This is a genomic window from Bariatricus sp. HCP28S3_A7, from assembly GCF_052066375.1.
Classification (GTDB): Bacteria; Bacillota; Clostridia; order Lachnospirales; family Lachnospiraceae; genus Allocoprococcus.
Genome location: NZ_JBQHSG010000003.1, coordinates 115343 through 170448, shown reverse-complemented (window position 1 = coordinate 170448; position 55106 = coordinate 115343). Strand labels below are relative to the sequence as shown.

Here is a 55106-nt window from a genome sequence, read left to right as displayed (position 1 = left end):
AAGAGGTTCCGGACTTTGTTAGGCAAATTGCCGGATTTCAGCACATAAAAGTACAAGGTTTAATGACAATTGCTCCTTTTGTAAGCGATCCAGAGGAAAATCGCAAATATTTTGCAAACTTACGAAAATTATCTGTTGACATTGGAAAGGAAAAAGTTGATAATGTGAATATGAGCATTCTTTCCATGGGTATGACAAATGATTTTGAAATTGCAATCGAAGAGGGAGCAACTATGATACGAGTTGGTACTGCAATTTTTGGTGAAAGAAATTATGTTCAATAAGAAACTGATACAACAGATAGGAGTGTAAAAATGGGAGTTTTAGATAAGTTCTTGGAAGTAATGAAATTAGACGGTGATGACGATTACGATGAGGATGACTTCTTCGATGAAGATGACTTTGAAGACGAGTACGAAGAAGAAAAACCGAAGCGTGGAATTTTTAAGAAAGAAAAAGCCAATACTTCTTATGAAGAGGAAGAAGAATTTGAACCTAGAAGATCTTCTCGTCCGACCAATAATAAAGTAACTCCAATGCGTCAGCCATCAAGAAAAAGTGCACCTGCTATGGAAGTATGCGTAATCAAACCGAACAACATGGAAGACACCAGAGAGATTACGGAGACGCTTCTTGGTGGACGTACAGTTATTTTGAATCTTGAAGGCATGGATCTTGAGGTCGCTCAGAGAATCATAGATTTCACATCAGGATCAACTTTTGCAATTGATGGAAATCTTCAGAAGATCTCAAACTTCATATTCCTTGTCACACCGGCGAATGTAGATATTTCCGGAGATCTTCAGGATATTCTGAACACCTCATCTTTTGATGTTCCGATTCAGAATCGCTATTAATACATAGGAATTATGGAAATGGACAAGGAAGAAGAATTACTTCGCAAACGTTTTTTGGAACTTTCCAATCAGGCATTTCAAAGGGGAATCGTAATGTATACCGATTTCCTGAATTTGAATGAATTAAATATTTTGCATACAACGCCAAAGAATTTGTTGGCTGTTCCCTTCAGAACCTTTGGCGGTTATGCATTTGCTGAGCGTCAGATGGCTGCATTTCTACCTGATGCTTTTTATTTGTATACTGATGAAGACGAAATATTGGAAAAATATCCCATGAGCGTAATACAGATCTCTCCATTAAACGGGAAATTTGCCGAAGATCTGGGGCATCGCGATTATCTTGGAGCATTGTTGAATCTGGGTATTGAACGTTCTAAGCTGGGAGATATTCTGATTCAAGAGAAAATGGCGTATCTTTTTGCTTGTGACGGTATGGTAGATTTTATTTGTAATGAACTGACTCGTGTCAGGCATACAACGGTCCAGGCTGTCCGGATCGAGAGAGAGGAATTTGATTATGAACCAAGGTACGAGGAAATCAGAGGTACGGTTGCATCCGTGCGTCTGGATTCACTGTTGAGCCTGGCGTGGAATTCTTCCAGAAGTAAAATGGCCCCTCTGATAGAAGAGGCTCGTGTATATGTCAACGGGAAGCTGATAATAAGCAATGGATATCATGTCAGAGAAAACGACATCATTTCCGTAAGAGGGATGGGAAGATTCCGGTATATGGGGATGATTTCAGAGACGAAAAAGGGCAGATGCTATGTCCTGGTATATAAATATATATAGCTATATTTTGTAAATGGAAAAGGAGCATCATCATGAATCAGAAACTCAAAAAATATATCAGTGCTGCGGTCGGTGTTCTGGCACTTCTGCTTTTGGATCAATATACGAAGATTCTGGCACTTCGATTTTTGAAAGATCAGCCGGCAGTTGTTATCTTGAAAGGTGTTTTTGAACTGCAGTATCTGGAAAACAGAGGTGCGGCGTTTGGAATGATGCAGAACCAGAGATTTTTTTTCCTGATTATTACAGTCGTTGTGCTTGGAATCATGGTGTATCTGTACAGCCTTACACCTGTCACACGTCGGTATCTTCCGCTCAGGCTCTGTATGGTTTTCCTTGCAGCCGGTGCGGCGGGGAATTTTATCGACCGGTTACTGCGCGGATATGTTGTGGATTTCTTTTATTTTTCACTGATCGATTTTCCGATTTTTAATGTTGCCGACATTTATGTAACCGTCACATTTTTTGTACTGGTATTGTTGATCTTTTTCTATTATAAGGAAGAAGATTTGATGATTTATTCAAGGCAATATCGGAAAGAACATCAGATGTAGAAAAGAATCTCAGTCAGAGAAAGCAGGATTTTTAAATGCGGTTAGAAGAATTTCAAATTGAAACAGAAAACGGGGAAAGAATCGATAAATATCTCTCAAATGAGATGAGCGGCTTTTCCCGTTCTTATATTCAGAAACTAATGAAAGATGGACATGTATACGTAAATGGAAAAGCAGTGAAAGCAAATTATAAGCTGGCTTATGACGATATGATCACTGTGGAAATCCCGGATCTAGTTGAGCCTGATATTGTTCCTGAGAATATTCCTCTTGATATTCTCTACGAGGACGATGACATATTGATCGTAAATAAGCCTAAAGGGATGGTAGTCCATCCGGCTGCAGGACATTATAGCGGAACACTGGTTAATGCGTTGATGTATCACTGCGGCGAGAGCCTTTCAGGGATCAACGGAGTTATGCGTCCCGGAATCGTACACCGGATCGATATGGACACAACCGGATCCCTTCTTGTCTGTAAAAATGATCAGGCTCATCAGAAACTTGCAGAGCAATTAAAAGTGCATTCGATCAAGCGGGTCTATCATGCTATTGTCTGCGGGAATCTGAAGGAAGACAGCGGTACGATTGACGCGCCTATCGGGAGACATCCGGTCGATCGGAAAAAGATGAGTATTAATTACCAGAACGGACGAGAGGCTGTCACGCATTATCAGGTTCTCGAGCGCTTTGGAGACTATACCTATATTTCCTGCCGACTTGAGACTGGCAGAACACATCAGATCCGTGTTCATATGGCCAGTATCCGGCATCCATTGCTCGGAGATACCGTATACGGTCCACAGAAGTGTCCCTTTAAGCTGCAGGGACAGACGCTGCATGCAAAGATTCTGGGCATTACACATCCTACAACTGGTGAATATATGGAATTTGACGCGCCGCTTCCGGAATATTTTGAAGATTTACTCGGACGAATGCGTCAAAATAGATAAAATGTCTATACAATATTCGCACTTTGTTATATAATATGCATAAGAAAAGGAGTGTGACTGATATGAAAAACCTGAATACAATTATTACAATCGGAAGACAGTTTGGAAGTGGCGGTAAAGAGATTGGTACACGTCTGGCAGAAGATCTTGGAGTAAAGCTTTATGATAAAGAGATGCTGGATATTGCTGCAAAGGAAAGCGGAATCTGTCAGGAACTCTTTGAGACTCATGATGAAAAACCGACGAACAGTTTTTTGTATTCGCTGGTAATGGATACTTATTCTGGAGGCTATGCAACAGGAGCTTTTGCAGATATGCCGCTGAATCATAAAGTGTTCTTAGCACAATTTGAAGCAATCAAGAAGATTGCAGATGAAGGGCCATGTGTCCTTGTTGGAAGATGTGCAGATTATGCTTTGGAATCTTATGATAATGTCATGAGTGTTTTCATTCATGCGGACTTAACAAGCAGAGTCCGGAGAATTGCCAAAATGTATGACATCACGGATGCAAAAGCCAAGGATATAATTCTGAAAGCAGATAAAAAGCGTGCAAGTTACTATAATTATTTTACGAATAAAAAATGGGGAGATGCAGAAAGCTATGACATCAGTATCTGCAGCTCTGAATTAGGAATTGAAGGAACTGTGAAAGCACTTGAAGCATTGATCGAGCTTCGAGAATCCGTAACAGATCCAAGAATCTGATTGAGATCAAATATACATATAGGAGTGAGAATGGAAACAGAGAATTTGTTTAAAAATCTTTTACAAGAAAAATATCCGACCAGGCAGGCGGTCTGTCGTGAAATTATTAACCTGAATGCAATCATTAATCTGCCAAAGGGTACGGAGCATTTCATGAGTGATCTGCACGGCGAATACGAAGCGTTTCTCCATATTTTAAATAATTGTTCCGGGGTCATACGCGAAAAGGTTGATGCACTCTGGGCAGATTCGCTCAGCTTGAAAGAGCGCGATGAGATCTGCACATTAATCTATTATCCCCGTGAGAAGATGAACCGTATGAAGCGGGAGGGAAGAATTACGGAAGACTGGTACCGCCTGATGCTGAACTACCTGATTGAGCTGGCAAAAGTGGTTTCTTCCAAATATACGCGCTCGAAAGTACGTAAAGCACTTCCGGAGGAATTTGGATATATTATTGATGAACTTCTGCATTTTATGCCGGATGAAGACAACAACCAGATCCTGTATCACAAAAAAATACTGGATACCATTATCGGAATTGAGAGCTCGGAAGAATTTATTATTGCTCTTGCAGAACTGATCAAACGTCTTGCGGTAGATCATCTGCACATCGTAGGCGACATCTTTGACAGAGGAGAGAATGCAGATAAGATTCTGGATCTGCTCATGAAGTATCATTCGCTTGATCTGGAATGGGGCAATCATGATATTCTTTGGATGGGTGCAGCCTGTGGAAGCGATGCCTGCATTGCATCTGTTGTACGGAATAATATCAAATACAGTTGTATTGAAACGTTGGAGAACGGATATGGGATTAGTCTGAGATCGCTGACTTTATTCGCGGAGAAGACTTATCCTGATCTGCCGCCGATGGAAGCTGCACTGAAGGCGATTTCGGTGATTCTGTTTAAGCTGGAGGGCCAGATCATCATGCGCCGTCCGGAATATGAGATGGAGGGACGCCTGCTTCTTGATAAAATAAATTATGAGAATGGGACGATTGAAAGTGAGGGAACGGTCTATCAAATGAAGGATACCTTCTTTCCGACTGTCGACCCGACAAACGCATATGTGCTTTCAGAGGCAGAACAGGAAGTCATGGATAATCTAAGGTTTGCTTTCGTAAACAGCCACCGCCTGCATGAGCATGTGAAATTTTTATATGACAAAGGATGCATGTACAAATGTTACAACGGAAACCTGCTCTACCACGGATGCATTCCTCTGGATGAAGAGGGAAACTTTGATGGAGTCAAATTCGGAGGCTGCATTTATACCGGCAAATCCTATCTGGATTACGCAGAAAAGATTGCCAGAAAGGCCTGGTCAGCACAGGCATCCCAGTGGGACCTTGATTTCATGTGGTACCTGTGGTGCGGAAGAAAATCTCCTCTATCAGGCAGAAATGTAAAAACCTTTGAGCGTACGTTTATTACCGATAAGGAAGCATGGCATGAGGAGACGAATCCATACTATAAGCATTATTATAGCGAAAAGACCTGCAATATGATCCTGCGTGAATTTCACTTGTATTCCGACATTTCGCATATCATTAACGGACATACACCGGTTAAGACAGAAAAAGGAGAGAAGCCTGTACGCGCGAACGGCAAGCTGATCGTGATTGACGGAGGATTCAGCAAAGCTTATCATAAAACGACCGGTATTGCAGGATATACTTTGATCTATAATTCTCATGGAATGCGAATCAAGGCACATCAACCGTTTGAAAGTGTGGAGAAGGTTCTGGAGGAGAACAAAGATATCGAGTCTACATCCAAGATGTTTGAGACTGAACCGCACCGGCTCCTCGTGGGAGACACGGATGACGGAAAGAAGATCAAGGAAGATATTCAGGTTTTGACACATCTTCTGGAATCGTACAAAAAAGGGAAAAAAGAATTATTCTAAAAATCTACAAAGAGGAACATTTCACACACTGTGAGAGGTTCCTCTTTAAAGATTAACGGGTATGCGGCGTTCGCGGCGGCCATCCTTCAATATTTCCGTTTAGAATCGCCGTAAACATGCGATTCTTCGCACCCGGATGAGCCTGATTCAGTTCTCGAACCAGATCTTTTGCATATTGACGCTTGGTAAATCCGTCGACCGGGCATCGGCTTTTTACAACAGGCAGATTGTATTTATGCTGAAAACCGATCACATCCATCTCATCCACAAACATCATCGGGCGGATGACGCTTAAATCCATTCGGTCCAGATAAGTCTTCGGAGAGAAGGAATGGAACCTTCCTTCAAAAATGAGGGAGAGCAGCATCGTCTCAATGATATCATCCTTGTGATGCGCGTAGGCAACTTTATTGCATCCCATCTTTTTTACCGCTTCGTTTAAAGCACCCTTCCGCATTTTTGCACAGAGCGAACAGGGGTTGGACTCCTTACGCTCATCGAACAAAATGCGGGCAATGTCTGTCTTCACGATCTGATATGGAACATCAAGTTCCTTGCACAGTTCCGTTACCTGCGAGAAATCGCATTTCTCATATCCGAGATCCACAGTAATTGCGCTCAGTTCAAAATGTTTCGGATAGAATCTTCTAAGTCCCTGCATTGCGTAAAGGAGTGTGAGACTGTCCTTCCCGCCAGAGATCCCTACTGCAATGTGGTCGCCTTCCTGGATCATATCATATTCGTCAACAGCTTTCCTTGTATAACTCAGTAATTGTTGTAATTTCATTGTCAATCACCACCTTATTTTCATAAACATATCGCCCTAATGTTACCGCATTTATAAAAGAATTACAAGTATAAATGCGTGCTAAATTCTTTGGGAAATTCTTTTGAAAGAAGGATTGCCTGAACAAGTCGGGCGTGTTAAGATAGAGCTATAGACTGAAGTTCTAAAAGTCAGCCAAGTACAAATAATGAGAGGATAGCAAGATGAAATTCGTAATTCAAAGAGTGACGGAAGCGAATGTAAAAGTGGATGGTGAGATCATCGGCGAGATCGGCAAAGGCTTCATGGTTCTGATCGGAGTCGGTGAAGATGATACCAGAGAAATAGCGGATAAGATGGTTAAGAAGATGACCGGACTTCGTATTTTCGAGGACGAGAACGGGAAGACGAATCTGTCTCTGGCAGATGTGGGCGGACAGATGCTTCTTATTTCGCAGTTTACATTGTACGCAAACTGCCGGAAGGGAAATCGTCCAAGCTTTATCGAGGCGGGCGCTCCGGATAAAGCGAATGAGATGTATGAATATATCATAGAAGAATGTAAAAAAGTAGTTCCCGTCGTTGAAAGAGGACAGTTTGGAGCGGATATGAAAGTAAGCCTCGTAAATGATGGACCGTTTACAATAATTCTGGATTCAGCCCAGCTTGCGTAAAATAAGAAATGTGGTAAAATAAGAAAGAATGAAAGAGAGGGATATTGCAATGAGTTATGAAACATTGAATGCGAAAGTACTGGAATTAAAGGACGATATGATTGCGTCTATCCAGCAGAATATGAGAATTGAGAGTGTGAGAGGAGAATCAGCTCCCGGTGCTCCTTATGGAGAAGGACCGAAGGCTGCCCTTGATGATGTGCTGGCGCTCGGTGAAAAATTGGGATTTCGTACAGGACAGGCTGATAACAGAGTCGGATGGATTGAGTATGGGGAAGGCGAAGAGATGGTTGGTATCCTCGGACATGTGGATGTCGTACCTGCCGGAGACGGATGGACTCATCCGGCATTTGGTGCAGAGATCCATGACGGCGTTCTCTGGGGCAGAGGATGTCTGGATGATAAAGGACCGGTCATCATGGCTGTCTATGCGCTGAAAGCAATTCGTGATTTGAATCTTCCAATTGACCGCAGAATCCGTGTGTTATTTGGCTCTGACGAAGAATGTGGTTCTTCCTGCGTGAAATACTATGTAGAAAATGGTTATGAAATGCCAACGATCGGTTTCACGCCGGATGCGCAGTTCCCAGCAATTTTCTGTGAAAAAGGCACGTCCAATTTCCTTGCAGGAACGAAGATTTACAACAAAGGCGAGATTGATGTTGAATATTTTGGCGGCGGAGTTGCCGCAAACGTTGTTCCGCCGGTATGCAAGCTGATTGTAAATGGTCCGCTGAAAGTTACGCCTGAGGAAGGAATTACTGTCACAGAAGAAAACGGAAAGACGATCGTGGAAGCTACCGGTTTCAGTGCACATGGAAGTACACCTGAACTTGGTGTTAATGCTGTAGTAAAATTATTGAATGCAGTCAAAGAAAATGACTTTGGAGGTGATTTCCAGCAGCTTGTTAATTTTATTTTAGAAGAAATCGGAAATGAAACAAATGGAAAATCACTCGATATTCTGTATCAGGATGAGGAAACCGGTGAAACGACAGTCAATCTTGGTGTTGTAAAATATGATGGGGAAGAAATGTCCTTTACTTTGGATATCCGTTATCCGAAAAACGGAGATGCCGAAGTGATCGACGATAAAGTAATCAATCGGATCAACAGTTACAACTTTGATGTTCTGAAAAAAACAAACAATAAATTATTATATGTTCCGAAGGACTCAGAGCTTGTTTCAAAACTGGTGAAAGTTTACGAGGCACAAACAGGAGATAAAAGAGAACCGATCGCCATCGGAGGCGGTACCTACGCGAAAGAATTTCCGAATATGGTTGCCTTTGGACCAGTATTCCCGGGAGAACCGGATGTGATCCATCAGCCGAACGAAAGAGTTGCCGTTGAGCAGCTGATCCGTGCAGCACAGGTTACAGCAGCTGCAATGTATGAACTGGCTAAGAAATAATCATTGATTTTGGGACTTTCGTGAAAAAAAACAGCATCATTCCTGGAAACAGGAGTGGTGCTGTTTTTTTTCACGTAATTTGGGAAGAATTTTTTGTGTAATACAACATTACGGCTCCCTGAGCTTCACGATGTCAGCAGCACTTCGGCGCCGGTCTTCGTCAATGGCCGCATAATGCTTTTTCGTCGTATTTACATCCTTATGGCCAAGTACATCAGCAACCAGATAAATATCGCCTGTTTCTTTGTATAAAGCGGTTCCATAGGTGCTTCTGAGCTTGTGAGGGGTAATCTTCTTATTCGGTGTTACCTGACGGGCATACTTTTTGACCATATTCTCCACAGACTGTACACCCATCCTTTTCCGCTGAGTGGAGAGGAAGAGGGCATTTTCGTGTCCTGGCAGAGGATTAACGGCTTTCCTGCTGGATTCTATATAAGTACGCAGGGCTTTTTCCACTTCCTCGCCAAAATAAATCACCATCTGGTTTCCGCCTTTTCTGGTTACTGTGATTCCATTATTCTTAAAATCCACATCGCCCAGATCAAGACCAACACATTCCGAAACACGTATTCCGGTACCTAACAATAAGGTAAGAATGGCAAGATCACGCTCCTTTGTCTTTTCATAATAAACACGGGCCTGGCCGGTCAGCTTCACGCCGCAGGATTCCACATAATCCAGAAGGGAAGCAACTTCATCTGTATCCAGACGAATGATTGCCTTCTCATGGAGTTTAGGCATATCGACTAATAAAGTCGGATTATTACTGATCATTTGCCGTTTAAAATAATATCCGTAGAAGCTTCTGAGCGCCGACATTTTGCGTGAAAGGCCTTTCTCAGCGTTCGTGATGCGTCGCCCGTCTTTGGGACGATAAACCTTCAGATATTCCTGGTATTCCTCGATATCCATCGGTGTAAGTCGATCCAGATCACTAAGTGTAAAATCCTTCATACTATAATTCTTAAAAGCCGGATTCTCGCCCAGAAGAAACTGAAAGAAAACACGGATATCATAAGCATAGGAAATCCTTGTTTTAGGTGATGTTGTTGGCTCTACAGCACGGAAATAATCCTTTGCAAATTCTGGCATTGTCTGCAATATTTCACGCAGACGCAAAGTATTATCTATATAGAGCTGATCCTGGTATGTTTTTGGCTCTGATGCCATAAATAGGTTCCTCCTTATCTTAATCTTTTGGAAAAATCGGTATTTGTCGTATAGATTGATCCCGCAAAACCACACCCTACTCGTGTGGTCTGTTATTAATATCATAATCAAAATTATCATATTCACTTGTATTTACAAGTGGTTGTTGACTTGATATGTTGTAACCGGGGTCAGGCATAATCGGTGGCTGATATTCAGGATAGATTTTTACTTTTTTAGTATAGATCACACGTGTATCACAGAGAATATCATGTAAAGCTCGTTTTTCCTGATCTAATCCGGCAAGTAGATAACCAATATATAGAATGATTCCGGAAAGATATCTGCCGATTGTTTCACGGTAAACCACATTGATCAGTGTAAGCTGTTCATTTGTATTATTATCATCAACATTATTTTCGTCTTTTAAAGAACGACAAGGAATTACTTTTAAATTGAAAGCTTTTTTTCCAAGAGTTGCTCCGGTATAATAGGTCAAAAGTACAAAGTATATGGCATGGCATCCATAAACTATGATGTCCTTTAATGTATACGAAAACAATATTTCCGTATCAAATATAGATGTGCCGGTAAGCAATGAAATCAAAGAAAATAATAATTTGATAATCAAAGTTCCGGCAAAAAGAATCAGGCTGTCCAGCGTAAATGCTGCAAAGCGTACCCAGAAACCAGCGTAGACATATTCCTGATCTGTTCCAGAGAAATCGGTATTTTTATTCTGCATAATACATCAATACCCCACTTTCTTTCTCCGCTGCTATCTCATTGAGTGTCTGTGCTTCTGATTTCGGTATTAGAGATTCGATTCTTGCAAAAAGTCCTGCTAACATATCAGATTCTTCTGGAAGCTCGTAAATCATCTCACAATCCATTTCTTCCATCATCCGGTCTAGTGTATTGTCATAGGTATCTATTGCGTCAATCAGGCCGTTATCGAGAGCTTGAGCAGCTGAATAGATTCTTCCGTCAGCAAGAGTGAGAACATCCTCACGGGCCATGTTACGTCCCTCAGCAACTTTATCGACAAAACTGTTATAGGATTCGTCAACGATGGACTGATACATCTGAATCTGCTCATCGGTCATCTTTGTGCTGTCTTTCATTGGACCACTCGTGATACTGATATAACGGATCCCGAGTTTCTCATAAAGTCCGGTCATGTCATATGTTGATATGATTACTCCGATAGAGCCTGTCATCGTCTCCTGGTTGGCTGCAATATAATCAGCGGCCACTGATGCCATATAACCGCCAGAAGCCGCCATATGAGCCATATAAGCCCATATAGGACGTCCTGTTGTATCGGAATACTCCTTTAATTTGTCGTGTAGTTCGGAGGACTCATATGCAGTTCCTCCCGGGGAATCTACGTAAAGCATGATGCCGGCATTATCCGGATCATACATCAGTTCATCAATGTAATCCAGTGTGGTAAGATGCTGGTAGGATTGAGACGCTTCAAATGCACTTGTCTCTGTCTGTTCTTCAATTGTCCCCTCAACACGAACAACAGCAATAAATGATTCGGCAGGGAAATCATACCCCATGTCTTCTGTGTTAAAAATCATATCTGTTATAGAATTGTCGAATAACTGACCTGCCGCCGCATGAGTAAGAACGCTTGCAGCACCTGTCACGATGAACAAAGCGGCTGCCACTGCCAGTGCTATGATTTGTTTTTTCTTCATGATGAATTTCTCCTTTGCTTCGATAAATCTGAATCAATGCATGATATAAAATAATACATGTATTTTTCTATATTAAACCAACGAAATTTGTATACATAACAGTATAGGATTGATTATGGCAGCTTGTCAATCTTTTGTCTATAAATTAAAGCGGATTTGCTTCATAGTATACGATTGTAAGATAATCTCCTTCCCGCAGATAATCCATGGAAGCAGAATCAATTCCATTGATCTGTGCCAATTCATTCATATAATCATAGATGGAATCCTCTTCCCTTGTGCAGTAGGTCTGAACGATGGTCCAGAGGGTATCTCCTTTTTCAATCCGGACACTTTTGAAATACTTCAGATCCGAACCCGTCTCCGCCTGCACATCATGCGCACTGGAAAAGAAGCTTCCGAACGAAAAACTGCATGCCAGTATCAGCAAAACGGCAATGACTCCAACCATGAACCGTCCGGCACTGTTCCTTGATCTTCTGCCTCTTGAGACTGCAACTTTCTTATGGCTGTTGGTGACTTTTTTTCTTTCTGCTCCGCTATTCTGCTTTTCCTGATATCTGCTCATCTGAAATTCCCCCTGATCTAATCTTATACTCCATTATTTGTCTATTGATACGAAAATACGTTCCGAACAGAAGTTCTGTAAATAATATATCGCATGAACAAATGTTTGTCAATAATTAATCGAACATATTTTCTCAAAACATTTGTTTGCTTTTTGGCGGAGAATATGTTATTATTTATTTATCATGTAAGAAGACAAAGCCTCCGGCGGATTGCTGAGGCGTACTTGAACTTACAAATGAGTGACGGATTTAAGGAGGTTTACATATGGGTAATGGTAGAATAACGAAGAAACAGGAGGAGATTTTGGAATATATCAAATCGCAGATACTTGTACGCGGTTTTCCGCCTTCAGTCCGTGAAATTTGTGATGCAGTGGGACTAAAGTCCACTTCTTCCGTTCATTCTCATCTCGAAACCCTTGAGAAGAACGGTTATATTCGGCGAGATCCTACAAAACCGAGAGCAATTGAGATACTGGATGAGAATTTCAATCTTACCAGACGTGAGATGGTACAGGTGCCGATTCTGGGACGTGTGGCTGCAGGGGAGCCGCTTCTTGCACAGGAGAATATTGAGGACTACTTCCCGCTTCCGGTCGAACGTATGCCGAATAATGAGGTGTTCATGCTGGAGGTTCGCGGGGAAAGTATGATCAATGCAGGAATCCTGAGCGGTGATTATGTTGTTGTCGAGAAAAAGAACACTGCTTCTAACGGAGATATGGTTGTAGCCTTAGTAGATGACGGTGCTACGGTCAAGACATTTTACAGAGAAGAAGGTGTGATTCGTCTCCAGCCGGAGAATGATAATATGGGGCCATTTATCTTAAAGGATGTTGAGATCCTTGGAAAAGTAATTGCCGTTATGCGGTTTATGAAATAATAAGAAATGTTTGAAAAAGAGCTGGATCCGGGCTTTATTCCGCCGGGAGCCAGCTCTTTTCTATATATATGATATATGTTTATTGTCTATAGATCATCTACACTGATCTGCTTTCCGTCACGCCAGATTCGTTCCAGATCATAGAACAGACGGTTTTCTTTATCAAAGACATGGACGATAATATCGCCGAAGTCAAGAAGAACCCATCCTCCGCTCCCATATCCTTCTCTCTGCCTGATCTGATACCCTGCTTTATACATCTGTTCTTCTACGTTATCAACGATTGCACGGACCTGGCTTTCATTGGAACCATTTGAAATAATGAAGTAATCAGCGAGCACGGATATCTGTGAGATGTCGATTACACGGATATCCTCTCCTTTTTTATCTGAAATCGCATTACAGGCAATTTTCGCCATATTTCTGGATATATCTTTCTGTTGCATCAGTTTTCCATCCTTTCCGGCGAATCATCAGAAGATTCACCTTTATTTAAATCTCTGTAATATAAAAAAGTCTTTTCAGTCATAGGGTCTACGGTTACACCTTTATTCTCCAGATATGAGAGAGAATCTTCCAATATTCTGTAAAGGCATGCGTCTATATCACAAAAAGCCAGTTTTCTTACTGCCGGCAGATTCGGTGCTTCTGTACGTCCGGGCTCAATGAAATCTGCAATGTATATGATTTTATCCAACAGGCTCATAGCGGGACGACCTGTTGTGTGCGAAGCAATTGCGCGCAGAATTTCCTCATCTTCAATCTGAAATTTTTTCCATGCGACATATGCACCGAGTTTTGCATGAAGAAGTCCGGGATTCGCAAGTTCGGCAGCGGAAATCTGCAAGTGATATTTTTTGCACATTTCAATCTTTTTTTCATTTGGAATGCATTTGGCACAGTCATGTAATAAACCTGCCGTGAGTGCCTGGTCTAAATCACATCCATAACGCATTGCAAGACATCCAGCTGTATGCATCACGCCGATCGTGTGTTCATAACGCTCTTTATCCAAATCTCCTTTAAGTTTTTTACGCATTTTCATTAATGTTTCTGTCATATTCATCACCCTGGTATAAATGTTGATCCTCTATATAATTCAGTACTGCTTTCGGAACAGGAATATTTTTCATATTACCATTTCTTATTGCTTCTCTGATTTCATGGGAGGAAACATGCAGTAATGGAGTTCGGAGAAGACGAATATCGGCTCCGTATTTTCGATTCAGATATTCAATCTTTCCATTCAATTTCCGGCTGTTATCCGCATCATCACGGTAAGCAGCAAGTATGGTTGCAAGCTTCAGAAACTGATCTGGATTCCTCCATTTTTCAATGTCGAACAGAGAATCCGCGCCTAAAATAAAATAGAATTCATGTTGTGGGTAAACACTACGGAAATGCTCCATTGTCTGATAGGAATAGGAAGGTTCCGTCCGGTCAGTTTCATAGGTGCTGATGCGGAAATACGGCACATTTGCAATTGCAAGTTCTGTCATTTTTACACGATCATCTGTGCTTTTTAAAATTGCCGGATTATTTTTGTGAGGCGGGTTCCCGTTCGGAAGAAACCATACTTCATCCAGCTCATAATCACGATATGCGTACTCTCCCAGCATTAGATGACCATTATGAATCGGATCAAAAGTCCCACCCATTATCCCTATCTTCATACTTTATTTCTCCATTGCATTCATCATTTTATAAACATACAATTAAGGAAGAACGATCTTCTTTTTTTCGTCCTTGCCTTCTTTATACAATACGATTTTTTTGCCAATTACCTGAACTACCTGAGAATGGGTACGTTCTGCAAGAATCTCGGCGAGCTGACGAACATCATCTGCACAGTTCTGCAGTACATGAATTTTGATCAGTTCACGAGCTTCCAGTGCTTCTGCCACAGATGCAGTCACTTCCGGCGTTACACTGGATTTCCCGATCTGAAGAATCGGATCCATTGTCATGGCAAGACTTTTTAAATATGCTCTTTGCTTAGATGTCATAGTAATCCCCTTTCTTAATAAAGTCAACGAAATTTAACGATAATATTCAAACTGAAGCCCGTACATTTTAACCGTGTCACCTTCCTGGATACCGGCTTCTTCCAGCTTTTCAAGGATGCCGGCTTCTTTCAGGAATTTCTGGAAGAATGCAAATCCCTTTTCAGAATCCAGATTTGTATAACCCAGCATCTTCTCTATTTTTGAACCTTCAACAACGTACATATCATCAATTATTTCGACAGTATATGGAAGATCGATATGAATCAGCTCTTCCTCCGGGAAGTATTCCTGTTCAAATACGATGGGTTTCTCGTCCATATTCTGGAGTTCGCTACTCACATAATACAAAAGGTCGCTTAAGCCCTCGCCGGTTACACCGGAGATAGGGAATACTTTGATTCCCTGTGGCTCGAATTCGCTGCGAAGACGTTCTATAGGATCTTCATCTTCCGAATAGATCAGATCGATCTTGTTCGCTGCAATTACCTGTGGGCGGGAGGCAATTTCTTCATTATATGCTTTCAATTCCGCATTGATCTTATAAATATCATCCACCGGGTCACGTCCTTCGGTTCCCGCGGCATCCACGACATGGATCATCAGCTTGGTACGCTCTACATGGCGGAGAAACTCATGTCCAAGTCCAACACCCTCGGATGCACCTTCGATCAGACCTGGAATATCGGCGATTACGAATCCCTTTGCGCCTTCCAGATCCACAACACCAAGATTCGGAGTCAGCGTTGTAAAATGATAATTGGCGATCTTAGGCTGTGCATTTGTCACGCGGGAAAGAAAGGTTGATTTTCCGACATTCGGAAATCCGACCAGTCCTACATCTGCGATGACTTTCAGTTCCAGATTCACCCAAAGCTCCTGTGCCGGTTTTCCCGGCTGCGCATATTTGGGAACCTGCATGGTGGCGGTGGCAAAATGCATATTTCCAAGACCGCCCTTGCCGCCCTTCAGTACGATCTGGCGTGTGTTATCGCCAGACATATCCGCAATGATCTTATTGGTCTCAGCTTCGCGAATGATCGTCCCTTCAGGTACTTTTAAAACGATGTCTTTCGCATCTTTTCCATGGCAGCGTCTCTTGCCGCCCGGTTCTCCGTCCTGAGCTGTAAATTTTCTTTTGTGACGGAAGTCTGCAAGGGTGTTTAATCCTTTGTCTACTTCAAAGATTACGTCCCCGCCGCGTCCGCCATCGCCGCCGTCGGGACCGCCGTTCGGAACATATAATTCCCGTCGAAAGCTGGCATGTCCGTCTCCGCCTTTTCCCGACCGGATATATATTTTAGCTCTGTCTGCAAACATAAATACTCCTTTCCAATTCAAAACAAGGCCTCAAACCCAAAAGTTTGAAGCCTCATGTAAAATCTGCTTATTCAGCTACCGGATAGATAGAAACCTGCTTCTTATCTCTTCCTTTTCTTTCGAAACGAACCACACCATCAACTAATGCAAATAATGTATCGTCTCCACCGCGTCCAACGTTCACACCCGGGTGAATCTTTGTCCCGCGCTGTCTGTAAAGAATATTTCCGGCTTTTACAAATTGTCCGTCTGCTCTTTTGGCACCAAGTCTCTTGGACTCAGAGTCACGTCCGTTCTTTGTAGAACCAACTCCCTTTTTATGAGCAAAAAACTGAAGGTTTAATTTCATCATGGTTTACACCTCCTCAAATATTAAATCAATATACGTGGTATAATCAGAGTCATCTTCCAGGCTTTGAAGACCAAGAATCATGGAATTCAGAAGTAATTCTGTCTCTTCCGTCGGACGGCTCAGCAGTCTGTATTCGATGATGCCCTTCGTATCATCCGAAACCTGGGATGTCTGGGCATCCGTAAACCTTTCGATGGAATTCATGGTATTGATTACGAGCATGGAAACGGCTGCACAGACGATATCCTGTCCGCTGTCTCCGGCTCCTGCATGGTCGAATGTCTTAAAACCAACGCATTCATTTCTCTTGTTTTTATAAATTGTTGTTTTGATCATGACAGATAAGAATTAAGCATTGATCTTTTCGATCTTAACTGCTGTGTACTGCTGTCTGTGACCATTTTTCTTGTGGTAACCTGATTTCCTCTTATACTTGTAAACGATTACCTTTTTAGCCTTTCCATCGCCGATTACGGATGCTTCTACTGTTGCTCCTTCTACGACTGGTGTTCCGACTTTCATCTCATCACCGCTTACTGCAAGAACCTGGTCAAATGTATAAGTCTGTCCGGCTTCCACACCAAGCTTTTCTACTTTAATGATATCGCCTTCGGCTACTTTGTACTGTTTACCACCTGTTGCTATAATTGCGTACATATGGCACCTCCTATTATCATTACTCGCCAACTACGGTGCCTGAAAAATCAGGGCTTTAACCTCGTTGTGCGGCATACTGGTAAATTATATACCAGTATGCCGCACAAAGTCAAGTGTTTTTTAGAAAAAATATTAAATTTACTGTTCTGCTTTTTCAGAAAGAGCAATCCTGCATGCCTTTAATTTATCATAACAGAAACCGATGATATCCTTCCGGGTTATGATACCGATGAAATTATCCTGATCATCAACAACAGGAACAAAGTTCTGTTCCATGGCACGCTCGATCAGATCTTCCATATCCGAGTCTGCCCGAACAGGTCGGTAGTCAAGTCTGCGATGAATCTTTGTAATAGCGATGGTCTCCGCTTCCTTGATATTCATAAGTTTCAAGGACTTCGTTCCCCAGAGAAGATCTCCTTCTGTAATGGTGCCTATGTATTTTCCGTCCCGATTGATCATCGGTATGGACGAATATTTGTGGTATTCCATGATCTCCATTACCTGTCTGAGTGTATGATAATCATAGACGAATGCAAGCTCTGCTTTTGGTTTCAAAAAAAATAATATATTCATTTGTAAATCCTTTCTTATCCAGAAATATTATCTGAGATAAGAATAGCATATTTTACAAGAAAATTGTAGATTTAGATTTGAGTGTTAACAAAAATATCATAAATTGCCTGAATAGCTGCTTCAAAGTCATGCTCTCTCACGCCAATAATGATATTCAGCTCACTGGAACCCTGGTCGATCATTTTCACATTTACGTGTGCGTGAGCCAGTGCAGAGAAAATACGCCCGGCTGTTCCTCTGGTCTGTTTCATTCCTCTTCCAACAACTGCGATCAGCGCAAGATCGGATTCCAGTTCAACATCATCCGGCTCTACTGCACGGTGGATTCCGGAAATGACACGCTGCTCATGTTCTTCGAATTCATCCTGCTGAACAAAAATCGTCATGGTATCAATTCCGGAAGGCATGTGTTCAAATGAGATTCCCTCGTTTTCAAATACCTCCAGGACTTTTCTTCCGAATCCCACTTCCGAGTTCATCATTGCTTTTTCAATCGTTATGGAAGCAAAACCACGTTTTCCGGCTATACCGGTAATCGTGTATTTCGGTTTGCGGCAGGTGCCCTCTACAATCAGCGTCCCCTTTTCTTCCGGTGCATTGGTATTACGGATATTGATCGGAATACCCTCCTTTCGTACCGGGAAGATCGCATCCTCGTGAAGTACGGTCGCACCCATATAGGAAAGCTCTCGTAATTCTTTATAGGTGATTGTCTCAATCCCTTTTGGGTTCTTGATGATACGGGGATCTGCGATCAGGAATCCGGAAACGTCAGTCCAGTTCTCATACATATCCGCATGGATCGCTTTTGCAACAAGGGAGCCGGTTACATCTGAGCCTCCGCGGCTGAAGGTTTTTACATTACCGTTCGGATCTGCACCATAAAATCCCGGAATAACAGCTTTTTCAGTATGCGAAAGACGTTCGGACAAAAGGTCATTCGTTTGATCCACAAGAAGACTGCCGTTTTCGTCAAAGGCGATTACTTCCGCCGCATCGATAAATTCAAATCTAAGATAGTGTGCCATAATAATACCGTTCAGGTATTCACCGCGGGAAGCGGCGTACTCTCTTCCTGCTTTCTGACCGAAGTTCTGTCGGATAATTTCAAACTCTTTATCCAGAGAAAGGTCCAACCCGAGGCCATCGATGATTCCCTGATAGCGCTGTTGAATTTCTTCCAGCTGTTTGGTAAAGTTTTTCTCACGCACCGCAGCACCGTAACATTTATAAAGCATATCAGTGACCTTCACATCTTCCGGGAAACGTTTACCCGGTGCAGAAGGGATCACGTATCGTCTGGATTCATCCTCACGAATAATCTGACCGACTTTCTTGAATTGTGCGGCATCAGCCAATGAGCTTCCACCGAATTTTACAACCTTTTTCATTGAAGGTTTCCTCCTTTTCCTCTTATGTATGAATGACATCTGCAAATTTTGCATTTGCCGCTTTTCTTAATCCTTCCGGCGCAAGGGTGAGCTGTGCACCGATCCGGCCTGCACTTACATAAATTTCCTCAAAAGCACATGCCGTTTCATCTATAACAACTGGAAACTGTTTCTTCATACCGATTGCGGTGCATCCGCCTCTGACATAGCCGGTCAGGGGTGTCAGCTCTTTTAAATGTAACATTTCTAGAGATTTTTCGCCAACGGTTTTGGCCGCTTTTTTAAAGTCAATTTCCTTCTCGATTGGAAGTACGAAGACATAATGCTGTCCGCTTTTGCCGGTCGTGACGATGGTTTTATATACCTGTTCATGGGGAAGATTCAGTTTGTCCGCCGTCTCGATCCCGTCTGTAAATTCATCACACTCATACGCCTGGAACTTATATGGAATCTTCATTCGGTCCAGAATACGCATCGCATTCGTTTTTATTTCTTTCTTAGCCATATAAACTCTCCTTCAGTGTTTTCCTGATTTTTTTTCGTGTAATCTCAACGAGCTGCAGTTTAGTCATTTCCACTACATGACCGGGATTCGGATCCATGGAAAGGAGCATCTGCAGTTCGTGTAATAATTCATTTTTTTCCGCTTCCGTGTCCATGTTGATGAAATCAATGAGAATGATACCGGACAGATTGCGAAGCCGGATCTGTCTTGCGGCTTCTTTTGCAGCCTCCCGGTTGATGTCTGCAAATAGTTTTTTCTTTTTCAGGCATTTCCCGGAATTCACATCGATCACAGTAAGTGCCTCCGTTGGCTGGATCACCAGATAGGCTCCGGAGGGCATCCATACTTTTTCCGAAAGCGCGTCATCAGTCACTTTCTCGAGACTGTAACACTTGCATAGTGGATAGGACGCATCCGTATACGCGCGAAGAAGCTTCAGGTCTTCCGGCTGTTCCTGCGTAAGAAATGCTTCTGTCTTATTGTAAAGCAGTCCATTTTGGGCAACGGCATCGACAAGGATTTCCGTAAGCCCCTGCCGATAAAGATTCTTAAGCGATAAAAGCCAATCATCCGGCACATGGGAAACACAACTGAAACAGGTACGGTTTTTACCATATGTAAGAACGCGGTGAAACTCTTCTTCCAGCATCTGTATTTCCGCAAGAATCCTGTCATCCGGTGCCTCGCCGGCATTGGTTCTAAAAATCATTCCATAATCCTTGTCGGCAAATGATTGACCAAGTGCAAGCAGCCGTTCTCTCTGATCCCGGGAAAGCTTTGCGGAAACGCCGATCTGACGGTTCCCGGAACTGAGGATTACATATTTCCCGACAAAATTCAGATCGCCGCTCACCGTAGGCTGCTTTGTCTTGACTGCCTCTTTGCGCACCTGAACCAGAAGCTCATCTCCCACATTCAGGTTCTTTTTGCCATGTTTGTCCGTAAAATACGGCTCTGCTTTTTCTTCGAGTGAATAGTAGCACTCTACACCATTTTTTATTTCGATAAATGCACCGTTGATATTCGGAAGAATCTTCCGGACTTTTCCGATATAGACCTCACCGATTCTGCATGCTTTTGTATCACGTAAGGGACTGTAATGCAATTCTGCAATTTTCCCGTCCTCCTGAAGTGCGGTCAGGATGTGTCCCCGACATTCGGTTATCAATAATTTTCGTTCCATTGGTCAGATAATCTCCGTTCCAAGAGCAGAAAGCGGCACAAAGTCCGGATATTCTTCACTTCCGGTATTGGCCAGCGTTTCCAGCCGATGATGGGCAAATTCAATTCCATCCGTTTCTTCACCGAGCATATTCATATATTCAAGGAAGGCTTCCAGAACAGGTTCCGGTTTCAGATTCTGCACACTTCCGGCCGCAACCCGCATGTAGATTCCTTCACCCTGAGGATGAAGATCATAAATGACGGGACGTATGTTGACTTCCTTTTCGCTTTTCTTTGTTGTTTTAAGGATAAAGATTTCATCCTGCGCATAAAAGTGTTCGAGATGCTTCTGCCATCCTTCCGGAAGAACGCCTTTTTTTACTATTGAAAGGTAGTCTGCCCCGGCAACGATCGTCATCCCTTTGCTTTTCTTGTCATCCGGAATTTCCACAAAGCCGGTCACTTCCATACCTTCTACCATCTGCTCATTCAGACGGCGGATGGCTTCTTTGCTGGCGATCGGTTCGGTGAGCTCGATGTCAAAGTATTCTCCGTCACTTGTAAGACCGACGCCGAGCGGATTTGCAAAGGACATGATCATATGCGGACTGTAGCCTCCGGTAAATGCGATCGGTATCTGTGCACGGCGGATCGCTTTCTGAAAATAGCGCATAATGTCCAGATGTCCGATGAATTTCATGACACCGTTTTTGCGGAATTTAATTCTTGCCTTCATAGCAGACACCTCCTCCATAGCTTGCAGCGCCGCAGCCGGAACACTGTCTGCGGCAGTTCGGGGTCACTTCCCCGTTCATGGCTCTCTCCCACTCTTTTCTGAGGAAGGACTTGGTCACGCCACAATCGATAAAATCCCATGGGAAGATCTCGTCCGCTTCCCGTTTACGCAGATTGTAGAAATCCGGATCGATTCCTGTATTTTCAAACGCCTGCATCCACAGATCATAGCGGAAATGTTCATTCCAGGAATCGTAAATACATCCAAGACGGTAGGCCTCTTCCAGAACCGTGCCCATCTTCCGGTCCCCGCGGGCAAATACGCCTTCCAGCACCGTGAGCTCAGCCGTGTGCCAGTTATAGCGCAGGCTTTTCCGGTTCAGCTGGTTGCGCATCGCTTCCTGAACGATTCCAGCTCGGCGAACATATTCGTCGGCAGGACACATCTGAGCCCACTGAAGCGGAGAAAACGGTTTTGGTACAAAGAACGAACTGCTGGCCGTGATCTGGCATTTCCCATTGCGCTGTTCCTTCGGAATCTCGTAATATCTGCGGGCAACTTTATCAGAAAGGACCGCGATTCCTTCCATATCTTCCTCTGTCTCGGTGGGCAGCCCCAGCATGAAATAAAGCTTCACCTTATTCCAGCCGCCTTCAAAGGCCTGTCCCGCTCCTTCCAGAATTTCTTCTTCCGTAAGACCTTTATTGATCACATTTCGCATCCGCTGCGTACCGGCTTCCGGGGCAAACGTAAGACTGCTCTTACGGATATCCTGGATCTTGCTCATGACGTCCAGAGAAAAAGCATCAATTCGAAGCGAAGGAAGGGAAATATTTACACCCTGCCCGTGAAATTCATCGATCAGAAAATTCACGATCTCTTCTAATTCATTGTAATCACTGGAACTCAACGAACTTAAAGTAATTTCTTCATGTCCCGTATTCCGGAGCATCGCTCTTGCGGTCTCCTTCAGCATATTGATATCCCGCGGTCTCGTCGGCCGATACACCATTCCCGCCTGACAGAAACGGCATCCACGGATACAGCCTCTCTGAATCTCAAGAACCGCCCGATCCTGTGTCACCTTGATAAATGGTACGATCGGCTTCAGCGGGTAGGTCGTTGTACTCATATCCGCTAAGGCCTGGCGGCGTATCTTTTCTTTCGCATGCGCATTTACCGGTGTAAATGCTGCAATCGTTCCATCCGGATTGTAATCGGCACGATAGAAAGAAGGCACATAGATTCCCTCAATCTCCGCAGCCATCTCCAGAAATGCAGTCCGGTCTTTGCCGGAATCCTTCCATTTTTTATATGCATCAAAAAGTTCGTCATATACCACTTCTCCTTCTCCGATGTAGAACATGTCGAAGAAATCTGCAAGCGGCTCCGGATTATAGGCACAAGGGCCTCCTCCGATAACAAAAGGATCATCCAGAGTACGATCACTGCTGTGAAGCGGGATCCCGGAAAGATCCAGCACCTGTAAAATGTTCGTATAGCACATCTCAAACTGGAGTGTGAAGCCAAGGAAATCGAACTTTTTCACAGGATCCTGAGATTCCAATGCGAAAAGCGGAATATGTTCCTCACGCATGATCTTGTCCAGATCCACCCACGGCGAAAAGACACGCTCACACCAGACGTCATCACGGCGATTGAACATGTCATAAAGGATCTGGAGTCCGAGGTGGGACATTCCAATTTCGTAGACCTCAGGGAAACAGAAGGCAAAGCGGATGTCCACTTTTTCGGAATCTTTGATTGTAGAATTGACTTCGTTGCCGATGTATCTGGCAGGTTTATCTACTTTTAATAAAATATCATCGCTTAATGCTAGCTTTTTCATAAATTATATACCTCAAATTACGCAATTTAACAATCGTAAAGTCAACGTCAGAATAAATTGTACTATAAAGTTTCTTTTATGTCAAAACATCAATATATACAAAATAGTTAGCTTAAAAAAACAATATTCTATCACTAAATTATAAGTAAGTGGCCAGGGAGCATTCCCCCTGTCTCTTCTTTCTTTAAACCCAATAAATCCACGGACACACTGTCACCTGTAAATTAGCCTGGCTCTGCCTGCATCCGCAGCGGATACCTCTTATCCGACCATTGAAAGCGGTGTTAAGGAGATTCAAAAATATGGAAACATTGTTTGAAGCGGAATGGCGCTCCGTTCCTCTGGAACGGATGCGCAGTTCTTGCGGAATATGCATCCCATCCCTACTTATTGTAGTTTCCACACCAAACAATTACTACAGAAATTATAGCACGTTTGTTTTCCAATGAATTCTCAGAATAAATAAAGTAAAACCACAGAAAAAGAGAAAAGCCTGCAAACTAAATGTCCTATGCATTTAGCTTGCAAGCTTTAATCCTAACAATCAACTATGACAAATCATTGAATTAAGGAAATCATTGAAAATAACTTCTTCATATTCAAAAAGAGCATCATCAATTGCCTGAATTTCTCCCTTCCCCTTTTCCACAGTGATTGAGATGATTTTCTTATTTCCGTTTTCTTTCGTATGATATTTTATCAGATCTTCAAATTTTTTTTCCAGAACGATAATGCAATTCATTTGCAGGACTAAGAAAATATTGGTCATAAAAATCAGAGAAAGAGCGATTATTTTTATTTGTAATGTAAAATTTCATGCACAATAGTACATTTGAATTCCTACATATGATATGCACTAAAGTTGTAAGATTATTTTCCCTCTTATAATATATAGATAAATTAGACATAGTATTTATTATTTCCGCATAATTTCCTATTTCTGCATTTATCTCCGAAACTAACATATTAATTCCTGTCACACTTAAATGTAATATTTCACTTAATTCTCTGCTAGTAACATCATTCAGTATAACATATCGAGTAAAAAAACTCTAGATGAAACAGAATGAATCATTTTTTTTAAGAATCACATCTTTAACAAAAAGACAATTGCAGACAGAACCAGTAAATGAAGTGGATAAAATATATAAAACCAATTTCTTGGAAGCCGGCCGTCACCCTTTTCACCGTTATATTTCCCGACAAGAATGAATGCGAGAGCGGCCGTTAATTCATAAAGTGAGAGAACAGCTCCGGCAATACACTGTTTTTTACGATCCTTCCGGAACAAATACAAGGCTGCGATCAGAAGGATCCCCATATAGGAATAATCAAACCGGCCCGCCGTGGCTGCCGCGCATCCCGCCAGGATGGCTGCTGCCATCATGAAACTGCGTATCAGAGGCGAATGCTCCAGTGTTTCCGCCTTCTCAAGCGCGTAAAGCAGCAGGATTCCGGTAAAAAGGGTAAAGAACACATTCTGCCTTTGCAGATCTAATTTGCCGAAAAAGGCTAAATCGAACGGGATTTCGGAAATCAGGGCAAAGCAGCCCATACGCATCAGATATTTTCTGCGGTCTTTGGTGTGGCAAAACCCTTCGATCAGCAGGAAACAGATGAGCGGAAAAGAGATCCGCCCGATCAGCCGGCAAGCTACGGCCAGCATACGAAAGCCGGTAATCTGATAAAGGGAAGTATTTTCAATCAGTACCGCACCGGCATGGTCTATCAGCATGGACCACATAGCCCAGAGCTTTAGATCCTCTCCATGATAAGTCCTTTTTTTCATCATCAGCATTTTATTCATATGACTCCTTTTTTATTTCTGGTGTATACTATAAATTCTTACAGCCAAAAAGTCAATTCATACGCTGGTTTTTAAATCCGGTTTTGATTCCATTTCAGGGAAGCAGATCCAGAAATTGATTGACATAGCTTCTGTAATCCGGCTGTGCCTGAATTTCTTCCATAATCTCCGTCTGGGAGAATTTCCATATGTGCTGGTTGCTGTAGTCCGCGGATAGGAAAACTGCAAAAAGGACCAGACTCAGCAGAATCCGGGTTCCCAGTGTTCCGGACGGCGTATGTACGGATTCTTCGCCATAAAGGCTGTGGTAAAGTGTACGGTAGCGGGGATGGACAGCCGGAGTACTCCCGCTCATTCCCATTTCCCTGGCCGCACGCAATAGTTCTTCTCTTTGCTTTTGGGTATTTGGCATGATGGATCGCTCCTTTCAATCAGGGTAGGCATGCTTTTTCGTGCAAAAAAATAAGCCGGCATATATCTTAAGAAAATATATGCCGGGCTGTCGGTTTCTATGAGTTTGGTTTTAGTGGGGATATTGAGACACGTTTTTCTCTTTATCTGTCCGCAAGTTCCCTTACGATATCGTCCCAGGTTACACCGCGCTCTACCATAAGAACCATTGCATGATAAAGGAAATCGGAGATCTCGTACTTGATCTCTTCCGGATTCGGATTCTTGGCCGCAATCACGATCTCGGTTGCTTCCTCTCCTACTTTTTTCAGGATCTTATCGATTCCTTTATCGAAAAGATAATTCGTGTAGGAACCTTCTTTCGGATGAATCTTGCGGTCCTGAATTGTCTGATATACACTTTCGAATACCTGCAGCGGATTGGTCTCATCATAATCGCTTCCGACCACCGGCTGGAAGAAACAGGTCGGATTGCCGGTATGGCAGGCTACGCCTACCTGATCCACCTTTGCGAGTAAGGTATCCTTGTCACAGTCAATGGTGAGGGATTTAACATACTGGAAATGACCGGAGGTCTCTCCTTTCGTCCAGAGGCATTGACGGCTGCGGCTGAAATAGGTCATCCTTCCGGATTTGACAGTCTGTTCAAACGCCTCCTGATTCATATATGCCAACATCAATACTTCAGATGTCTTATAGTGCTGTACGATAACCGGAAGCAGTCCATCCGAATTTAGTTTGAATTCGGAGAAATCCATCTTGCTTTCGAAGGATGTCATTCGAATTCCTTCCTTAGCGCAAGTTTCCTTATAGGCGGTGAAATCCATTCCTTTCTGGCTTACATAGCGTCCGGAGAGTCCCTTGACACCCGGACATTTCAGAATTTTAAGAAGCTCCGGTTCTTCCAGTGTATCGGTAACCACAACACATGGTATATCCGTGATATTCATGACCGAATCCAGATCCAGTCTGTGCATGAAAATGATCTCGCTGCTGTAGTTTTGAATGGTATGCTGCTGTTTAAAAAGTGCATCAAAATCATTTAAAGACACTGCGATTTTATCTTTTCCAAAACGTTTGGAAACCTCTTCCATCAGTTTTCCGGCATCCGGTTTGGAGAAATTCAGCATGGCGCGTTTGGCACCTGCATAGAGAATTTTCTTTACATCTTCCTGTCGTCTGATATTTCCCCCTGCAACCATCGGGATCTGGATAACACGGTTGATTTTTTTCATCAGATCGATGGACTCGTCGTGATCGTCATCGGAGTTGGAAAGGTCGAACACAAGAAGTTCATCCGCACCGTGATCGTTGTACTCCTTCGCCAGGGCTACTACATCATCGGATACGATTTCCATATTGTCAAACCATTTTACAGCTTTCCCTTTATTGATGAAAATACAGGGAATTAATCTTTTATAACTCATGTTGTACTCCTTTTTTCGTCGTTTCTTATAAGGTCCCCTTCGTTGACCATACATCTTTCATCCGGGGTTCTTCCATGACAGCCATATCCAGTGCTTTTCCAAATGCTTTGAATAAAGCTTCGGCCATGTGATGATTGTTGATGCCATCCAGTATTTTCAAATGGAGGTTCATGGCTGCACTGTAGGAAACGGCATAGAAGAATTCACGTATCATCTCTGTATCCATCTCTCCGATCCGCTCGGTAGTAAAGGACGCATCATAATTCAGATAAGGTCTGCCGGACAGGTCAATGGCGCACAGAGCCAGGGTCTCATCCATCGGAAGCAGAAAATGCCCATAGCGTTTGATACCTTTTTTCTCACCAAGGGCTTTCTGAATCGCCTGTCCGAGCACAATTCCGGTATCTTCAATGGTATGATGACAATCCACATCAAGGTCCCCGTTTACTTTGACTTTCAAGTCGAAAAGTCCGTGACGGGCAAAACCGGAAAGCATATGATCGAAGAAACCGATTCCGGTGGAAATATCAGTCATACCCTGTCCGTCCAGATTCAGCTCGACGGTAATCTGTGTTTCTTTTGTAATTCTTTCAACTATTGCACTTCGATCCGGCATATTCTATTCCTCCTCATTTTCAAAACGAACATGTACGGAATTGGCATGTGCGGTAAGCTGTTCTGCTTTTGCAAAGGCTTCGATATCTTTGTGAACCCTGGAAAGGGCATCTTTGGAGTAAGAAATAATACTGGACTTCTTCACAAAATCGTCTACGGAGAGCGGTGAGAAGAATTTGGCCGTTCCGTTGGTCGGCAGGATATGGTTTGGCCCCGCAAAATAATCTCCAAGAGGTTCGCTTGCGTATTCTCCGATGAAAATCGCTCCCGCATTACGAATCTTAGTCATCACTTCAAATGGATTCTTAGTCTGGATCTCCAAATGTTCGGAAGCGATCTCATTTGCCACATCGATCACATCATCCATCGTATCTGCAATCAGAATATAACCATAGTTGTCGAGAGATTTTGCAATGATCTCAGACCGGGAAAGAACTTTCAGGAATCCGTCCACTTCGTTGGAAACAGCTTTTGCAAGTTCCTCGCTTGTAGTAACCAGGATCGCAGAAGCCAGTTCATCATGTTCCGCCTGAGACAACAGGTCTGCGGCTACATATCTTGGATTTGCAGTTTCATCGGCAATCACCAGAATCTCGCTTGGGCCGGCGATGGAATCGATGCTTACATGTCCATAGACCGCCTTCTTTGCAAGTGCCACATAAATATTTCCCGGGCCCACGATCTTATCTACTTTTGGAATGGATTCCGTTCCGTACGCAAGGGCTCCGATTGCCTGTGCCCCGCCTACTTTATAGATTTTATCGACTCCTGCTTCTTTTGCCGCAACCAGCGTATTGGGACTGATCTTTCCTTCTTTACCTGGTGGTGTAACCATAATGATCTCATCCACACCGGCAACCTTTGCAGGCATGACGTTCATAAGTACGGAAGACGGGTAGACTGCTTTTCCGCCCGGTACATAGACTCCGACTCTCTGAAGCGGTGTGACTTTCTGTCCAAGGATGGTTCCATCCGGTTTGCTGTCGAACCAGCTGTTCTGACGCTGTTTTGCATGGAAATTTTCAATGTTGTTACGGGCTTTGCGGATCACATCCAGCAGGGAAGCATCCACTTCCTGATAGGCCTCTTCGATCTCTGCTTCGGTCACCAGAATGTTGTCCGCTGAAATCTCAGCTCCGTCGAATTTTCTGGTAAAAGCAAACACAGCTTCGTCTTTTTTCTCTTTCACTTCGTTCAGAATGGACTGTACGCTTGCTTCATACTGTCCATAGCTGTTCGGACTTCTTTTCAGAAGATCCTCAAGAAGATTCTGTTTCGTATCTTTATTCAGCTTTTGTATTCTCATCGTCTATTCTTCTCCTTTCAAAATCGTACGCATATTCATCAGAAGTTCTTTGATTCGTTTGTTCTCCAGACGCATACTGACCGGATTGACGATCATACGCGCAGAAAGCGGACAAACCTCTTCCAACACCGTCAGACCGTTTTCACGCAGAGTAGATCCGGTTTCCACGATGTCAACGATTACTTCGGAAAGTCCGACGATTGGTGCCAGTTCAATAGAACCGTTGAGCTTGATGATCTCCACAGTCTGATGTCGGGTGTTGTAGAAATAGTCCTTTGCAATCGCCGGGTATTTCGTTGCAACCCGGATCAGTTCGTGGTTATCCAGGCAAGATCTGGCTTCGGCAGGACCGCACACACACATCCGGCATTTCCCGAATCCGAGATCCAGTACTTCATGCACTTTTCTGCCGGCTTCCAGAATGGTGTCCTTTCCGACAACACCGATATCTGCCGCACCATATTCTACATAGGTTGGCACATCCGGCCCTTTTGATAAAAAGAATTTCAGTTTCAGTTCTTCGTTTACAAAAATCAGTTTCCGGGAATCTTTATCCTTCATCTCGTCACAGGTAATTCCCATCTGCTCTAACAGTTCCAGCGTCTGTCTTGCAAGTCGTCCCTTACAGAGGGCAAATGTTAAATATCTCATGTCCTTCATCGTTAATCCCTACTTTTTATTATTTTCTGTTCACCGGTCTGAAGATTGAACATTCGTATCTGACTGGTATTTTGAAGATACAAAAGTCCTCCAGCAAGCGTTCGTTTACCGTAGTCGATATAGAACTCGACCGAACGGTCCTCTTCTTTCATCAGTAATTCTGTGTTTTTATCTTTGCTTCGGAATTCGCGCGCCAGCAGTACAGCATCTTTCTGCCGTCCTTCATCGTAAATGATGAGCGTATTCTTCTGACCATGAGGAATCCGGATCTTCTGGCGCTGCAGTGCGTTCATCAGATCATCGATCACGATGGCAAATCCGATCGACGGCATGGACCTTCCAAATTTTTCTACCAGTTGATCGTAACGTCCTCCTTTTACGATGGCATCGCCTGTTCCGAATGTATAGCCGCGGAAAATGATTCCGGTATAGTATCCGTATGTTCCACACATACTCAGGTCAAAACTGATATAATCAGATACATTGTAAGCTTTCAGTACTTCATAGATAGCTTCCAGACGCTTGACTGCCTTGAGTGCTTTGGAACTCGGTGCGATCCGTTTTGCCTGTTCCAGGATTTCCACGCCGCCTACAAGCTCGGAAAGGGCGGAAAGCGCTTCCCGGGTGCTGCGCTTTACCTCTGCTTCTGTCAGCAATTCGTCCATTCCGAAATAATTCCGGTTTGCGATCAGCTCCCGTAGGCGTATTTCGGTTTCTTCATCCACGTGTGCGTCTTCCATCAGACTTTGGAAGAAGTCGACATTTCCGACATTGATCTGGAATTCCTCGAGCCCTGCCTTTTTCAGGCAGTCCACCACCAATGCGAGCATTTCGGCATCGGCATCTACGCTGTCAAGCCCCAGAAATTCAGCTCCGATCTGGGTGCTTTCCCGCAATCTTCCTTGGTAGCTGGAATGATTGATAAAAGTATTTCCGACATAGCATAGGCGTGCCGGGAATTCATGTTCTCCGAGAAGGGTTGCGGCAACTCGCGCAATCTGCGGTGTCATATCCGGTCTTAGTACAAGTGTGTTCCCCTCCCGGTCAAAAAATTTATATAATTCCTTTGAAGGAATCGTTCCGATCTCTTTGCGGAATACGTCAAAAAATTCAAATGTAGGTGTCTGAATATCATGATATCCGTATAAATGGAGTACTTTATGGAGGCGGTTTGTCAGCGCAAGCTTTCTGGCACACTCATCCTTATAAATGTCTCTGACGCCCTCCGGGGTATGTAATAACTGCTTCATAAATTGATAACTCCTTTTTATGTTCTGATTTTATTCTTTCTTCAGATATGCCATAGGCATGATGTGTTCGTTCACTTTAGCGTGCTACCACGTTAAACAAAGCCTTGTTGTATTATAAGGATTTTCCCACTAATTGTCAAGGTGTATCTTCTCGTAAATCCAGGTCTTTTTGTATCATTTCCAGATACGGAACATAGATTCCGCCTTTTAACTGCATGAAAAATGCAGGATTCAGTTCTTCTTGCCTCACACTTTTTCGACCACCCTCCTGTCCTCGCATCCAGAAATGTTTCAGTTCCTGAAAGCGCATGTAATAGAGTTCGTTTTTGGCACTGTAATAAATTATGATAAAGGAAATTCCGTCCTGTTTCTCAAAATTTTCCATGAATGTGACCTGATGCTCATGGATATTGTGAAGCGGAAAGGTATCGGTATTACATTCCTTGGCATCGAAGCAGACAGGAATCCCCTGTACAGCTCCGATATAATCTACGGTACTGCGCTGGTCGAAATACGCCAGCGTGATATGACGGTTTTCTTTGTCCATTCGTACCGGTGTGATCGGTGTGGGAATCTTCTGGATCAGGGCAAGCCCCTGATCCAGATAGCGTTCATTGGTACGGTTAATAAAATCTTCTAGCGTTGAACCGCGCAGTCCTCTTGAATTCCAGGTTGCCATGCCAGATGTTCTCCTTTTATAATCTGTTCCATCATTTCAGGAATCGGAGCAGTCACTGTTTTGCCGGATAATCCCGAAAGGGCTCCATCGCAGATCGGGAACTCCATCTTCCATGCGTGAAGGAGTTGTGCTTCTAAGTGATAGCTCTTTTTGAAATAAGAATTGACTCCGAACGAACCGTATTTATAGTCTCCAATCACTGCATGCCCGATAGATGCAAGGTGTGCACGGATCTGATGGGTCCTTCCGGTGATCAAATGTACTTCAAGAAGTGTCTGTCTGCCGTTTGAGGCAAGGGGACGATAAGCCGTCTCAATTTCCTGCATCCGGGGCTCTTCTGTCTGACTGATTCTTACCTTATTGGTCTGTTCGTCTTTCACCAGCCATCCGTGGATATGTGTTTCTTTGGTAAGTTCACCGTTTACAATGGTAAGATAGTACTTTTTCATCGTTCTTAAGCGAAACATTTCCCCAAGCTGCTGCAAAGCGCGAAGTGTCTTTCCCGCAGCGACCAGGCCGCTTGTATTCCGATCCAGACGGTTACAGATACCGGGCTTAAAGCTTTTTAGTTCTTCTAAGGAGAGCGATCCGCTTTTGAGCATGTACGCAATCACATATTCGTTGAGTGAAATATCCTGTGGTTTTGCTTTCTGAGAAAGCATCCCGGAAGGTTTGCCGACAAGAAGAACCTCTGAATCCTCGTACAGAACCTGAAATGGAGTTTTTTGCTCTTTCAGACGCAGAAATTCATTCTGAATCGTCTCTTTTTTGCCTGAAAATTTTTGTATGGTTTCTTCCGCAAGAAAGAGTGTGATCTCATCTCCGGCTTTCAGTTTTTCATTTCCCTGAGCTCTTGCTCCATTTAATTTAATATTTTTCTTCCGAAGCATTTTATAGAAAAAGCTTTTTGGAGCTTCGCTTAAGTGTTTGGCCAGTAATTTGTCAAGACGTTGTCCGGCCTCGTTTGGTGAAACGATGATTTTCTGCATGACGGTCTCCTTCTACAGAGAAATATCCATTATAATCTGCTTGATATCATCTTCCAGACGCTGCTGATCTGCGCGTTCAACTGCGGCAATGTTATTCATTCCTTCAGCTCTGCTAAGAAAAGCAACATAATCATGGAAAATCTTAACGGTTACTTTCTCAATTTTATTCTGTGCAAGTATGGACTTGATATGCCTTGCGCAGTAATTCGTATCGACTTTTTTGTTTCGGGCATATCCACAGATCGTTTTACCTGAAATGGCAATTGCATCAACCGGCATCGCTTTTCGTTCACTGGTGATGACCAGGTCATAGAGCATCGTCAGGTATTCCGTCACACCGGAAATCTCAAGCTCTGTCGCCTCATCCATGGAATGGTGCGGAAGGAGCATGATCAGATTGACCAGTGCTCTGCATGCCGGTAAGCATGCAAGGATGGCTACCAGTGTAAATATATTCAGTCTTGTATGGTTCAGAAGATATCCGGCAATAAGAAGCCCTCCGATCAAAGATGCCTCCAGAATCAGCTCGATCATAAGCTGAACTTTTCTTTTTTTCAGATATCCTGCTTCTCCCTTATGTATTTTCATTTGTTATCCCGCCTTACTTTTTATATCATTGATTCATTGTGAAGTTATCCGAGTTTTTCCATCGCTGCCAGAATCATGTGATCCGGAAGCAGCTTGGCCGCAGCCTGTGCCGCTTTCATCGGGATTCCGTAGACAGACATAGATTTGCGGTTTCTGGCATCGATAAGAGCCTTTCTCACTACGGAAGGTGCATCACTGAGAACCTTTTTTTTCATCAGACTGTTATTGGTCCCTGCTACATCAAAGAATTCGGTATCTACCGGTCCCGGACAGACAGCTGTGACAATAATTCCTTTCTTTCTGACTTCGGCACCAAGCCCTTTGGAAAAGCTGAGTACATAGGATTTTGTGGCTGCATATACCGCGAATCCGCTCTGTGGGCAGAACGCAGCAGCACTGGCCACATTTATGATCCGGCTCCCTTTTGACATGTAAGGAAGGCAAGTCAGAGTCATCTCGGTAAGTCCCCGGCAATTCAGATCGATCATGCGGAGCTGCAGTTTTTTATCTTCGGCTGCAATCTCTTCGATCGTTCCCATTTTCCCGAATCCGGCTGCATTTACCAGCATTCGGACATCCGGATTCTGATTTTCCAGGCGGTTCAGCACCTGCTTGTAAATTAGATCCTCTTCCATATCTCCTGCAAAGACACGGATATACACTGGAAGCTTTTCTTTCAGTTCTTCCAGCCTTTCGGCTCTTCGCGCAACCACCCAGATCTCATCCAGATTCTTATAGAGACGTGTAATCTGTCTGACAAATTCACGGCCGAGCCCGGAAGATGCTCCGGTTACAATTGCTATCTTCATCGTATCACCTCTTCTTTCTTACGTTTGATTTCTTTGTGGGAACGATTTTCTTTTTCATATCCGTATTTTTCTTTGAATCTTTCTTTTTCTTTGATTCTGTATTCTGTTTTTCAGAACGCAGTTTTCTGGGACGAATCAGACATTTTTCTCCGAATCCGACCAGATCCATACGTCCTGTCTTCTTCAGTGCTTCCATGACCAGATCGTAATTCTGAGGGTTACGATACTGGATCAATGCCCGCTGCATCGCTTTTTCATGCGGATTCTTTGGCACATAGACCGGCTTCATGGTACGCGGGTCTACACCAGTATAGTACATGCATGTAGAAATCGTGGACGGTGTCGGATAGAAATCCTGTACTTGTTCGGGCATATACCCAAGATCTCTCAGATATTCTGCAAGACATACTGCATCTTTAAGTGTAGATCCTGGGTGCGAAGACATCAGATAGGGAACCAGATACTGCTTCAATCCCATTTTCTGATTCAGCTTCTCATATTTTTTTGTGAATTTTTCATATACGGCATGTTCCGGCTTGCCCATCATCTTCAAAACATCATCCGATACGTGTTCCGGTGCGACTTTCAGCTGACCGCTGACATGATATTGACAGAGTTCCCGGAAGAACGTGTCGTCCGGATCCGCCAGAAGATAATCAAACCGGATTCCAGAACGAATGAAAACTTTTTTCACCTTCGGCAGTTCTCTTAATTTCCTTAACAGAGCCGTATAGTCTGTATGATCGGCAATCAGGTTTTTACAAGGGGCCGGGAACAGACACTGTTTGTTCGGACAGGCGCCGTATTTTAATTGCTTCTTGCAGGCGGGTGCACGGAAATTTGCAGTTGGTCCACCTACATCGTGAATGTAGCCTTTGAAATCCGGGTCTTCTGTAAATCCCTTTGCTTCTTCAATTAAAGATTCATGGCTTCTTGTCTGAATGATACGACCCTGATGGAAAGTCAGTGCGCAGAAATTGCAGCCGCCGAAACAGCCTCTGTTGCTGATCAGACTGAATTTCACTTCACTGATCGCCGGTACTCCTCCGAATTTTTCATAGGACGGATGATACGTTCTCATATAGGGAAGGCTGTACACATCATCCATTTCCTGCTGGGTAAGTGGTTTCGCCGGTGGATTCTGAACCACATAAAGATGGTCAGAATAAGGTTCCACCAGACGTTTGCCGGAATAGGGATCCGTATTCTGATACTGGGTGTAGAAACTCTTGGCATAGAGAAGCTTGTCTTCTTTCATTGCTTCGTAGGATTCCAGCATGACTGCATCATAAATGCTGTCCAGACTCTTCACTTTGCAGACAGTTCCGTCAAGATAGGTCAGATCTTTGACATCGAGTCCGGCATCCAGTGCCTCTGCAATCTCAATGATCGAGCGTTCCCCCATTCCATAGGAAATCAGATCTGCTCCGGAATCCAGAAGGATGGAGCGTTTCAGACGGTCTGACCAGTAATCGTAGTGGGCAAGTCTTCGAAGGCTTGCTTCGATTCCCCCTAAAATAATCGGAGTCTTTTTATAACGCTGGCGGATCAAATTCCCATAAACCACAGCGGCATAATCGGGACGTTTTCCCATCACGCCTCCGGGAGTGTAGGAATCCTGATGGCGCTTTTTTTTTGAAACGGTATAATGATTGACCATGGAATCCATATTTCCCGCAGAAACCAGAAAGGCCAGACGCGGTTCCCCGAATTCGCAAATGCTGTCCGGCGTTTTCCAGTCCGGCTGTGACAGGATTGCAACCCGGTATCCGTGTGATTCCAGAAGCCTTGTAATGATGGCATGACCAAATGAGGGATGATCCACGTAAGCGTCTCCGCACACATAGACAAAATCAACCTGATCCCATCCTCTGTCCTGCATTTCCTTTCTGTTAATTGGTAAAAATCCCTGACTCATTTATAATACCTCGAATGTTTGATTTTTTATATCATGATAGCTGTGAATATAATAATCGGCAAGCTGCCGTTTCTTCTCTTCCTGCCAGCTGGAAAATGCATCTTCTACAGCACACACCTTCATACCGGCATTTTTCCCGGCAAGGATGCCCATCGGTACATCTTCAAACACCAGGCATTTCTCCGGCGCAATGCCAAGATTATTTGCAGCAGCCAGATACACGTCCGGGGCCGGTTTGCCCTTCTTCACTTCACAGGATGTGCAGATTACATCAATATCATTCTGGATTCCCAGAGCATTCAGTGTGGCCAGAACCAGTTTCCGGTCATTGCTGGTCGCTATGGCGGTACGGATCCGGTTTTTGTGGATTCCATGCAGGAACTCCTTTGCACCGTCTTTCAGCCTGACTTCATGCGTATATTTATGCAGTGCCATCTCATACCATTCCTGTTTTATTTCCTCGATCGTGCGCGGAAGTTCGGGAAAGACATCCAGATAATACTGTGCTGTCTCTGTAAAACTTTTTCCTTCCATCTGTTCGTAAAAATCCTCCGGCGCACGAAGATGGTATTTCTCAATATATTCTTTGTCGATTTCGACCCAGACCCACATGGAATCGACCAATGTTCCGTCCAGGTCAAAGATCACGGCTTCCATTTCTTCTAACATAACTTCTTCAGTTCCTCCTCGGTCAATGGACGATACTCTCCTTCTCTGAGCTGTGGATCCAGTACAAGTGTTCCCATGGACTCTCGCCGCAGATAGATCACCTTCTTGCCCCGAGCTTCGAACATTCTTTTGACCTGATGAAAACGTCCTTCCTGAATAGTAAGACGGATCTCGGATTCTTTCCCGGAAGTCAGGATCTCAAGTCTGGCCGGAAGGGTCAGCTTCTCGTCTCCTATATCTATTCCCTGTGCAAATGCATCTGCATCTTCAGAATTAACTTCTCCGTCTATTTTTGCATAATAAATCTTATCGACATGTTTTCCGGGCGCCAGGAGGCGATGCGACAGTTCTCCGTCGTTGGTGACAAGAAGCAGTCCTACCGTATCCTTGTCCAGTCTTCCTACGGGAAAGAGATCCTTTCTCCGCTGTCCTTTGAACAGATCAAGCACGGTTTTCTCTTTTGGATCTTTTGTCGCAGAGACCACTCCGGCCGGTTTGTTCATCATGTAATATTCCATCCGGCGATACACAACTTTTTTTCCGTTCACCGCGATTTTCTGCGTATCGGCATCAACCTTCAGTTCCGGTTTTTTCACCGTCACGTCATCGACTTTTACCATTCCCTGACGAATTGCTTTCTTAATCTCACTTCGTGTACCCATACCCATGTCGGCAAGGTATTTGTCTAACCGGATCATGCAGACTGATTCCTCCATCCTGGCAGATATTTATTCTTCAGTGTTCCTCCTGCAAGCTTGCCCCATCCAAGCGGATATCCGTCCACACAGACAAGATGCCATCCCTTTGCCCGGGAAGAAACAAGATCATCTACGTCGATGGTCTCACCTTTCAGATAACGCTGTACACGTGTATCTTCCGCTTTTAGATCCAAGGTATGGGCATATGATTCCATCGAAAGATTCATGGCAAGCGCCTGGCTTGGCTCAAAACGCTTTTTCTTTAGTTCTCCAAGCAGAAGGCCGCTTCTCAGAAAACGGATTCCCTTTAGATCAGGCAGATCCTCCGGCATGTAATAAACCCGTTCATTGCGGATATCAAGGCGTTCCGGCTTCAGATCCCATGCGACATCCGCAAAAAATTCAGAAAGCTCTTCCGGAATTTTCCTGCCCCCCTTTGCGGAAGGATAATAATCGGCATCATGTTCTGTATCCGCCTGTCCTTTTTGCAGAAGTGCCAGGAAATGCCCCTCGCCTCTCATGCGGTGCGGGAAAATGCGTACGGTTTTCGTCAGTTTGGGAATCCCTCCGTCTATTGCCGATGGGATTCCTTCTGCAAAGCCCTCATATCCTTTCATCTCAAGAATTTCAAATTCCGGATATTCCTTCAAAAGATGCATGATCGTACCTTCATTCTCTTCCGGATCGAAGGTACATGTTGAATACAGCATCATGCCTCCCGGCTTCAGCATGCGTGCAGCCTGGGTGATGATACTTCGCTGGAGTTTCGCAAAAAAGGATGGGCCATGTTCTTCCCAGGCTTTTACCATCTTCCTGTCCTTGCGGAACATCCCTTCTCCCGAGCAGGGAGCATCGATAAGAATCTTGTCAAAATATCCGGTAAAATAGTTCTCCAGCTTACCCGGTTCTTCACTGAGGACCAGCATGTTCCCGATGCCGAATACTTCCAGATTCTTAAGAAGCCCCTTTGCACGGGAACTGCTGATATCATTGGCAACCAGTACCCCTTCTCCCATAAGCTTTGCTCCAAGTTCCGTTGCTTTTCCGCCGGGGGCTGCACATACATCCAGCACACGTTCTCCCGGTGATACAGGAAGCCGATTGGCCGGTGTCATCGCGCTGGGCTCCTGCAGATAATACAGCCCTGCAAAATAGTAGGGGTGTTTCGCCGGCGCGACCTGCTCCCCGTCATAATAAAATCCATTTTCAATCCACGGGATCGGTGTCAGCGGAAATGGTGCAATTTTCAGGAAGTCCTCCACAGAGATCTTTCGTGTATTAACCCGAAGCCCATAATAACGCGGCTCCTCGTAACAGCGGATATATTCCTCAAATTCAGAGCCCAGAAGGCACTGCATCTTTTCTTCAAATCTTTCTGGCAATTGTATCATGAATCTTTCCTCCATATCCTTTAAGTATAACATAGTTAGAATGAACAGGAAAGTTTTTTCTCTTCCAATGTTCGTAAAATCCAGTACGGATTCACACTGATCTCATTTTCGCCAGGATATAAATAGATACCGATATGGAGATGCGTCGGAAATATTCCTTTTGTCCCTTCTTCCCCATAACCAGTATTTCCCATAAATCCGATGAGATCTCCCGCACAAACAGTGTCTCCTTCCTCCAGATCCGCATAGGAATCCAGATGTGCATAATAATAATAGCCGCCTTGAGCAGACAGAATTCCGATACGGTATCCGCCCCTTTCCAGCCAGCCTTTATTCATAACAGTGCCGTCCGAAATACTGACAACCGGATACAGACCGGGTACATCTTTCGAGGCCATAAGATCAGTACCCTCATGTCCTCGTTTCCCACCATAGGTGCGTTCGTTCATCCAGGAATCCGTAAAATGGACCTGATATTCCTCATGTACAGTTGAGTTCGGCACCGGAAAATAAATTGCTTCATTCCAGATTGCACAGCAGGCGTCCCTGTACGCTCTCCAGGCAGGCCTGGAGGTCCACAGCTTTTCTTCCCTGTTTTCAAATCCCCCCAGCATCATCAGCGCTGCGGATGTTCCCCGGTCCTCCGGCTGCATCTCTTTCAGTATCTTGAGATTCTCCTCACCGATTTCATGAGAGCGGAATTCATCCGAAAATATCGTCGTATCATTCAGTTTTGTCAGACGTGCCTTCATCTTCAGATTTGTGTTAAGAATCATAACAAGAAAGGCAGCACCCAGTAGATACAGAAGGAAAAGGCCGGATTTGTTCTTACGCATCCAGACGCATCTCCGTTTTTTTATGAATCTATGCGTAATAGCGAAATCTTATGTTATTTTCACTGGATCCGGAAATGGAATAAACTGTGATATTGTCCCGTATATTGTGAAGAAAAGATTTTGTATTTTGAGGTTTTATGAAGCATAATCTCAACACATTATTCCTGATCACACTTTTTGTCCTGATGCTTACTTTCCCGGGAGTAGTATTTGCAGGTGCCAGAGAGGGGCTTCTTCTATGGTTTCGAACGGTTCTTCCCACCCTGTTTCCGTTCATGGTTATCACCGGTCTGCTTACAGGAAGCAGTGCTCTGGAAGCAATATCTTCTCTTTTGCATCCGGTAACCGGTGCATTATTTCAGATATCGCCGGCTTCTTCTCTTGCCGTTCTGACCGGCTTTTTCTGCGGATATCCAATGGGTGCAAGAACCTCCGTAAGTCTTGTGAAATCCGGATATATTTCCGAAAAAGAAGGTGAATATCTGTTGTCTTTTTGTAACAACACCAGTCCGATGTTCGTCATTAGCTATGTATGCATGCAAACGCTGAAGCGAAAAGATCTGGCTTTGATAAGTCTTATGATTCTGGTCTCATCCTCGGTAATCTGCAGTTTCATTTTTCGCAACTTTTACGGTAGAACCAGTACCCCGAGAGCATCCAAAATTATGGCGGATCTCTCATCGAAGCCGGAAACGATGTTGGAACTTCTTGATGACTGTATTACAGAGAGCTGTGAAGGAATTGTGAAAATAGGCGGATATATCATCGTCTGCTCCATTGCGCTTGCATTGCTCAAGGAGATTCCTTGCAGAAATTTGATCTGGTGCAATTTGATTCTTCCCTCTATAGAAATCACAGCCGGTATCAGCATGCTGGCAAATAGCCGGTTTTTCTTTCCAATCCGGTATGCTCTTATGATGGCACTTATTTCTTTTGGTGGAATCTGTGCTGTATTTCAGACCAGATGTATGACTGCGAAAACCGATTTCTCCATGGCACGCTACATAACAGAAAAGCTGATTACCGCTTTGGTAACCAGCCTTTTATCTTTTGCCTTTGTGACATTGTATCGTTGATGAATTGCCGTGCTCCCCTTATTATTCTTCCGGTAATTCTTCTGTACCGAATTCTGCTTCAAGTCCTCGCGCAGATTTATCCGGTATTTCAAGTTCTGCGCGGTTGTTACGTACAACATCGTAGCATTCCTGCAGAGAATTCACAAGTCCGTCATACTTCGTCGTATAACTGTCCAGCGTATGACCAATGATGCTTTCGGCATTTGCAAGAAGATCATCCGCATACTGCATCGCACCGATGCGGATATCGTTTGCATCGTTCGTTGCATTATCCAGGATCTGCTGAGCCTGCTCTGTGGCCGCCATTACGATCTCATTTGCCTGAGAATATGCCTGCTGCATGATCTCATGTTCACTTACAAGCTCGTTGGTGTGGATCTGCGCTTCCTCGATCATGCTTTCTGCTTTAGACTGGGCATCGGCAAGGATCGCATCTTTGTTTGCGATAATCTTCTGATAGCGCTTGATCTCATCCGGAGTTTTCATACGGAGTTCGCGAAGAAGTTCATCCATCTGATCCTTATTTACAATAATTTTAGTTGTAGATAAGGGCTGAAATTTACAACTGTCGATGTACTCTTCAATTTCTTCAATAATCTGTTCAATACGGCTGCTCATAATTTACACTCTCCTTCTTGCCGTTTGGATTTACGGCATTTTATCTTTCATTCTGTCAGCTACAGCTTCCGGCACAAATTGAGAAATATCTCCGCCAAAGGCTGCCACTTCTTTTACAGTTGTTGAGCTCAGATATGAATAATCCAGGCTGGTGGTGAGAAATAATGTCTCTATATCTGACTGCAGCTTCTGGTTCGTCTGAGCCATCTGCAGTTCGTATTCAAAGTCTGTGATCGCACGAAGTCCTCGAATGACAACTTTCGCATCCATCTTCTTTGCGAAATCGACAAGCAGTCCTTCAAAAGGAATAATTCTGACGTTCGGCAGATTACAAGTTACTTCTTCTAACATTTTAACACGTTCTTCTACAGAAAACAACGGCATTTTTGCTTTATTCCGCAGCACACCGATAATCAGTTCGTCCACAATATTACAGGCTCTTGTCATGATATCGAGGTGCCCGAAGGTAACCGGATCAAAACTACCGGGATAGATTGCTCTTAACATTGGTCTTCTCCTTTGCGCTGCACAAAAACATGTGCATTTGTTTTGTATTCTTTTCGTTTAATCAAAGAGAAACCAAGCCCCTCGAGATAGGAAAAATCCGTTTCAAGAGATGCTTCTACGATAATCAGTGCGTCGTAAGCAAGCAGTGAAGAATCAGCCAGATATTCGAGCATCTGCTTTTCCAACAGATGATTGTACGGCGGATCCATAAATACATAGTCAAATCTTTTCTTCCCTTCCAATTTTCGAAGTGCTCCTAGCGCATCACTTATAATCACTTCAGCCTGACCGGAAAGCTTCGTCCGTTCCAGGTTTTCCCTGATACACGCTGCCGCACGGGGGTTCTTCTCTACAAATACCGCTTTTTCTGCACCACGGCTCAGAGCTTCGATACCGATTGCACCGCTGCCTGCAAAAAGATCAAGAAAGGTGCAGTCGCAAAGCCCATGTGAAATCATATTGAAAAGAGTCTCCTTGATCCGGTCCGTAGTCGGACGGGTATCCATCCCTTCAATCGTCTTCAGTTGTATACGCCGTGCTTTCCCTGCTATCACTCTCATCGTATCTTCTCCCTGTTAAATTTCCCGTTTATTATAATCTCTCACACAAAAGCTGTCAAACTATTTATCCATATGTACTTTTAATTGTGCAAACGGAATTTCAATACCGTTCTCATCCAGGGTCAGTTTGATCGTTTCCAGCAGTCGCCATCGCGTCGGCCAGTATTTTTCCGTCTTCACGAATGCACGCACTCCTAATACGACAGAACTCTCTCCCAGATCATGTACGAATACAATGTGTTCCCTTTCTTTATCAACATCTTCGTCCTTATCCAGAATGTCGTAAAGGAGCGCTTTCGCTTTAAGCAAGTCAGAATCATAGGAAATGTCTACCCGTAGATCCAGTTTGAGATATTCTTTGTCGGAAAAATTGGTCAGACTGGTATTTGCAAGTGTACCGTTCGGAATGACGATCGTTTTATTGTCCACCGTTGAAAGCTTTGTATAAAAAATCTGTATTTCCTTCACCGTTCCTTCGTTGCCGTGACTGTCCTCCATAATATAATCCCCGACTACGAACGGTTTCAAAAGGAGAATCAGCATTCCGCCTGCAAGATTGGAGAGACTTCCCTGCAGTGCAAGGCTGACTGCCATACCACCGGAGGCAATAATAGCTGCTGTGGATGTGGATTCGATGCCCAGTTCATTAGCCAGATACAGAACCAGAAGAATATGGAGCCCGAATTTCAACAGGGAATCCACGAACTGGCATGCACCGGTATCAATATTACCGCGTTTCATGGAGCCACGGACGATCTTCCTTACCCAGCCAATCAGGCGATGCCCGATATAAAAGAAGACAAGGACCAGAAGCACACGGATCGCGAATGAAAGGACTTCCGGTCCTTTTGTCTCAAGTATTTTGTTAAATGTACTGATTTTTTCAACCGCTTCTTCTGCGTTAACTGTAAGATCCGTCGATTCGGCAAGAAATAAAACAGGATTACGTAACTGCATGCTATTGCTCCTCCTTTAATGCAAGAAATGCTGCCAGATTTCCTCGTTTTCCATTCGATGCACGGTGTGAAAACAGAAGATCCGGATTACAGCAGGTACAGAGATTCGTCACGGCCAGATGCTCCGGTAAAATGCCGGCCTGAAGAAGCACAATCTCATTTGCTTTCCATAGATTCAGCTGATATTTTCCGTTCTCCTTTCGATCATATAGATCATTCCAGTCTGCTTCATCAAATGCGTTCTGAAATTTCTGAATGACATCTTCACTTACTTCATAGCAATCCTGACAGATGGAAGGCCCGACTGCCGCAAGAATATCTTCCGGCCTGCAATCGAATTTGCTTCGCATGATATCTACGGTTACCTGACCCATCCTCGCGGCAGTTCCCCTCCACCCAGAATGACTGGATGCGATGACACGTTTGACCGGATCAACAAAAAGAAGCGGAACACAGTCTGCATAGAACGTTACAAGGCAGATGCCGGGGATATTGGTCACAAGGCCATCCACATTATCATAATCCCGCTCTCTCGTCACTCCTTTTCCGGCATCTGCTTCCGTCACAATCCGGACATTGGTAGTATGTGTCTGGCGTGAACAAACCATACGGGCAGGATCAACGCCAATTGCCTTTCCGATTCTGCGATAGTTTTCACGCACATTCTCCTCCGCGTCACCACGGGTATAGCTGAGATTCATTGTCGCGTAGATTCCTTTGCTCACACCACCAAGACGTGTAGAAATCCCGTGATTCACGATGTTCGTATTTTCAAAAAGCGGATACTGAAGAAAAGGAACCTGTTCGATTTCTTTTTCTTCAAATACCTTTCTGTTATCTTTATAATGTAATCCTATTTTCATTCTTACACTCCTGTAAAATCAAATGCATTTTTTACCCAAGTTATTTCCTGATCCGTAATTCCGATCACGTCAAATCTGCAGAATCGTTCTGTCTGATTCGTCTTTGTAAGATAATACAGTGCCGTTTTGGAAATCCGGCGCTGCTTTTCTGGATGCACCGCTTCAAGCGGAATCGCAGATTGGGAACCACTTCGGTATTTCACTTCACAGAATATCAAATCACATCCGTTTTCTGCGATGATATCAATCTCGCCGTTTCTGCAGCGAAAATTATACTGAAGGATCCGATAACCCTGCTTTTTCAGAAAATCTCCTGCAAGGAGTTCATAATCAGCTCCTGTTCTTCGTCTGTTTGAATGATGATCTCTGTGTTCCTTTTGTTTGTTCATATCGCATCAGATCTGGTTTCCCGCAAGTACAACCTGTGTGTTCAGATAGCTGATCACGCCGCTCTCTTTCTAGCGGATCAGTCAAAAAAATTTTTAATGAATGTCTGTCGGTGGATCGGTGTCGGACCGAGACGTTTCAACACTTCGATATGTGCGGCGGATCCGTATCCTTTGTGATCCTTAAAACCATATTCCGGAAACACTTCATCGTATTGGATCATGAGCCGGTCCCTTGTGACCTTCGCAATGACGCTTGCTGCGGCTATGGAAAGGCTTTTTGCGTCCCCCTTGATGATCGGCACCTGTCTGATAGAAACTTCAGGTATGGTAACGGCGTCATTGAGCAGGACATCCGGTACGCAGTTCAGATTGTCGATTGCCTTACGCATTGCTTCATAAGTTGCCTGAAGAATATTGATCTCATCGATTCTTGCCGGGCTTGCCATACCGACACCGACCGAAATCGCTTTCTCCATGATCTCATCGTAAAGACATTCTCTTCTCTTAGCAGAGAGCTGTTTGGAATCGTTCAGATATAGGATGCGGCAATCTTTCGGAAGAATCACCGCACCGGCAACGACCGGACCTGCCAGTGGTCCTCTTCCGGCTTCGTCGATACCGCATACTATGCCGTAGCTGCTGTATTCCTTCTCATAACAGCACATCGCCTCCAGGCGATCCTGTTCTTTTTTACATTTCTCATCCTGTTTCCTGTATTTCGCAATCAGGCGAATGACTCCGGCGCGGTCATCATCAGCATAACGCAAATAAAGCGCATTTCGGTCCCCCGTAGTCTGTTTGAATTCTTCTTCAATTTCTCTGATGCTTTTTTTATCCATGATTTACCACTCCGATTTTGTTGAACGGATAGATCCGAACCCATGCACGCCCTATGAGCTGGTCTCGCTTTAAGACACCGACGCTTGGTTCCCGGCTGTCGCTGCTGTGATTTCTGTTATCTCCCAATACAAAATACTCATCTTCACCCAACGTAATCGGCTCCGCCGCAATTCCGGCATTTACCATCGGCTCGGCTCCGAAATGTTCGTCCAGCTGTTCACCGTTGATATATACGGCTCCGTCCTTCACCTGGACAGTTTCGCCCGGGAGCCCGATGATGCGTTTGATATAATATGTATTTTCCGCGTGCTGGTATGGGAATACGATTACTTCATACCGCTGCGGATCACGGAATCGGAAGGACAGCTTGTCTACGATCAGATTATCTCCATTGCTTAACGCCGGTTCCATGGAATGTCCGTCAACTTTGGTGCGCTGACCGACAAATGTAATAATCAGATATGTGATTACGATGACAAATAAAAAATAAAGGATCCAGCTGCCCAGTTCTTTCCAGAAACCGGAAGTTTTTTTAACAGTATCCGCTGTGTTAACGAGTTCCTGCTCTGTATTATGATTCATGTTCATACTCCTTTACAAATTCAAGCGTAAGCGGTCCGATCTTACCATTCCTGAAATCATCCAGAAGCATGGAAGCTGCTTTTTTCGTGTCAAGTTCATTCCCGCGAACCAGACAATGACGGCTTTCTGCAATTTGTTCCAGCATCTGATAATTATCTTCCACTTCATCTACCGCATATTTTTCAGCTAATCTTCCGGGATATTCTTTCTTCATGAATCCGCAAAGTTCAGCTGCCAGTTCTTCAATATTCATGATTTCATCTTTAATGGAGCCAATTAAAGCCAGTCGGAGACCTACTGTCTGGTCTTCAAATTTCGGCCAGAGGATTCCCGGTGTGTCGAGAAGCTCGACATTTTTGTTCAGGCGTATCCACTGTTTTCCCTTTGTGACTCCCGGTTTGTTTCCGGTTTTGGCGCAGGCCTTTCCGGCAAGAGAATTAATAAATGTAGATTTTCCGACGTTCGGAATTCCGACAACCATAGCTCTAACCGGACGGTTTAAAATTCCTCGTTTCCGGTCCCGCTCGATCTTTTCACGGCACGCTTCCTGAATCACATTCTGAATGCTTTTCATTCCGCCGCCTTTTCTCGAATTTACTTTTACAACTGAATATCCTTTTCCTTTAAAATATGCTACCCATTCATCTGTGCATCTGTCATCTGCAAGATCACTTTTATTTAGAAGGATCAGTCTGGCACGGCCTCGTCCCAGTTCGTCAATATCCGGATTCCGGCTGCTCATGGGGATTCTTGCATCCACAAGTTCGATTACCAGATCGATCAATTTGATATTCTCCTGCATCATCCTTCTTGCCTTTGTCATATGTCCAGGATACCATTGAAAATTCATACTTCATCCTCACTTCTTTCTATTCTATCCATCCAAAACGCTTCCCGGGGGTTATGATAAACCATGCCTTTCCCTCGATTTCAGAACGTTTCACATTACCGATTTCAGGCATTCTGCTGTCTGTACTGCTCTCGCGGTTGTCTCCCAGTACGAAGAATTCATCTCCTGCAAGAGTGATTTCTTCAGACGCAAGCCCGGCATCGACAATTGCACTGGTTTCATATTCCTCTTCCAGCTCTTTCCCATTAACGAATATCTTTCCTTCTTCGATTTTCACCGTCTCACCGGGAAGTGCAATGATTCGCTTAATGTATGAATGAAGCATTTCATTTCCGTTCGGTTTGAATACGATCACATCTCCTCTTTTGGGTGTACTTGCGTCGTAGAGAATGCGATTTACCAGAACGATATCCCCGTTCTTAATGATCGGACTCATGGAATCCCCGATGTTGCTGACTCGCTGTCCGAAATACCACACAAATACAAACGCCATAAAACATACGATGATGATCTGCAGAAGCCATTTCAAAGCTCCCGGAACCCATTCAAAACTGGCCCGCCTTTTCGTCTCTTTCCCGAATTGCAAATCTCTGTGCATAGTTCTCCCCTTTTGTAAATATCAGAAATCCTATTCTATAGTGTGAAAAAGGGACAAGTACCCATTTGTATTTGTCCCTCTAAAGCATTTACTATTTTACTAACTCTTTTACTTTTGCTCTCTTACCTACACGATCTCTTAAGTAGTTCAGTTTTGCACGTCTTACTTTACCTTTACGAACAACTTCTACTTTTTCTACGTTTGGTGAGTGCAGCGGCCATGTCTTCTCAACACCGATTCCGTTAGAATTCTTTCTTACTGTAAATGTTTCTCTTGCTCCGCCGCCCTGTCTTTTTAAAACAGTTCCTTCAAAAACCTGAATTCTTTCACGGTTTCCTTCTTTGATTTTACCGTATACTTTTACAGTATCACCAACTCTGAATTCCGGAGCATCTGCTTTTAACTGTGCTGCTTCAATGTTTTTAATAATTTCGTTCATGTGTGACCTCCTTCATATTTTGACGTTCATAAATACGTAATTCGTACCAGAGGACCATCTCTTTCTTCTCACAACATGCTACATTTTACCACAACACAGCAAAGGATGCAAGGGTTTTTTGTGAAATCATAGTGCATTCAACACATTTTTCGGGTCATCACAAATAACCAGGTCTGCGCATCTGTCTTTCAGATGTGGTTCCTTATGAACGACGATAAGTCGGCTTCCGTCAAAGTATTTTACATAATTATGAAATACTTCAGAATCCAGTGTAGTTCCAAGAATCAGAAGAACATCTGCCTTTTCAAGCTCTGTAGCTGTTCTGGCAATCAATTGTCCGTCCAGCATATCTCCGAAAAGCGATACCATGGGCCGGATCACGGATCCACAGCTCTCACATCGAGGAACTTTGACGGTATTTTTTATATAATCGACCGAATAACTTCTTCCGCAGTGCGGGCATTTGTTATCGTAAATATTTCCGTGCAGATTGACGACATTTCTGCATCCTGCACGCCCTGACAGGTTGTAAATATTGCTCGTTACAATACAGTCGATCATTCCGGCTCTTTCAAGTTCTGCCAGTTTTCTCGGAGAATCTCCCGGCTCAATATCCAGGAGCACTTCATTCCTGTAAAATTCAAAAAATTTATCAGGTCTTGTGCTGTAATACCCATCAGAAAAAATGTATTCCGGTGACACACCATATCGGGTTTCGATATCATAAGCTCTCTCCGGCTTTTTGAGCATCATGTACCCTTCCTCTTCCAGAATACCGGAACCACAGAGTGCTACCGTGTATTTACTTTCTTTTAATGCACGTTTCAGACTCTCTATTTTCTGTTCCATCATATAGAGTCCCCCTTTCCAGACACAAAGAATTATACCTGAAAATATTATACCATATGACACTGTTTACAGCCAAGTAGATTATTTATTCGTTTATTTTCTTTTTATCACGTATTTCTCTGGCAATTTTCCACTCATCTTCTGTTAAGAGTGCATGTTTCAGAAGATCCGGTCTCCATTTGGCAGTCCGGATTACGGATTGTTCTCTGCGCCATTTTTCTACGTTTGCATGATGACCGGAAAGGAGGATCGGAGGTACCTGCTTGTCGTGCCATACTTCCGGTCTGGAATACTGCGGATATTCCAGGAGATGATCCTGAAAGCTTTCAAATTCTGCTGACACATCATTGTGAAGGACTCCCGGAATCAGTCTGGATATGGCATCCACCATCATCATAGCGGGGAGCTCGCCTCCGGTCAGAACATAATCGCCTGCCGATACATAATCTGTTACGATCTCTTCCAGAACTCGTTCATCAATTCCTTCATAATGGCCACAGAGAAGGATCAGTTCTTCCTCTTTGGAAAATTCTTCTGCCATGGACTGGTTGAACGGTCTGCCCTGGGGTGATAGATAGACAACGCGCGGTTTCTTGTCATCGGAAGCCCCGATTTCACCGCAGATTGCCTTATAAGTCTGAAAAACCGGTTCTGCCTGCATCAACATTCCCGCACCGCCACCGTAAGGATAATCATCGACACTGTTGTGTTTGTTAAACGCATAATCCCGGATATTCCAGGCTTCAATCTGGAGAATTCCTTTCTCGGCTGCACGTCCGATGATGCTCGTATTCAGACCATTTAATACCATATCCGGAAATAAAGTCATAATGTGAAATCTCATACGTTTTTCTCCTGTCCTATGAAATCAATCCGTCCATCAGATGAATCGTCATTTTATTTTCTTCGGTATTCACATCCAGAATGCAGTCTTTAATCGCAGGGATCAGCACTTCTCCGTGTTCTTTGGTGTCGATCACATACACATCATTGGCGCCCGTCTCCAGGATATCTGTGAGCGTTCCGAATAATTCTCCCTCATCTGTATATACATCCATTTCCAGAATATCAGCCATAAAGTATTCGTCATCTTCCAGTTCTACAGCGTCTTCTCTTGACACCAGAAGGGGCATCTTTCGATATTTTTCTATATCATTTATATTATCGATTCCTTTAAATTTAAGGATTACGAATTGTTTGAAATATTTTACACCTTCGATTGCGAGTTTCCGGTATTCTTTACCGGTATCCAGAACGACTTCTTTCAAGTCTTCAAAGCGTGACGGATCGTCGGTTGTCGGAAACACCTTTACTTCTCCGCGTATACCATGGGTCGAGGTGATGACGCCTACTTGTAAATATTCATTTTGCTGCATCGTTTTCTCCCTTGCTTTCATGTTGATTACGAAAAGAAAACGCAGATAAAACCTTACCTGCGTTCATTTTCTTACGGTTATTATTGCATAATTTCAACTACAACTTTTTTGTCTTCTTTTGCCGCAGCTGCTTTAACAACGGAACGGATTGCTTTTGCAATACGGCCTTGCTTACCGATTACCTTGCCCATATCATTGTCGGATACATGCACTTCGATAACGGTTGTCTTGCCTTCCTGTTTCTCGGTAACTACAACGCCTTCCGGATTGTCCACAAGTGCTTTCGTAATTACTTCTACTAAATTTTTCATCACTCGCACCTCCGCGAAGCAGCCTATTTCTCAATACCTGCTGCTTTAAAAATCTTTCCAACTACTTCTGTAGGCTGAGCACCGTTGTTTAACCATTTCTTAGCTGCTTCTTCATCTACCTTGAATACGCTCGGATCCTGATTCGGATCATAAGTTCCGATTTCTTCGATGAACTTTCCGTCTCTTGGAGATCTTGCATCAGCTACAACGATTCTATAGAAAGGAGCCTTCTTCTGTCCCATTCTTTTTAATCTGATTTTTACTGCCATTTTATGTCACCTCCTGAATTATTTTCTAATATTGTGTATATAAACGCACAAGGCGTATATATCTTCTGATAACGGCTAGAACGGCATTCTGAATTTGCCTCGTTTTCCGCCTTTTCCTCCCATCATTCCCGGGAACTGTTTCATCATTTTGCGCATCTGGTCAAACTGCTTGACTGTGCGATTTACTTCGGCAATGTCCACACCTGCTCCGGCTGCAATTCTTCGCTTTCTGGAAGGATTCAAAAGATCCGGGTTGCTTCTCTCTGCAGGAGTCATAGAGTAAATGATTGCCTCCACACGGGCCATTTTACGCTCCGCTTCGTCGGAATCGATATCCGGCATCTTTCCTTTGCCGCCCATCGCTCCCAGTCCCGGAAGCATGCTCATTACATTTCCGAAACCGCCCATCTTACGCATCTGTTTCATACTTTCCAGATAATCATCAAAATCGAACTGTGCCTTCTTGAGCTTCTCGGTCATCTTCTTGGCCTGGTCTTCATCGATTTCCAGACCTGCCTTTTCAATCAGGCTTAGCACATCGCCCATACCAAGTATACGTGATGCCATTCGATCCGGGTAAAACTGTTCCAGATCTGAAAGTTTCTCACCCATGCCGACATAGAGAATCGGACATCCGGTCACGGCTTTAATAGAAAGCGCCGCACCGCCACGGGTATCACCGTCGAGCTTCGTAACGATCACACCGTCGATCCCGATCTGTTTATTGAACTGATCCGCTACATTGACGGCATCCTGACCGGTCATCGCATCCACAACCAGAATACTCTGATGCACTTCCACGGTTTTCTTGATCTCCTGAAGCTCCGCCATCATATCTTCGTCTACATGAAGACGTCCGGCTGTATCCAGAATAATCAGATTGTTGCCGTTCTTCGCTGCATGTTCCAACGCAGCCTTGGCAATGTTCGCAGGTTTCTGATTCTCGCCCATGGAAAAAACTTCCACGCCTTGCTTTTCCCCGTTGATCTGCAGCTGCTTGATCGCAGCAGGACGATAAACATCGCATGCGACCAGAAGTGGTTTCTTGCCCTTGAGTTTGAACTTACCGGCGAGCTTTGCCGCCGTTGTCGTCTTACCAGCACCCTGAAGACCTGCCATCATAATGACTGTCTTCGCGCTGCCCGGCTGGAGCTTGATCTCGGTTGTCTCGGATCCCATCAGATTTACCAGTTCTTCATTTACGATCTTGATCACCATCTGCCCCGGGTTCAGGCCATTCATCACGTCCTGTCCTACTGCACGTTCCTGAACATCTTTCACGAATTTCTTTACCACTTTGAAATTCACATCCGCCTCAAGGAGCGCCATCTTCACTTCTCTGAGTGCGGTCTTGACATCGTCTTCCGTAAGACGACCTTTGCTTCTCAGGTTCTTGAATACATTTTGAAGTTTTTCAGTTAAGCTGTCAAATGCCATATCATAACTCCTCTATAATCTCGCCTGAGAGCTTTCTGACTTTCTGTATCAGTTCAGCCTCATTCTGATCCTCGTAATCTTCCAGTAATAAATTGATTTCATGAACTTTCTGTTTGATAAACATGAACTTCTCCACAAGATGCAGCTTTTCTTCATAACCTTCCAGTGTCTTGTTACAACGCTTGATCATATCATGCACACCCTGGCGGCTGATCCCTGCATCCTTCGCAATCTCACTCAGCGAATAATCTTCCAGAACAACCTGTTCATAGATCTCCTTTTGGTGATCCGTCAGAAGTTCACCGTAAAAATCATATAATAATGTTTGCTTCAGAATTTCATCCATCACTTATCACCTCGGATATCATATAATATTTCCGTTTTGGTGTCAAGTGTTTTTTCTTGACAATCTAAAATTTTTTTACGTAAGTAATTTGGTTATATTGATCTGCCCGTGTCCTTGTCTGTTTTCCGGAAGTCCCAGATCATCACAGCTGTCCCAAAGACGCAATTTCACTTCAGTGTTCTTCATGTCCGGATATTTTTCCAGAAGAAGCGCAACACTTCCGGAAACAACCGGAGTTGCCATGGAAGTACCGCTTTTTTTGAGATAAGGCATTCGACTGTACACCGGATAGCGGTAATTGCAGGAATAGATCCCGTTTCCGGGTGCTGTGATATCCGGTTTTTTGACACATTCTTCGGTTGGTCCACAGCCGGAATAAAGGAGAGCCTGCTGAGGAACTTCCTTAGAAAATGACTGTCCCAGGCAAGAACCAACCGTAATTACTTTGCGGCTGATTCCGGGAAGGGTGATGCTGCAGGTGTCCGGCCCCAGATTTCCGGCTGCGGTGACAACAACCAATCCTGCGTCCCATAACCGATCTACCCAGGACACTAGTTCTGCTTCATCTGCATTTCCCGGATGCGGTGCTGTTCCGATGGAAATGTTGACGATCCTTATTCGATACCGGTTTCGTTCTCTTAAGATATATTGGATACCTTCAATCACATGAGCGATTCTTCCGTCTCCTTTACTGTTCAACACTTTCACTGCCATGATTCCGGATTCCGGCGCGATTCCCGATATGGTCTTCCGGCTGCTCCGCCCATCTCCGGACAGGATTCCGGATACATGTGTGCCGTGTCCATTATCATCGTACGGCTTTTCTCTATTATGAACCATATCTTTCCAGGCAATCATATGATCCTTCAGGTCAGGATGAGGTGCAATACCGGTATCCAGGATTGCGATATTGATCCCTTTCCCGGTCAGGTTTCCTGAAATTGTATCCTGACACCAGTAATGTACATTTCTTTTCAGGCTATACATACATCGATTTCCTCGAGTCATTCTTTCTTTAATATAGAATATTCAAACACGTCAAAAAATGTTTGTTTTCTTCGAAACACTGGCAAGCCTTGATACATATGATAAAGTGTAAAGAAACCTGTTGGAGGGTATAAACATGAGTGACTTAAGTGCAACAAACTGCGGCTGTGGCTGCGAAAATTCAGCTTCTACGTTCGGATGTAACAGAGGTGGAATCTCTTCCTGCCTTCTGATCATCATTCTTCTCTTCTGCTGCGGCGGATGCGGATTCGGAAGCGGACGTTCAGATGACTGCGGAAACAACAGTTGTCTTTGGATCATCTTGATTCTTCTTTTCTGCTGTAACGGAAACAACAACTGGGACTGTGGCTGCGGATGCTAGACTAAGATAAAACTATAAGGGATGCCTTAATATGGCATCCCTTATATTACGTGTACTCATTTTGTTAAGTTTCTTACATTCTTTTGCTTTTTTGGATTTTCTTCTCTTTTTTGTTGTTCTTTTTCTCGTCTCTTTCTTTCCTTTTGCCTCAAACACTCTTCATCTATTTCATAAATGGAATTGCCATCAATCATGATTTTGGAATACATATTATTCTGTCCTTTCTTTCTTTAGTATCAGTATATGCTGAATTACTATGATGCTCTTTTCACAAGAAATACTTCTATTTTATTGTAACTATACATAATCTCTCTCCATATATTCGTAAAATCGCCGACGAATCGGCTTATCTTTTTTTAAGAGGTTCTGAAAAGCTACTTTTTATCATATATATTGATAACGTTGTATCCGGGGAGTGAATATGGAAAAAAAGCCGCCTCTTAAAATGACACCATTTGACTTGATGGTCACAACAGAGTTGCTGCAGACCATGAAGCTTATGATTCCCTATCTTCCGCCGGATTTACAGCGTATGGCTGGTATTTATGCCAAACTCAGTGAACTACAGAATGCCATTTACTATTTCCAACCTCCTTATTATGATAGCCGCAGAAGGCGGCTGCGGCAAAAAAAGCTGGATATCCATACTCTTATGGATGATCTAAGACCTTATCTGACCAAGGAGGCCTGTGAAATGTTTGATAATATGGAACAGGCAGTGGAAATGATGCAGATGATGCAGTCTGTAAATATGGAAGAAATGATGCAGTCTTCCGGAATGTCAGACATGGCAGATATGATGGGAATGATGAATGCGTTCCAGGCAGAAAGGAAGGATTCAAATGGACGAATGGATGAACGATCCTGCAATGAAGAAACTCGATCCGGTGAAACTGGAACTGATCAAAGCTGCAGTGATGCAGACTCAGGGAAAAAGCGGGAAAGCGCTGGTTCCGGTGATGATGACACTCATAACAGGAGCGAATAAAAAGGGCATCCGGTTCACGCAGGAGGAAATCGCATTGATACTTGATCTCCTAAAAGAAGGAAAGTCACAGGAGGAGAGAATGCAGATCGACCGGATGGTTCAGATGATTCAGATGATGCAGAAAAACGGGGGCCCTCCGGAAAGGCACTAAAAAAAGGTCCAGTGGACCTTTTTTTATGCATGACAATTAAAACCCTTCCTGACGCCGAAAGATCCGCATCTCTCTGCGTTTTTTCGCGCTCTCCCATTCCATTTGCTCAGACGGACTCTCAATGAGCAAACCCGGGACCTCGGTTGGCTGATCATTTTTATCCAGAGCAACGATCGTAA

At 43.8% G+C, this 55106-nt stretch carries 70 protein-coding genes (2 of these 70 running past the window's edge); 14 read left to right on the top strand and 56 right to left on the bottom strand.

What is annotated here, in order from left to right; all coding sequences use genetic code 11:
• From ACTNA4_RS03415 to ACTNA4_RS03385, 7 genes are all read left to right on the top strand, one after another.
• A protein-coding gene (locus ACTNA4_RS03415) for a YggS family pyridoxal phosphate-dependent enzyme (protein WP_427805724.1) crosses the window boundary here: on the top strand, window positions 1-284 show its 3' end. Its footprint begins 409 nt before the window's first position; 284 of the gene's 693 nt are visible here — the last part of the coding sequence; its start codon lies off the left edge, out of view; its stop codon occupies window positions 282-284.
• Window positions 285-314: 30 nt separating this feature from the next.
• Entirely contained in the window at window positions 315-857 is a 543-nt protein-coding gene (locus ACTNA4_RS03410; protein ID WP_427805723.1) for a cell division protein SepF, read from the top strand.
• A gap of 18 nt (window positions 858-875) precedes the next feature.
• Window positions 876-1652 (top strand): RNA-binding protein, encoded by a 777-nt coding sequence (locus ACTNA4_RS03405; RefSeq protein ID WP_441028533.1) that lies wholly within the window; start codon window positions 876-878, stop codon window positions 1650-1652.
• 32 nt (window positions 1653-1684) lie between these two features.
• A complete protein-coding gene (gene lspA, locus ACTNA4_RS03400; protein ID WP_441028531.1) occupies window positions 1685-2206 on the top strand; it encodes a signal peptidase II in 522 nt (173 codons plus the stop codon).
• A 35-nt stretch (window positions 2207-2241) separates the two neighbouring features.
• The gene (locus ACTNA4_RS03395; RefSeq protein WP_441028529.1) at window positions 2242-3159 is read left to right on the top strand and encodes an RluA family pseudouridine synthase; all 918 of its coding nucleotides are present in this window, start codon (window positions 2242-2244) and stop codon (window positions 3157-3159) included.
• A gap of 62 nt (window positions 3160-3221) precedes the next feature.
• Window positions 3222-3866 carry an AAA family ATPase gene (locus ACTNA4_RS03390; protein ID WP_427820330.1) on the top strand — a complete coding sequence of 215 codons (645 nt, stop codon included), beginning with the start codon at window positions 3222-3224 and terminating at the stop codon, window positions 3864-3866.
• Window positions 3867-3896: 30 nt separating this feature from the next.
• On the top strand, window positions 3897-5780 hold the full coding sequence (locus ACTNA4_RS03385; protein WP_441028528.1) for a fructose-1,6-bisphosphatase: 1884 nt from the start codon (window positions 3897-3899) through the stop codon (window positions 5778-5780).
• A 52-nt stretch (window positions 5781-5832) separates the two neighbouring features.
• Here ACTNA4_RS03385 and ACTNA4_RS03380 read toward each other — a convergent pair whose 3' ends face one another.
• Window positions 5833-6567: a tRNA 2-thiocytidine biosynthesis TtcA family protein gene (locus ACTNA4_RS03380; protein WP_427805717.1), complete on the bottom strand. Its 735-nt coding sequence runs from the start codon at window positions 6565-6567 to the stop codon at window positions 5833-5835.
• Between the two features lie 203 nt (window positions 6568-6770).
• Between ACTNA4_RS03380 and dtd the strand changes: the two genes are divergently transcribed.
• Together dtd and pepV are read left to right on the top strand one after the other, a co-directional pair.
• Window positions 6771-7220, top strand: a complete 450-nt coding sequence (gene dtd / locus ACTNA4_RS03375) for a D-aminoacyl-tRNA deacylase (protein WP_427820329.1) — start codon at window positions 6771-6773, stop codon at window positions 7218-7220.
• Window positions 7221-7269: 49 nt separating this feature from the next.
• Complete coding sequence (gene pepV, locus ACTNA4_RS03370; protein WP_427805715.1) at window positions 7270-8634, top strand: dipeptidase PepV; 1365 nt, start codon at window positions 7270-7272, stop codon at window positions 8632-8634.
• 108 nt (window positions 8635-8742) lie between these two features.
• Here pepV and ACTNA4_RS03365 read toward each other — a convergent pair whose 3' ends face one another.
• The 4 genes from ACTNA4_RS03365 to ACTNA4_RS03350 form a co-directional block, all read right to left on the bottom strand.
• Window positions 8743-9807, bottom strand: a complete 1065-nt coding sequence (locus ACTNA4_RS03365; protein WP_441028526.1) for a tyrosine-type recombinase/integrase — start codon at window positions 9805-9807, stop codon at window positions 8743-8745.
• Between the two features lie 76 nt (window positions 9808-9883).
• Window positions 9884-10531, bottom strand: coding sequence for an RDD family protein (locus ACTNA4_RS03360; protein WP_441024767.1), 648 nt, complete (start codon window positions 10529-10531; stop codon window positions 9884-9886).
• Window positions 10521-11495, bottom strand: coding sequence for a signal peptide peptidase SppA (gene sppA / locus ACTNA4_RS03355; RefSeq protein ID WP_441028524.1), 975 nt, complete (start codon window positions 11493-11495; stop codon window positions 10521-10523). The genes ACTNA4_RS03360 and sppA overlap by 11 nt, the downstream gene beginning before the upstream one ends.
• Before the next feature lie 145 nt (window positions 11496-11640).
• Complete coding sequence (locus ACTNA4_RS03350; RefSeq protein ID WP_441028522.1) at window positions 11641-12063, bottom strand: hypothetical protein; 423 nt, start codon at window positions 12061-12063, stop codon at window positions 11641-11643.
• A gap of 266 nt (window positions 12064-12329) precedes the next feature.
• Between ACTNA4_RS03350 and lexA the strand changes: the two genes are divergently transcribed.
• On the top strand, window positions 12330-12947 hold the full coding sequence (gene lexA / locus ACTNA4_RS03345) for a transcriptional repressor LexA (protein WP_441028520.1): 618 nt from the start codon (window positions 12330-12332) through the stop codon (window positions 12945-12947).
• Window positions 12948-13033: 86 nt separating this feature from the next.
• Here lexA and rsfS read toward each other — a convergent pair whose 3' ends face one another.
• From rsfS to ACTNA4_RS03195, 30 genes are all read right to left on the bottom strand, one after another.
• Window positions 13034-13393, bottom strand: a complete 360-nt coding sequence (gene rsfS / locus ACTNA4_RS03340) for a ribosome silencing factor (RefSeq protein ID WP_427805709.1) — start codon at window positions 13391-13393, stop codon at window positions 13034-13036.
• Complete coding sequence (yqeK, locus tag ACTNA4_RS03335; protein ID WP_427805708.1) at window positions 13393-14007, bottom strand: bis(5'-nucleosyl)-tetraphosphatase (symmetrical) YqeK; 615 nt, start codon at window positions 14005-14007, stop codon at window positions 13393-13395. The genes rsfS and yqeK overlap by 1 nt, the downstream gene beginning before the upstream one ends.
• Window positions 13979-14620, bottom strand: a complete 642-nt coding sequence (gene nadD / locus ACTNA4_RS03330; protein ID WP_427805707.1) for a nicotinate-nucleotide adenylyltransferase — start codon at window positions 14618-14620, stop codon at window positions 13979-13981. The genes yqeK and nadD overlap by 29 nt, the downstream gene beginning before the upstream one ends.
• Before the next feature lie 42 nt (window positions 14621-14662).
• Window positions 14663-14953, bottom strand: coding sequence for a ribosome assembly RNA-binding protein YhbY (gene yhbY, locus ACTNA4_RS03325; RefSeq protein WP_427805706.1), 291 nt, complete (start codon window positions 14951-14953; stop codon window positions 14663-14665).
• A gap of 33 nt (window positions 14954-14986) precedes the next feature.
• Entirely contained in the window at window positions 14987-16270 is a 1284-nt protein-coding gene (obgE, locus tag ACTNA4_RS03320; protein ID WP_441028518.1) for a GTPase ObgE, read from the bottom strand.
• A gap of 67 nt (window positions 16271-16337) precedes the next feature.
• Entirely contained in the window at window positions 16338-16622 is a 285-nt protein-coding gene (gene rpmA, locus ACTNA4_RS03315) for a 50S ribosomal protein L27 (RefSeq protein WP_008975781.1), read from the bottom strand.
• A gap of 3 nt (window positions 16623-16625) precedes the next feature.
• Window positions 16626-16958 (bottom strand): ribosomal-processing cysteine protease Prp, encoded by a 333-nt coding sequence (locus ACTNA4_RS03310; RefSeq protein ID WP_427805704.1) that lies wholly within the window; start codon window positions 16956-16958, stop codon window positions 16626-16628.
• Between the two features lie 12 nt (window positions 16959-16970).
• Complete coding sequence (gene rplU / locus ACTNA4_RS03305) at window positions 16971-17279, bottom strand: 50S ribosomal protein L21 (RefSeq protein ID WP_427805703.1); 309 nt, start codon at window positions 17277-17279, stop codon at window positions 16971-16973.
• Between the two features lie 138 nt (window positions 17280-17417).
• Window positions 17418-17855, bottom strand: a complete 438-nt coding sequence (locus ACTNA4_RS03300) for a CBS domain-containing protein (protein ID WP_427805702.1) — start codon at window positions 17853-17855, stop codon at window positions 17418-17420.
• Between the two features lie 71 nt (window positions 17856-17926).
• Entirely contained in the window at window positions 17927-19246 is a 1320-nt protein-coding gene (locus tag ACTNA4_RS03295; RefSeq protein WP_441028516.1) for an aspartate kinase, read from the bottom strand.
• A gap of 22 nt (window positions 19247-19268) precedes the next feature.
• Window positions 19269-19751: a Cys-tRNA(Pro) deacylase gene (gene ybaK / locus ACTNA4_RS03290; protein WP_427805700.1), complete on the bottom strand. Its 483-nt coding sequence runs from the start codon at window positions 19749-19751 to the stop codon at window positions 19269-19271.
• Window positions 19744-20934: a ribonuclease E/G gene (locus ACTNA4_RS03285; protein WP_441028514.1), complete on the bottom strand. Its 1191-nt coding sequence runs from the start codon at window positions 20932-20934 to the stop codon at window positions 19744-19746. Before ACTNA4_RS03285 ends, ybaK begins: the two co-directional genes overlap by 8 nt.
• Window positions 20935-20937: 3 nt before the next feature.
• The gene (locus ACTNA4_RS03280; RefSeq protein WP_441028512.1) at window positions 20938-21651 is read right to left on the bottom strand and encodes a TIGR03936 family radical SAM-associated protein; all 714 of its coding nucleotides are present in this window, start codon (window positions 21649-21651) and stop codon (window positions 20938-20940) included.
• Complete coding sequence (locus ACTNA4_RS03275) at window positions 21635-23500, bottom strand: TIGR03960 family B12-binding radical SAM protein (RefSeq protein WP_441028510.1); 1866 nt, start codon at window positions 23498-23500, stop codon at window positions 21635-21637. Before ACTNA4_RS03275 ends, ACTNA4_RS03280 begins: the two co-directional genes overlap by 17 nt.
• 1087 nt (window positions 23501-24587) lie before the next feature.
• Entirely contained in the window at window positions 24588-25307 is a 720-nt protein-coding gene (locus ACTNA4_RS03270; RefSeq protein WP_441028508.1) for a TraX family protein, read from the bottom strand.
• A 94-nt stretch (window positions 25308-25401) separates the two neighbouring features.
• Window positions 25402-25719, bottom strand: coding sequence for a hypothetical protein (locus tag ACTNA4_RS03265; RefSeq protein ID WP_441028506.1), 318 nt, complete (start codon window positions 25717-25719; stop codon window positions 25402-25404).
• A gap of 142 nt (window positions 25720-25861) precedes the next feature.
• Complete coding sequence (gene hisIE, locus ACTNA4_RS03260; RefSeq protein ID WP_441028504.1) at window positions 25862-27145, bottom strand: bifunctional phosphoribosyl-AMP cyclohydrolase/phosphoribosyl-ATP diphosphatase HisIE; 1284 nt, start codon at window positions 27143-27145, stop codon at window positions 25862-25864.
• Between the two features lie 25 nt (window positions 27146-27170).
• Window positions 27171-27761 (bottom strand): imidazoleglycerol-phosphate dehydratase HisB, encoded by a 591-nt coding sequence (gene hisB, locus ACTNA4_RS03255; RefSeq protein WP_427820534.1) that lies wholly within the window; start codon window positions 27759-27761, stop codon window positions 27171-27173.
• 3 nt (window positions 27762-27764) lie between these two features.
• A complete protein-coding gene (gene hisD / locus ACTNA4_RS03250) occupies window positions 27765-29066 on the bottom strand; it encodes a histidinol dehydrogenase (RefSeq protein ID WP_427806598.1) in 1302 nt (433 codons plus the stop codon).
• 3 nt (window positions 29067-29069) lie between these two features.
• Window positions 29070-29717, bottom strand: coding sequence for an ATP phosphoribosyltransferase (gene hisG / locus ACTNA4_RS03245; protein WP_427806597.1), 648 nt, complete (start codon window positions 29715-29717; stop codon window positions 29070-29072).
• Window positions 29718-29728: 11 nt separating this feature from the next.
• Window positions 29729-30976: an ATP phosphoribosyltransferase regulatory subunit gene (gene hisZ / locus ACTNA4_RS03240; RefSeq protein ID WP_441017091.1), complete on the bottom strand. Its 1248-nt coding sequence runs from the start codon at window positions 30974-30976 to the stop codon at window positions 29729-29731.
• Window positions 30977-31112: 136 nt separating this feature from the next.
• Window positions 31113-31655, bottom strand: a complete 543-nt coding sequence (locus tag ACTNA4_RS03235; RefSeq protein ID WP_427806594.1) for a Holliday junction resolvase RecU — start codon at window positions 31653-31655, stop codon at window positions 31113-31115.
• Window positions 31613-32644, bottom strand: coding sequence for an RluA family pseudouridine synthase (locus ACTNA4_RS03230; RefSeq protein ID WP_427820532.1), 1032 nt, complete (start codon window positions 32642-32644; stop codon window positions 31613-31615). Before ACTNA4_RS03230 ends, ACTNA4_RS03235 begins: the two co-directional genes overlap by 43 nt.
• Window positions 32645-32656: 12 nt before the next feature.
• A complete protein-coding gene (locus ACTNA4_RS03225; RefSeq protein ID WP_427806592.1) occupies window positions 32657-33232 on the bottom strand; it encodes a hypothetical protein in 576 nt (191 codons plus the stop codon).
• Between the two features lie 44 nt (window positions 33233-33276).
• Window positions 33277-34041 (bottom strand): SDR family NAD(P)-dependent oxidoreductase, encoded by a 765-nt coding sequence (locus ACTNA4_RS03220; protein ID WP_427820531.1) that lies wholly within the window; start codon window positions 34039-34041, stop codon window positions 33277-33279.
• 4 nt (window positions 34042-34045) lie between these two features.
• Window positions 34046-35959 carry a YgiQ family radical SAM protein gene (locus ACTNA4_RS03215; protein WP_441028502.1) on the bottom strand — a complete coding sequence of 638 codons (1914 nt, stop codon included), beginning with the start codon at window positions 35957-35959 and terminating at the stop codon, window positions 34046-34048.
• Window positions 35960-36628, bottom strand: coding sequence for an HAD family hydrolase (locus tag ACTNA4_RS03210; protein WP_427806588.1), 669 nt, complete (start codon window positions 36626-36628; stop codon window positions 35960-35962).
• On the bottom strand, window positions 36622-37326 hold the full coding sequence (locus ACTNA4_RS03205) for a pseudouridine synthase (RefSeq protein WP_441028500.1): 705 nt from the start codon (window positions 37324-37326) through the stop codon (window positions 36622-36624). Before ACTNA4_RS03205 ends, ACTNA4_RS03210 begins: the two co-directional genes overlap by 7 nt.
• Window positions 37323-38714 carry an RsmF rRNA methyltransferase first C-terminal domain-containing protein gene (locus ACTNA4_RS03200; protein WP_441028582.1) on the bottom strand — a complete coding sequence of 464 codons (1392 nt, stop codon included), beginning with the start codon at window positions 38712-38714 and terminating at the stop codon, window positions 37323-37325. The genes ACTNA4_RS03205 and ACTNA4_RS03200 overlap by 4 nt, the downstream gene beginning before the upstream one ends.
• A 38-nt stretch (window positions 38715-38752) precedes the next feature.
• Window positions 38753-39553: a M23 family metallopeptidase gene (locus ACTNA4_RS03195; RefSeq protein WP_441028498.1), complete on the bottom strand. Its 801-nt coding sequence runs from the start codon at window positions 39551-39553 to the stop codon at window positions 38753-38755.
• Window positions 39554-39690: 137 nt separating this feature from the next.
• On the opposite strand from ACTNA4_RS03195, the gene ACTNA4_RS03190 reads away from it, so the two are divergent.
• A complete protein-coding gene (locus tag ACTNA4_RS03190) occupies window positions 39691-40629 on the top strand; it encodes a nucleoside recognition domain-containing protein (protein ID WP_427820527.1) in 939 nt (312 codons plus the stop codon).
• 21 nt (window positions 40630-40650) lie between these two features.
• On the opposite strand, the gene ACTNA4_RS03185 is transcribed toward ACTNA4_RS03190, so the two are convergent.
• From ACTNA4_RS03185 to ACTNA4_RS03095, 19 genes are all read right to left on the bottom strand, one after another.
• On the bottom strand, window positions 40651-41247 hold the full coding sequence (locus ACTNA4_RS03185) for an ATPase (protein WP_427806584.1): 597 nt from the start codon (window positions 41245-41247) through the stop codon (window positions 40651-40653).
• Between the two features lie 30 nt (window positions 41248-41277).
• Window positions 41278-41754 (bottom strand): pantetheine-phosphate adenylyltransferase, encoded by a 477-nt coding sequence (gene coaD, locus ACTNA4_RS03180; RefSeq protein ID WP_427820526.1) that lies wholly within the window; start codon window positions 41752-41754, stop codon window positions 41278-41280.
• Complete coding sequence (gene rsmD, locus ACTNA4_RS03175; RefSeq protein ID WP_427806582.1) at window positions 41748-42314, bottom strand: 16S rRNA (guanine(966)-N(2))-methyltransferase RsmD; 567 nt, start codon at window positions 42312-42314, stop codon at window positions 41748-41750. The genes coaD and rsmD overlap by 7 nt, the downstream gene beginning before the upstream one ends.
• A 60-nt stretch (window positions 42315-42374) precedes the next feature.
• Window positions 42375-43271 carry a mechanosensitive ion channel family protein gene (locus tag ACTNA4_RS03170; protein ID WP_441028496.1) on the bottom strand — a complete coding sequence of 299 codons (897 nt, stop codon included), beginning with the start codon at window positions 43269-43271 and terminating at the stop codon, window positions 42375-42377.
• Window position 43272: 1 nt separating this feature from the next.
• Window positions 43273-44133, bottom strand: a complete 861-nt coding sequence (gene pgeF / locus ACTNA4_RS03165) for a peptidoglycan editing factor PgeF (RefSeq protein ID WP_441017070.1) — start codon at window positions 44131-44133, stop codon at window positions 43273-43275.
• A 2-nt stretch (window positions 44134-44135) separates the two neighbouring features.
• Complete coding sequence (locus tag ACTNA4_RS03160; RefSeq protein WP_427806579.1) at window positions 44136-44522, bottom strand: YraN family protein; 387 nt, start codon at window positions 44520-44522, stop codon at window positions 44136-44138.
• Between the two features lie 77 nt (window positions 44523-44599).
• Window positions 44600-45361, bottom strand: coding sequence for a ribonuclease HII (locus ACTNA4_RS03155; RefSeq protein WP_427820522.1), 762 nt, complete (start codon window positions 45359-45361; stop codon window positions 44600-44602).
• Window positions 45354-45944 (bottom strand): signal peptidase I, encoded by a 591-nt coding sequence (gene lepB / locus ACTNA4_RS03150; protein ID WP_441028494.1) that lies wholly within the window; start codon window positions 45942-45944, stop codon window positions 45354-45356. Before lepB (ACTNA4_RS03150) ends, ACTNA4_RS03155 begins: the two co-directional genes overlap by 8 nt.
• Window positions 45934-46794, bottom strand: a complete 861-nt coding sequence (gene ylqF, locus ACTNA4_RS03145) for a ribosome biogenesis GTPase YlqF (RefSeq protein ID WP_427806576.1) — start codon at window positions 46792-46794, stop codon at window positions 45934-45936. Before ylqF ends, lepB (ACTNA4_RS03150) begins: the two co-directional genes overlap by 11 nt.
• A gap of 19 nt (window positions 46795-46813) precedes the next feature.
• Window positions 46814-47392, bottom strand: coding sequence for a signal peptidase I (gene lepB, locus ACTNA4_RS03140; protein ID WP_427820520.1), 579 nt, complete (start codon window positions 47390-47392; stop codon window positions 46814-46816).
• A gap of 91 nt (window positions 47393-47483) precedes the next feature.
• Entirely contained in the window at window positions 47484-47831 is a 348-nt protein-coding gene (rplS, locus tag ACTNA4_RS03135) for a 50S ribosomal protein L19 (RefSeq protein ID WP_427806574.1), read from the bottom strand.
• Window positions 47832-47957: 126 nt separating this feature from the next.
• Window positions 47958-48680, bottom strand: coding sequence for an SIR2 family NAD-dependent protein deacylase (locus tag ACTNA4_RS03130; protein ID WP_441028580.1), 723 nt, complete (start codon window positions 48678-48680; stop codon window positions 47958-47960).
• Between the two features lie 85 nt (window positions 48681-48765).
• On the bottom strand, window positions 48766-49524 hold the full coding sequence (gene trmD, locus ACTNA4_RS03125) for a tRNA (guanosine(37)-N1)-methyltransferase TrmD (protein ID WP_427806573.1): 759 nt from the start codon (window positions 49522-49524) through the stop codon (window positions 48766-48768).
• A gap of 16 nt (window positions 49525-49540) precedes the next feature.
• A complete protein-coding gene (gene rimM / locus ACTNA4_RS03120) occupies window positions 49541-50056 on the bottom strand; it encodes a ribosome maturation factor RimM (protein ID WP_441028492.1) in 516 nt (171 codons plus the stop codon).
• Window positions 50057-50136: 80 nt separating this feature from the next.
• Window positions 50137-50367: a KH domain-containing protein gene (locus ACTNA4_RS03115; RefSeq protein WP_427806571.1), complete on the bottom strand. Its 231-nt coding sequence runs from the start codon at window positions 50365-50367 to the stop codon at window positions 50137-50139.
• 23 nt (window positions 50368-50390) lie between these two features.
• Window positions 50391-50636, bottom strand: coding sequence for a 30S ribosomal protein S16 (rpsP, locus tag ACTNA4_RS03110; RefSeq protein ID WP_427806570.1), 246 nt, complete (start codon window positions 50634-50636; stop codon window positions 50391-50393).
• Window positions 50637-50711: 75 nt separating this feature from the next.
• The gene (gene ffh, locus ACTNA4_RS03105; RefSeq protein WP_441028490.1) at window positions 50712-52073 is read right to left on the bottom strand and encodes a signal recognition particle protein; all 1362 of its coding nucleotides are present in this window, start codon (window positions 52071-52073) and stop codon (window positions 50712-50714) included.
• Window position 52074: 1 nt separating this feature from the next.
• Complete coding sequence (gene ylxM, locus ACTNA4_RS03100) at window positions 52075-52419, bottom strand: YlxM family DNA-binding protein (RefSeq protein WP_427806568.1); 345 nt, start codon at window positions 52417-52419, stop codon at window positions 52075-52077.
• A gap of 75 nt (window positions 52420-52494) precedes the next feature.
• Window positions 52495-53406, bottom strand: coding sequence for a S8 family peptidase (locus tag ACTNA4_RS03095; protein ID WP_441028488.1), 912 nt, complete (start codon window positions 53404-53406; stop codon window positions 52495-52497).
• A 136-nt stretch (window positions 53407-53542) separates the two neighbouring features.
• Between ACTNA4_RS03095 and ACTNA4_RS03090 the strand changes: the two genes are divergently transcribed.
• The gene (locus ACTNA4_RS03090) at window positions 53543-53788 is read left to right on the top strand and encodes a chorion class high-cysteine HCB protein 13 (protein WP_427806566.1); all 246 of its coding nucleotides are present in this window, start codon (window positions 53543-53545) and stop codon (window positions 53786-53788) included.
• Between the two features lie 56 nt (window positions 53789-53844).
• On the opposite strand, the gene ACTNA4_RS03085 is transcribed toward ACTNA4_RS03090, so the two are convergent.
• Window positions 53845-53997 carry a hypothetical protein gene (locus ACTNA4_RS03085; RefSeq protein WP_441028486.1) on the bottom strand — a complete coding sequence of 51 codons (153 nt, stop codon included), beginning with the start codon at window positions 53995-53997 and terminating at the stop codon, window positions 53845-53847.
• 212 nt (window positions 53998-54209) lie between these two features.
• On the opposite strand from ACTNA4_RS03085, the gene ACTNA4_RS03080 reads away from it, so the two are divergent.
• Together ACTNA4_RS03080 and ACTNA4_RS03075 are read left to right on the top strand one after the other, a co-directional pair.
• On the top strand, window positions 54210-54776 hold the full coding sequence (locus tag ACTNA4_RS03080; RefSeq protein WP_427806618.1) for a hypothetical protein: 567 nt from the start codon (window positions 54210-54212) through the stop codon (window positions 54774-54776).
• On the top strand, window positions 54658-54927 hold the full coding sequence (locus ACTNA4_RS03075) for a hypothetical protein (RefSeq protein WP_427806564.1): 270 nt from the start codon (window positions 54658-54660) through the stop codon (window positions 54925-54927). The genes ACTNA4_RS03080 and ACTNA4_RS03075 overlap by 119 nt, the downstream gene beginning before the upstream one ends.
• Before the next feature lie 36 nt (window positions 54928-54963).
• Here the strand turns inward: ACTNA4_RS03075 and ACTNA4_RS03070 are convergent, their stop codons facing one another.
• Window positions 54964-55106 carry the 3' end of an acyl-CoA thioesterase gene (locus ACTNA4_RS03070; protein WP_427806563.1) on the bottom strand. The gene runs 328 nt beyond the window's last position, so the window shows 143 of its 471 coding nt (coding positions 329-471); the start codon falls outside the window, past its right edge — the gene reads right to left on this strand; the stop codon is at window positions 54964-54966.

Excerpts from the sequence above, each read along its gene's own strand:
- ACTNA4_RS03410 (WP_427805723.1), top strand. The coding sequence starts at position 315 with ATGGGAGTTTTAGATAAGTTCTTGGAAGTAATGAAATTAGACGGTGAT.
- ACTNA4_RS03405 (WP_441028533.1), top strand. The coding sequence starts at position 876 with ATGGACAAGGAAGAAGAATTACTTCGCAAACGTTTTTTGGAACTTTCC.
- lspA (WP_441028531.1), top strand. The coding sequence starts at position 1,685 with ATGAATCAGAAACTCAAAAAATATATCAGTGCTGCGGTCGGTGTTCTG.
- ACTNA4_RS03395 (WP_441028529.1), top strand. The coding sequence starts at position 2,242 with ATGCGGTTAGAAGAATTTCAAATTGAAACAGAAAACGGGGAAAGAATC.
- ACTNA4_RS03390 (WP_427820330.1), top strand. The coding sequence starts at position 3,222 with ATGAAAAACCTGAATACAATTATTACAATCGGAAGACAGTTTGGAAGT.
- ACTNA4_RS03385 (WP_441028528.1), top strand. The coding sequence starts at position 3,897 with ATGGAAACAGAGAATTTGTTTAAAAATCTTTTACAAGAAAAATATCCG.
- ACTNA4_RS03380 (WP_427805717.1), bottom strand. The coding sequence starts at position 6,567 with ATGAAATTACAACAATTACTGAGTTATACAAGGAAAGCTGTTGACGAA.
- dtd (WP_427820329.1), top strand. The coding sequence starts at position 6,771 with ATGAAATTCGTAATTCAAAGAGTGACGGAAGCGAATGTAAAAGTGGAT.
- pepV (WP_427805715.1), top strand. The coding sequence starts at position 7,270 with ATGAGTTATGAAACATTGAATGCGAAAGTACTGGAATTAAAGGACGAT.
- ACTNA4_RS03365 (WP_441028526.1), bottom strand. The coding sequence starts at position 9,807 with ATGGCATCAGAGCCAAAAACATACCAGGATCAGCTCTATATAGATAAT.
- ACTNA4_RS03360 (WP_441024767.1), bottom strand. The coding sequence starts at position 10,531 with ATGCAGAATAAAAATACCGATTTCTCTGGAACAGATCAGGAATATGTC.
- sppA (WP_441028524.1), bottom strand. The coding sequence starts at position 11,495 with ATGAAGAAAAAACAAATCATAGCACTGGCAGTGGCAGCCGCTTTGTTC.
- ACTNA4_RS03350 (WP_441028522.1), bottom strand. The coding sequence starts at position 12,063 with ATGAGCAGATATCAGGAAAAGCAGAATAGCGGAGCAGAAAGAAAAAAA.
- lexA (WP_441028520.1), top strand. The coding sequence starts at position 12,330 with ATGGGTAATGGTAGAATAACGAAGAAACAGGAGGAGATTTTGGAATAT.
- rsfS (WP_427805709.1), bottom strand. The coding sequence starts at position 13,393 with ATGCAACAGAAAGATATATCCAGAAATATGGCGAAAATTGCCTGTAAT.
- yqeK (WP_427805708.1), bottom strand. The coding sequence starts at position 14,007 with ATGACAGAAACATTAATGAAAATGCGTAAAAAACTTAAAGGAGATTTG.
- nadD (WP_427805707.1), bottom strand. The coding sequence starts at position 14,620 with ATGAAGATAGGGATAATGGGTGGGACTTTTGATCCGATTCATAATGGT.
- yhbY (WP_427805706.1), bottom strand. The coding sequence starts at position 14,953 with ATGACATCTAAGCAAAGAGCATATTTAAAAAGTCTTGCCATGACAATG.
- obgE (WP_441028518.1), bottom strand. The coding sequence starts at position 16,270 with ATGTTTGCAGACAGAGCTAAAATATATATCCGGTCGGGAAAAGGCGGA.
- rpmA (WP_008975781.1), bottom strand. The coding sequence starts at position 16,622 with ATGATGAAATTAAACCTTCAGTTTTTTGCTCATAAAAAGGGAGTTGGT.
- ACTNA4_RS03310 (WP_427805704.1), bottom strand. The coding sequence starts at position 16,958 with ATGATCAAAACAACAATTTATAAAAACAAGAGAAATGAATGCGTTGGT.
- rplU (WP_427805703.1), bottom strand. The coding sequence starts at position 17,279 with ATGTACGCAATTATAGCAACAGGTGGTAAACAGTACAAAGTAGCCGAA.
- ACTNA4_RS03300 (WP_427805702.1), bottom strand. The coding sequence starts at position 17,855 with ATGAATATATTATTTTTTTTGAAACCAAAAGCAGAGCTTGCATTCGTC.
- ACTNA4_RS03295 (WP_441028516.1), bottom strand. The coding sequence starts at position 19,246 with ATGAAAAAGGTTGTAAAATTCGGTGGAAGCTCATTGGCTGATGCCGCA.
- ybaK (WP_427805700.1), bottom strand. The coding sequence starts at position 19,751 with ATGGCTAAGAAAGAAATAAAAACGAATGCGATGCGTATTCTGGACCGA.
- ACTNA4_RS03285 (WP_441028514.1), bottom strand. The coding sequence starts at position 20,934 with ATGGAACGAAAATTATTGATAACCGAATGTCGGGGACACATCCTGACC.
- ACTNA4_RS03280 (WP_441028512.1), bottom strand. The coding sequence starts at position 21,651 with ATGAAGGCAAGAATTAAATTCCGCAAAAACGGTGTCATGAAATTCATC.
- ACTNA4_RS03275 (WP_441028510.1), bottom strand. The coding sequence starts at position 23,500 with ATGAAAAAGCTAGCATTAAGCGATGATATTTTATTAAAAGTAGATAAA.
- ACTNA4_RS03270 (WP_441028508.1), bottom strand. The coding sequence starts at position 25,307 with ATGAATAAAATGCTGATGATGAAAAAAAGGACTTATCATGGAGAGGAT.
- ACTNA4_RS03265 (WP_441028506.1), bottom strand. The coding sequence starts at position 25,719 with ATGCCAAATACCCAAAAGCAAAGAGAAGAACTATTGCGTGCGGCCAGG.
- hisIE (WP_441028504.1), bottom strand. The coding sequence starts at position 27,145 with ATGAGTTATAAAAGATTAATTCCCTGTATTTTCATCAATAAAGGGAAA.
- hisB (WP_427820534.1), bottom strand. The coding sequence starts at position 27,761 with ATGCCGGATCGAAGTGCAATAGTTGAAAGAATTACAAAAGAAACACAG.
- hisD (WP_427806598.1), bottom strand. The coding sequence starts at position 29,066 with ATGAGAATACAAAAGCTGAATAAAGATACGAAACAGAATCTTCTTGAG.
- hisG (WP_427806597.1), bottom strand. The coding sequence starts at position 29,717 with ATGAGATATTTAACATTTGCCCTCTGTAAGGGACGACTTGCAAGACAG.
- hisZ (WP_441017091.1), bottom strand. The coding sequence starts at position 30,976 with ATGAAGCAGTTATTACATACCCCGGAGGGCGTCAGAGACATTTATAAG.
- ACTNA4_RS03235 (WP_427806594.1), bottom strand. The coding sequence starts at position 31,655 with ATGGCAACCTGGAATTCAAGAGGACTGCGCGGTTCAACGCTAGAAGAT.
- ACTNA4_RS03230 (WP_427820532.1), bottom strand. The coding sequence starts at position 32,644 with ATGCAGAAAATCATCGTTTCACCAAACGAGGCCGGACAACGTCTTGAC.
- ACTNA4_RS03225 (WP_427806592.1), bottom strand. The coding sequence starts at position 33,232 with ATGAAAATACATAAGGGAGAAGCAGGATATCTGAAAAAAAGAAAAGTT.
- ACTNA4_RS03220 (WP_427820531.1), bottom strand. The coding sequence starts at position 34,041 with ATGAAGATAGCAATTGTAACCGGAGCATCTTCCGGGCTCGGCCGTGAA.
- ACTNA4_RS03215 (WP_441028502.1), bottom strand. The coding sequence starts at position 35,959 with ATGAGTCAGGGATTTTTACCAATTAACAGAAAGGAAATGCAGGACAGA.
- ACTNA4_RS03210 (WP_427806588.1), bottom strand. The coding sequence starts at position 36,628 with ATGTTAGAAGAAATGGAAGCCGTGATCTTTGACCTGGACGGAACATTG.
- ACTNA4_RS03205 (WP_441028500.1), bottom strand. The coding sequence starts at position 37,326 with ATGATCCGGTTAGACAAATACCTTGCCGACATGGGTATGGGTACACGA.
- ACTNA4_RS03195 (WP_441028498.1), bottom strand. The coding sequence starts at position 39,553 with ATGCGTAAGAACAAATCCGGCCTTTTCCTTCTGTATCTACTGGGTGCT.
- ACTNA4_RS03190 (WP_427820527.1), top strand. The coding sequence starts at position 39,691 with ATGAAGCATAATCTCAACACATTATTCCTGATCACACTTTTTGTCCTG.
- ACTNA4_RS03185 (WP_427806584.1), bottom strand. The coding sequence starts at position 41,247 with ATGAGCAGCCGTATTGAACAGATTATTGAAGAAATTGAAGAGTACATC.
- coaD (WP_427820526.1), bottom strand. The coding sequence starts at position 41,754 with ATGTTAAGAGCAATCTATCCCGGTAGTTTTGATCCGGTTACCTTCGGG.
- rsmD (WP_427806582.1), bottom strand. The coding sequence starts at position 42,314 with ATGAGAGTGATAGCAGGGAAAGCACGGCGTATACAACTGAAGACGATT.
- ACTNA4_RS03170 (WP_441028496.1), bottom strand. The coding sequence starts at position 43,271 with ATGCAGTTACGTAATCCTGTTTTATTTCTTGCCGAATCGACGGATCTT.
- pgeF (WP_441017070.1), bottom strand. The coding sequence starts at position 44,133 with ATGAAAATAGGATTACATTATAAAGATAACAGAAAGGTATTTGAAGAA.
- ACTNA4_RS03160 (WP_427806579.1), bottom strand. The coding sequence starts at position 44,522 with ATGAACAAACAAAAGGAACACAGAGATCATCATTCAAACAGACGAAGA.
- ACTNA4_RS03155 (WP_427820522.1), bottom strand. The coding sequence starts at position 45,361 with ATGGATAAAAAAAGCATCAGAGAAATTGAAGAAGAATTCAAACAGACT.
- lepB (WP_441028494.1), bottom strand. The coding sequence starts at position 45,944 with ATGAATCATAATACAGAGCAGGAACTCGTTAACACAGCGGATACTGTT.
- ylqF (WP_427806576.1), bottom strand. The coding sequence starts at position 46,794 with ATGAATTTTCAATGGTATCCTGGACATATGACAAAGGCAAGAAGGATG.
- lepB (WP_427820520.1), bottom strand. The coding sequence starts at position 47,392 with ATGCACAGAGATTTGCAATTCGGGAAAGAGACGAAAAGGCGGGCCAGT.
- rplS (WP_427806574.1), bottom strand. The coding sequence starts at position 47,831 with ATGAACGAAATTATTAAAAACATTGAAGCAGCACAGTTAAAAGCAGAT.
- ACTNA4_RS03130 (WP_441028580.1), bottom strand. The coding sequence starts at position 48,680 with ATGGAACAGAAAATAGAGAGTCTGAAACGTGCATTAAAAGAAAGTAAA.
- trmD (WP_427806573.1), bottom strand. The coding sequence starts at position 49,524 with ATGAGATTTCACATTATGACTTTATTTCCGGATATGGTATTAAATGGT.
- rimM (WP_441028492.1), bottom strand. The coding sequence starts at position 50,056 with ATGCAGCAAAATGAATATTTACAAGTAGGCGTCATCACCTCGACCCAT.
- ACTNA4_RS03115 (WP_427806571.1), bottom strand. The coding sequence starts at position 50,367 with ATGAAAAATTTAGTAGAAGTAATTACGAAAGCACTTGTGGACAATCCG.
- rpsP (WP_427806570.1), bottom strand. The coding sequence starts at position 50,636 with ATGGCAGTAAAAATCAGATTAAAAAGAATGGGACAGAAGAAGGCTCCT.
- ffh (WP_441028490.1), bottom strand. The coding sequence starts at position 52,073 with ATGGCATTTGACAGCTTAACTGAAAAACTTCAAAATGTATTCAAGAAC.
- ylxM (WP_427806568.1), bottom strand. The coding sequence starts at position 52,419 with ATGGATGAAATTCTGAAGCAAACATTATTATATGATTTTTACGGTGAA.
- ACTNA4_RS03095 (WP_441028488.1), bottom strand. The coding sequence starts at position 53,406 with ATGTATAGCCTGAAAAGAAATGTACATTACTGGTGTCAGGATACAATT.
- ACTNA4_RS03090 (WP_427806566.1), top strand. The coding sequence starts at position 53,543 with ATGAGTGACTTAAGTGCAACAAACTGCGGCTGTGGCTGCGAAAATTCA.
- ACTNA4_RS03085 (WP_441028486.1), bottom strand. The coding sequence starts at position 53,997 with ATGTATTCCAAAATCATGATTGATGGCAATTCCATTTATGAAATAGAT.
- ACTNA4_RS03080 (WP_427806618.1), top strand. The coding sequence starts at position 54,210 with ATGGAAAAAAAGCCGCCTCTTAAAATGACACCATTTGACTTGATGGTC.
- ACTNA4_RS03075 (WP_427806564.1), top strand. The coding sequence starts at position 54,658 with ATGAAGAAACTCGATCCGGTGAAACTGGAACTGATCAAAGCTGCAGTG.